We start from the raw sequence: 57,258 nt of genomic DNA on the forward strand, positions 1-57,258 counted from the left end.
TCGGCACTGACATTCATCGACACACTGTTGAGTTCTCAAAGAACACGCACACACCCAACACCCACAGGCAACACACCTGAAAGCATCGAGGGCAACTGTTCCAGCCTATCCCAGCTTGGTCTCGGACACAAGGCCCGACTCTTGGGGGACAAACCAACACTACACTTCAATCGCCAGCACCCGTACAACCTCGTTGCCACATCCGTGAAGACCTGGTCGGTGTCCGTCGCTCTGACTCGACAAAAGTTACGCGAGCGGATGCCGTCGCGCAAATCGGCAGGTAAAGGACCGCTCGAGCTGCATCGCCGCAGCTGAACAGCCAATAGTCCACAACAACACCGAGCCTGTGCCATGGACTGGCCACTGTGACGCTGACCATACCCGCGACGAAGTGGGCCGAAAGGATTCTCGTTTCCTACCCAGTCCAGTTGCTTGCCCGATCCCACGCCGTCCAAGGCCGCGTCAGCGGCGACCCGTGCCAGTCCCGTAGCCGGTCCATCAATGCCGCTGTCGCACAACGGTTCAGGCTCATCATCCATTCCAAGGAGCTTCACATTCGACTACGAAAAGGCGATCCGCTGCAGAGTTCGGTGACGTGATTCGGCTGGTCCACGCCCGGACCGAGGTCGGCAGCAGGCTCTGGTTCCCCCACCCACTCCCCCGTCGGGACGACTCCTGCCCACACCCCGCCGACCGCTAAGTCGACGTCGTCGTCAACCGGTCCGCCGTCGCGCGTTTTCACCGACGCCTCGTACAGCGAGAGTGCCAGCACCACCGTTGCGGCCAACTCCTTCTTGGTGTGGGCGCGAAGATGCTGACTCCGGCCCGGGGCCACCTGATCGACGATGGTATCGAGGGCGCGTCCCCGTTCACCGACATCGGTCACCAGCCGCGGTCGGCCCAACACAACTGCACTCCGGTAGTTCATGGAGTGATGAAATCCGGATCTCGCGAGCACCAAACCGTCGACGGTCGTGACAGTCACGCAGACGTCCACATTCGGGGCCGCCACCAGGCTCCGGGCCGCGACGGACCCGTGGAGATAGAGCGTTCCGCCGCGATCCGAACCGTCGAGGTCCACCCCGTACACCGTGGGAAGAACTCTGGGTGCGCCATCGATCACAACCCCGAGGTGGCAGATTCGGGCCGAGGAGAGGACATCGACCAGTTCGGCGCGATCGAGACGCGCTCGCGCCCGGCCCCGTCTGACGGTCGAGCGCTGCGTGGGGGAAAGTTCGATGTCGTCGATGCTCATGCGCTTGATGGTTCTCGAAAATTGGCTTACTGTCACGGTCCATTGGTGCTAGAGATTTGTAGGCCACTCGAAGGTAGGTCATGCTCCCGTCGTCGTTGATCATGTCGGTGGACCGCTCGGATCCGCGCACCCTGCCCGTCCAGATTGCCGACCGAATTCGCGCGGCGATCAGCGACGGGCAAGTGGCGCCAGACGTCCGTTTGCCCAGCAGCAGAGCACTTTCCGCAGAAATAGGCGTCGCGCGTGCGGTCGTCGAGAGTGCGTACGACCAATTGACTGCCGAGGGTTGGCTGCACGCACGGCGCGGATCCGGGACCTTTGTCCGACGCCTTCCTACCGACGGGCAGGCTACAAACCCGACGGGATCCAGACGCTCGACAACTGCAGTCACACCTTCAGTGCAAGGCCGAAGAATTCGATTGACCACCGGGACACCCTGGGTTCCCCAGATGTCCGCCGCATGGAAGCGCGCGTGGCGAGACGTCGGCAACGCGCAGCCTCCGCAGGCTTATCCGGATCCGCGAGGCGACACATATCTCCGTTCGGCGGTGGCCGAACTGCTGGGACGCGCACGTGGGCTGCACACCGACGCGGATTCCGTTGTGATCACGACCGGCAGCATGCACGGGATGAGTTTGTCGCTCGCTGTCCTGCGTGAGGACGGCGTCACTTCCCCACCTGTACTCGCCCACGAAAACCCCGGTTACCACGTCGCCACCTCGACTGCCCGCCGCTGGGGCTGGTCGATACACGACGTCGCTGTCGACGCCGACGGGCTAGTCACCCCCGAGCTCGATCGAGCGCCCAGTCGCACCCGAGCCGTCTACGTGACTCCGTCGCACCAGTACCCGACCGGCGGGTTGCTCACCGTCGGTCGTCGACGCGAGCTAGCGGATTTCGCTCGCACGCGTGACATCATGATCGTCGAGGACGACTACGATTCCGAATTCCGTTACGACGTAGCACCTTTGCCGACTGTGGCCGAATTCGCACCGGACCGGACCATCTATCTCGGCACAGTCGCCAAGACTCTCGGGGGTGGCATCCGGATCGGCTGGCTCGTGGCACCGCCGGACATCGTCGAGCAGATCGCCGAGTTGCGTATCGATCTGGGCGACTACCCGTCTCTGCCGGTTCAGCACGCTATGACCTCGTTGCTGCGCGACGGCGAATGGGACCGAACAGTCCGTGCGGCTCGCAGGCTCTACCGCGAGCGTGACAGACGTGTCGCGGCAGCGTTGGATCGATTCGGCGAACTCCGTGGGGTCGGCGCCGGAATGCACACCACCTTGTTGCTCGACCCGGGAGTTGCAGCTTCGGTGGCACTCGAGGCCGCGGCCGCAGGTGTCGACGTCGAGACGCTCGCGCGGTCCACACGTAGCGCCTCGCCGGTTGCCGGCTTGATCGTCGGGTACGGGTCGGTGTCCGACGACGAACTCAGCTATGCCCTCGACGTGCTGGTCGACGCGTTGATGCGGGTGATCTGATCCGCGTCAGTCCACCCGTTCGATGCTGCCGCCGAGATCGGTCAAGTTCTCGACGAACCGGGGATAGCCGCGGTCGATGTGATAGACATCGTGAACCTCGGTGACCCCGTCGGCGCACAGTCCCGCCAGGACCAGACCAGCGCCGGCTCTGATGTCCGAAGACCACACCGGAGCACTCGACAACTGCGGAACTCCACGCACGACAGCGTGATGCCCGTCGGTTCGAGCGTCCGCACCCAGCCGAATCATCTCCTCCACGAAGCGGAATCGAGCTTCGAACACGTTCTCGGTGATCATCGATGTTCCGTTCGCAACCGAAGCGAGTCCGATCGCCATCGGCTGCAGGTCGGTCGGGAAACCGGGGAATGGAAGCGTCGCGAAATTCACCGCGGTCGGCCGCTCGTGCTGAACGACCCGGAAGCCATCCGCTTCGGACGTCACCTCCGAGCCTGCCGCCCGGAGTTTGTCGAGAACCAGCGACAGATGCTTCGGATTCACGCCCCGCACACGGACATCGCCCCGGGTCATCGCAGCTGCAATTCCCCAAGTGGCCGCCACGATCCGATCACCGATCACCATGTGGGTGGTGGGCTTCAGCGATTCGACACCCTTGATGGTCAGCGTCGAAGTACCCGCACCGCTGACCTGAGCGCCCATCTTGTTGAGCATGTTGCATACATCGACGATGTCGGGTTCGCGCGCCGCGTTGTCGATGACGGTCTCGCCCTTGGCGAGGACCGCTGCCATCAGGATGTTCTCGGTCGCTCCGACAGACGGAAAGGCGAGTCGAATGTTCGCTCCGCGCAGTTCTTCTGCTTCGGCAACGACACACCCGTGTTGTATCTCGCTGTGCGCACCGAGCAACCGGAGTCCGGACTGATGCATGTCGAGTGGGCGCGAGCCGATGGCATCCCCACCCGGCAGCGCTACCACCGCGCGCTTGCAGCGCGCAACCAACGGACCCAGTACGCAGACCGACGCCCTGAACTGTGTCACCGCCGGAAAGTCCGCACGATGGGTCGGTTCGGCGGGCGTCGTTATGTGCACGACCGAGCCTTCGAGCACGACGTCACACCCGAGTCCGCGTAGGACCTCCGCCATCAGCGGTACGTCGAGAATGTCGGGGCAGTTGGTGATCGTGCTCGTACCCTCTGCCAGAAGCGCCGCTGCCATCAGCTTGAGGACGCTGTTCTTCGCCCCGCCGACCGACACCTCGCCGACGAGTCGGCTACCACCGGAGACCAAAAAGCGTTCACTCACAGTTCGACAGCGTAGCCACGACCCGATGGTCCGGGCCGAGCGGTACCGTAGCGCCATGGCTGTGCACTTGACTCGGATCTACACTCGCACCGGTGACGACGGCACGACCGGATTAAGTGACTTCTCCCGCGTACCGAAGAACGACCCACGCGTCGTCGCCTACGCCGACTGCGACGAGACGAATGCGAGCCTCGGAGTCGTTCTGGCACTGGGCAATCCGTCGTCCAAGGTCGTTCAGATCATCCGTACCATCCAAAGCGACCTGTTCGACGCCGGTGCAGACCTGTCCACACCGGTGGTCCACGAGCCGAAATATCCCCCGCTGCGCATCGACCAGACTTACATCGACCGACTCGAAGGGTGGTGCGACGAGTTCAACGAGGAGCTCGAGCCCCTCACATCCTTCATTTTGCCTGGTGGAACCCCTCTGGGCGCCTTGCTGCACGCCGCCCGGACAGTAGCCCGTCGCGCTGAACGCGCGGCATGGGCAGCCGTCGAAGCGAGCCCGGACGACACGAGCACATTGCCGGCGAAATATCTGAACAGACTGTCGGACCTACTGTTCATCCTGAGCAGACATGCAAACCCCGCGGGTGACGTCCAATGGGTGCCGGGAGCATCACGCTCCACCGACGGATAAGAACTAAGCGGCCGGTCGACCGCGCCGTGAGCGGCCCGACGGACGGGATTCGAGCCAGGACATGAACGCCGTCAGCGCTCCCCTGTCCAAAGCGATCTCGAAATGTCGACCATGGTCGGTGAGTTCGAGAACCGCGATCTCGTCGGCCATGATGTCGAACTCGTCTGCCCGAGGCTTCCGGCGCTCACCCACTTCGATGCCCTGACGGGTCATCCGGTGATCCGGTCCCGGCCGAAGGCTCGACAGTTTGAAGAAGACGAGAGTGTTGTCGCCGTAGCGGATGACACCGTGCCGCCAGCCGCTACCACCAGCCGACGGAGTAACCCGCATGATCGCAGCGGTGCCACCACGGCGAAGAATGGTCAGACGATACAGAAAAGCCGCGACGAGGCCTGCGAGCAGCACAACCAGGATGATCAGAACGATCACTCCGATGTGCATCTCGCTGGCCCCGTCGCGGCTTTCTCGTGAAACCTAGGCCCGCTCAGCGGCGCGAATTCGGCCCTTCGCCATTGCGAGTGCCTCCTTGTCGTCACCGCCCGCGTCCAGTATCGCTCGAGCTGCATCGACGTCGATGTCCTTGGCGAAGTCCGCAGACTCCGCAAGGACAGTGACGGCTTTACCCGTCACGGACAGGAATCCACCGTGTACAGCCGCAACGATTCGCTCGCCGTCGACTGTGGTGATGGAGACCGTGCCTGCCTCGACCAGCTGGCCGAGGACCGGCTCGTGACCGGCCATGATGCCGATCTCGCCTTCCGTGGTCTGAGCGCTCACCAGGGTCGCGTTGCCGGACCACAGTTTCTGCTCGACCGCGACGAGGGAGACCTCCATGCCGTTCGTTTCCGAAGAAGTCACGTCGGGCTACTTTCCGGCGATCTTCTTGGCTGCTGCCTCGACGTCGTCGAGACCACCACAGCTGTTGAATGCCTGCTCGGGAAGGTGGTCGTACTCACCCTTGGTGACCTTGTCGAACGCCTCGATGGTGTCGGACAGCGACACGACCGAGCCTGGCTCACCGGTGAACTTCTCCGCGACGATGAAGTTCTGGCCGAGGAACTTCTGGAGGCGGCGTGCACGGCCGACCAGAACCTTGTCCTCTTCCTGGAGCTCGTCCATACCGAGGATGGCGATGATGTCCTGCAGTTCCTTGTACTTCTGCAGGATGCGCTTCACCTCGTTGGCAACGCGGAAGTGCTCTGCACCGACGATGCCGGGCTCGAGGATTCGCGACGTCGAGCTCAGCGGGTCCACAGCGGGGTAGATACCCATCTGCGAAATCGGACGCGACAGCTCGGTCGTTGCGTCGAGGTGGGCGAACGTCGTCGCAGGCGCCGGGTCGGTGTAGTCGTCGGCGGGAACGTAGATCGCCTGCAGCGAGGTGATCGAGCGTCCACGGGTCGAGGTGATGCGCTCCTGGAGCTCACCCATCTCGTCCGCCAGCGTCGGCTGGTAACCCACGGCAGAAGGCATACGTCCCAGCAGGGTCGATACCTCGGAACCTGCCTGCGTGAAGCGGAAGATGTTGTCGATGAAGAGCAACACGTCCTGGCCCTGCACATCGCGGAAGTACTCCGCCATGGTCAGTGCGGACAGGGCGACGCGCATACGCGTGCCGGGCGGCTCGTCCATCTGACCGAAGACAAGGGCGGTGTCCTGGAGGACGCCCATCTCTTCCATCTCGAGGTGAAGGTCGGTGCCCTCACGAGTGCGCTCACCGACGCCTGCGAACACCGAAGTACCGGAGAACTCGCGGGCGATACGGGTGATCATTTCCTGGATCAGAACGGTCTTGCCGACACCGGCACCACCGAACAGTCCGATCTTTCCACCCTTGACGTACGGGGTGAGAAGGTCGATGACCTTGATGCCGGTCTCGAGGATCTCGGTCTTGCCTTCGAGCTGATCGAAGGCTGGTGGCTTGCGGTGGATGCCCCACTGCTCACCGTCGCGACCGAGGCCCGGGGTGTCGAGGCAGTCACCGAGGGCGTTGAAGACGTGACCCTTGACGACGTCGCCGACGGGAACCGAGATCGGCTTGCCACTGTCCACGACGTCCGTGCCGCGGACGAGTCCGTCGGTCGGCTGCATGGAAATGGTGCGGACCAGATTGTCACCGAGGTGCTGTGCGACCTCGAGCGTCAGGGTCTTGGCCACGGTCGGCAGAGTGATCTCTGCGTTGAGGGCGTTGAACAGGGCGGGGATGGAGCCGCGCGGGAACTCGACGTCCACAACGGGGCCGATGACCCGAACGACACGGCCGGACTGTGTGCCCGCTCCGCTCGCGTTCTCTTGGGCTACTGCTGCGGTCATTGCTTAGTCACTTCCTGCGCTGTCAGCCAACGCGTTTGCGCCACCAACGATTTCGCTGATTTCCTGGGTGATCTGGGCTTGCCGAGCCTGGTTGGCCTGACGGCTCAGGTTCTCGACCAATTCGTTCGCGTTGTCCGTTGCCGCCTTCATGGCAGTACGGCGCGCGGCCGACTCGGACGCAGCCGCATCGAGCAACGAGGAGTAGATCCTCGTGCTGATGTACTTCGGCAGCAGAGCCGACAGAAGCGTTCCGGCCTCGGGCTCGAAGTCGTACTGGGCCTGCACATCCGAAGCCGAGGGCGAATCGGTGAGCGCATCTGCGCCCATCTGAATCTCCTCGTCGGTGTACGAGATCTCCAGCGGTGCCATCCGGCGAACTTCGGGCTTCTGCGTCAACATCGACACGAAACGTGTGTAGACGATGTGCAGTTCGTCGACGCCCTCGATGGTGCCTTCACCATTGGGGGCGTCCACCTCGGAGCCGGATCCCGCCATGAACAGCTCGACCAGATGCCTGCTGGCCTTTGCCGCGTCGGCGTAGCCGGGCTCCTGCGAGAAGCCCGTCCATGCACCCTTCACGTCGCGCTCGCGGAAGGTGTAGTAACCGAGCCCCTTCGCGCCGAGCACGTAGATGACCGGGTCCTTACCCTCCTTGCGCAGAAGCTGGAACAGCTCCTCCGCTTCCTTGAGGACGTTGGAGTTGTAACCACCGCACATGCCGCGGTCGCTGGTCACAACCAGGACAGCCGCACGCTTGGGTTCGGCGCGCTCGTTCAGCAACGGGTGATCGAGCGAACCCGAAGCACTGGCCAAAGCCGAGAGCACTTTGGTGATCTCTTCCGCGTACGGCTTGGAGGCCGCAACACGAGCCTGCGCCTTGGTGATTCGCGACGTGGCGATCAGTTCTTGCGCTTTGGTGATCTTCTTCGTCGAGTTGACCGACTTGATCCGGGAACGCAGCTCGAGAATGCTTGCCATCAGCTGTTCACGCTCCCTTCTTTGCTCGTCTTGTCACCTGTCATCGCCGGCCTACTTGCTGACTGTCTTGCGGGTGACGTTGACCTGCTCCTGGCTGACCTCGTCCGGGTTCAGCGTGTCTGCCTCGGCCTCGTTGACGACGGTGTTGCCCTCGGAGTCGAGGAAGCCTGCCTTGAACTTCTCGGTGGCTTCGAGGAGCGCCTTCTGCGTGTCGTCGTCCAGTGCCTTGCCGCCGGCAATGTTGTCGTACACGCCGCTGGCGTTGCGGTGCAGATCCTCGAGCAACTCGCTCTCGAAGCGACGCACGTCGCCGACGGGAACCGAGTCGTAGGTGCCCTGACCGGCGAGCCAGATCGACACGATCTGATCTTCGACGGCAACCGGCGAGTACTGATCCTGCTTGAGCAGCTCGACCAGACGCGCACCACGCTCGAGCTGAGCCTTGGAGGCAGCGTCGAGGTCGGAGGCGAACGCGGAGAAGGCTTCGAGCTCACGGAACTGAGCCAGCTCGAGACGCAGTGAGCCGGATACCTTCTTCATGCCCTTGGTCTGCGCGGCGCCACCGACTCGGGAGACCGAGATACCGACGTTGATAGCTGGACGAACACCCTTGTTGAAGAGGTCCGACTCGAGGAAGACCTGACCGTCGGTGATCGAGATGACGTTGGTCGGGATGTACGCCGAGACGTCGTTTGCTTTGGTCTCGATGATCGGCAGAGCCGTCAACGATCCGCCACCGAGCGCGTCGGACAGCTTGGCCGAACGCTCCAGCAGACGGGAGTGCAAGTAGAAGACGTCACCTGGGTATGCCTCGCGGCCCGGCGGACGACGCAGCAGCAGCGAGATGGCGCGGTACGCCTCGGCCTGCTTGGTCAGGTCGTCGAACACGATGAGGACGTGCTTGCCCTGGTACATCCAGTGCTGGCCGATGGCCGAGCCGGTGTACGGAGCGAGCCACTTGAAGCCGGCCGAATCGGATGCCGGAGCCGCGACGATGGTCGTGTACTCGAGTGCACCCTGCTCTTCGAGCGCAGCCTTGACGCCTGCGATCGTGGAGCCCTTCTGACCGATGGCGACGTAGATGCAGCGAACCTGCTTCTTCTCGTCGCCGGACTCCCAGTTGGCCTTCTGGTTCAGGATGGCGTCGATGCAGACGGCGGTCTTGCCGGTCTTGCGGTCGCCGATGATGAGCTGACGCTGTCCGCGGCCGATCGGCGTCATGGCGTCGATGGCCTTGATGCCGGTCTGCAGCGGCTCTTCGACCGGCTGGCGCTCGAGTACCGAGGCGGCCTGCAGTTCGAGAGCGCGGTTCTCGCTGGACTCGATGTCGCCCAGCCCGTCGATCGGCTGACCGAGGGGGTTGACGACGCGGCCGAGGTAGCCGTCGCCGACCGGTACGGACAGAACGTCACCGGTGCGCTTGACTTCCTGGCCTTCTTCGATGTGCTCGTAGTCACCGAGGATGACGGCACCGATTTCGGTGGCATCCAAGTTGAGCGCAACACCGAGAACGCCGCCGGGGAATTCCAGCAGCTCGTTGGACATCGCCGACGGAAGACCGGACACGTGAGCAATTCCGTCGCTCGTGTCGGTAACCGTGCCGACCTCCTCGCGGGAGGACTCCGGTGAGTAGCTCGCGGTGAAGTTCTCGATCGCGCTACGGATCTCGTCGGAGGAGATCGTCAGCTCCGCCATATTTTTTCCTGCTCTTCCTTCAATGATCGCGGTATTAAAGGCTTCCGAAATTTCGAAACGCCTCTTCGTCAAGACTGTGGTGCCGTACTCGTACTACTTGAGCGTCTTTCGCAATGCAGCGAGGCGGCCTGCCCCACTACCGTCGATGACCTCGTCGCCGATTCGGACCACAAGTCCGCTGAGCAGTTCGGCATCGACCTCGACATGGACGGTGACGGGCTTGCCGTAGGTACGCGTCAATGTCGCGGTCAGCTTCTCGAGCTGACTGTCACTGAGGGGTGCCGCACTGCGCACGTGCGCCACAGCTCGGTCGCGGACCTGCGCTGCCAGTCCTGCCAGTTCGTCCAGTGCATCGGCAGGTGCCGCTTTACGGAGACGACTGACCGCCTGGATCGCCAACGCCTCGGTAACCGCGGTCACCTTGCCGTACAGCAGACGTCCGAGCAGCTCACGCTTGGCTTGAACAGGCTTGCCGAGATCCGACAGTGCCTGCTCGAGCTGCGGGTTGGCTGCAACGATCCGGCCGAGACGGAACAGCTCGTCCTCGACGGTATCGAGCTGATCCTGGTCGGCTGCGGCGCGAAGCAGAGCTTCCCGGCCCAGTACGACCAGTGAGTTCAGCAAATCCGATGCCTTGGACCAGCTCTCCGTGACAGCGGTCTTCAGGATTTTCGAGGTGATCTCCGAAACCTGTCCGGCGAAGAGTTCCTCCGCCAGCGCGCTGCGACGTTCCGCGGAAACCGAGGCGTCGGACAGCGCGGTACGCAACGTGCGCTGTCCGTCGAGGGTCTCCACGACAGCGAAGAGCTCTGCACCGGTCTGCGCGGCAGCAGCAGTTGCTTGCCCTGCCGACGCAGACCCGAGCGCATCGTTCGCAACCGAACGCGTGCGGGCCAGAGCCTCACGAGAAGTTGCGTACATGGTTATCTCACTTTCCCGCTGCAGAATCAGCGGTGACGGAGTCGAGTTCGCTCAGGAAGCGGTCGATGGATCCAGCACGCTTCGCCTCATCGGACAGCTGTTCGCCGATGACCTTCTCGGCGAGTTCGACTGCCGTGCGTCCGAGGTCGCTACGGAGTTCCGTAACGATCTGCTGACGCTGAGCAACGAGCTGGCTGTGGCCTGCGGCCACGATCCGGTCGCTTTCCTCCTGCGCCTTCGTCTTCAACTCGGCGAGGATGGCCTGTCCCTGAGCGCGCGCGTCCTCACGGATTTGCGCGGCTTCGTGACGAGCGTCGGCGAGCTGCTTCTGGTACTGCTCGAGAGCAGCCTTGGCCTCCGCCTGAGCCTCTTCGGCCTTCTTGATGCCGCCTTCGATCAGCTCGCTACGCTGCGTCAGGACTTCTTGGAACTTCGGGAGGATGTACTTCCAGAAGACGAAGCCGATGACAGCGATGCAGACCGCAGACCAAACGATGTCGTAAGTCGCGGGGAGAAGAGGATTGATGTCCTCGCCTTCCGCCGCGGCCAAGAACGCGATGTCGGTTGCCATGTCGGATTAACCGAACAGGAAGCCGGCGACGATACCGATCAGCGCGAGCGCTTCGGTGAACGCGATGCCGAGAAACATGTTGGTACGGATGGTGCCCTGGAGCTCAGGCTGACGGGCGATGCCCTCGATGGCCTTGCCGACCACGATGCCTACACCGATGCCAGGTCCGATGGCAGCGAGGCCGTAACCGATTGCACCGTATCCAGCGCCGGTCACCGTGCTGGTCGTTTCCTGTGCCAGGTACGCGAGGCTCATTTGAATTCCGTTCCCTTTCTGTTGCCCATCACCGGTCGGTGCGTGGGTCAGGTAGATCTTGTCGTCGTGCGGTCTAGTGAGAGTCGGCGTGCAGCGCGAGGTCGATGTACACCGCGGTGAGCAGCGCGAACACGTATGCCTGCAGTCCGATGACGAGCATCTCGAACAGCGTGAAGCCGAAACCTGCTGCAAGCGAGAACAGGCCGAAGATCTTCATTCCCGCCGCGGCCTGGAAGAAGAAGAACTGGGTCGCGCTGAAGAACAGCACGAGCATGAGGTGACCGGCGAGCATGTTGGCCATGAGACGCACGGTGAGCGTGAACGGTCGAAGAATGAACGTCGAGATGAACTCGATCGGGATCAGGATGATGTGCAACGCCCACGGAACGTCGGGGACGACGACGCTGCTCTTGACGTACTTGAAGAAGCCGTACTTCTTGATTCCCACGTAGTTGAACGTCACGTAGGCGATCAACGCGAGCACGATCGGCATACCGATTCGCGCGTTCGGAGAGATGTTCAGGAACGGGATGATTCCGGACATGTTCATGAACAGCACGGCGAAGAAGATCGTCATGATGATCGGCAGGAAGCGCTTACCCTGCTCCTTGCCGAGGATCTCGTCCGCGATCTGAATCTTGACGAAGTCCAGCATGTACTCGACGACGTTCTGGAGTCCCCGTGGCACGACTTTCGCACCGCGCATCGCGACCGCGAACAACACGACCAGCACGAGGGTCATGAGGATGCGAATGAGCATCAGTCTGTCCAGTTCGAAGGGTGTGCCCTCGAACAAGATAGCGGGAGGAAAGAAGTCGGATAGTGACGGCGGAGTGAACTCCGCAGCCAGGTTGGTGACGCTCAGCGGTCTCTCCCGTGTTCGGGCCGCAGACGCCAAACGACTGCGGTTCGATCGGACATTGACGATCTATCAAGTCGACGATATCGGCTCGAGGTCGTCAGCAGCTGAGGCCTGGTCTTCACTGGCCAGCGTCTGTCGGGTGTCGGCGACTCACGTCGACTCGGTAACTCTTCGAACGCGTCTGTAAGTGATCTCACGCGACGTCGGTTACCTGTGAGGGCTTTCTTGCCGCGCGATATGTCCTGTTCGCGACAGTCGACCCTCACTTGGTCGGAACTTTATCAACACAACTACGACGTTGTGTAGGTGGGGCTGTTTCTTGACCGATTACGACCGTTCGTCGTACTACACACCGTCGGACTCGGTGTTGTCCGACTTGTCGTCGACGTACGGAGCCTTGGTCCGCACCACGCCGTAGACCTCCGCTCCGAGTACGAGAACCAGAGCGGCAACCACTACGAGCGCCAACGACTTCTTGCTGTAGAAATCCATGTCCTTCAGTACCGCCAGGACCACCACGGCGAGCAGCATCTTGACGATCCACCCGCCGAGCAGCACTGCACCGGCCATGGTCGGCGGAATCTTCGAGGTGAGCGCGATGGACAACGCAGTGGTGAGAATGAACCCGCCACCGAGCGCCGCACCGATGAGCGCTCCCCACAGGCCGGGAAGTCCAGCGACCAGCGTCGCGATGACGGCACCGAGCACGGTCAACACCGCCAGACCGATGATGCCGTAGCGAACTGCAGCACGCATCGAGTCGGATTGATCGGGCACCGGCGCAGGAGAGAAGCTCACAGACGCACAGACTACCCAGCCACGTCGGGCATCAGCCCCGACGGTCTCGTCGGCCGGCTTTCCTCGTGCGCCGATGCTGCCGAGCCATGTCGAGGCGAATGGTCGGAACGGCGGTCACCACCAGCGCGAACACCAGACCGGCCGCAACCAGCAATACGACGATTCGTCGATCGATCAGTGAAGAACCGACCGCACCGAATGCGAGCACTCCCACCCACAGGTAGATGACCAGGACGACTCGGCGGTGCGAATGTCCGATCTGAAGCAATCGGTGATGCAGGTGCATCTTGTCTGGGCTGAAGGGGCTGCGGCCCGCCCGTGTACGCCTGATGACCGCCAGCAGGAGGTCGAGTATCGGAATGAACATGACCGCGCCGACCAGCAGGAGTGGCGACAGCAGGCCGAGCAGATCCCGGGGGCCGTACGCCACGAGCGGGATTCTGCCCGACGCACTGGTCGCCACCGTCGCGAGCATCAGTCCGATCAGCATGGATCCGGAATCGCCCATGAAGATGCGGGCCGGCTGGAAGTTGTGCGGGAGGAACCCGAGACAGGCACCGGCCAGCGCCGCAGCAATGACCGCAGGCGGGTAGATGCTCACGTCGCCACCCTGTTCGTGAAGCAAACCGACTGAGAACACACAGATGGCAAGCGACGCGATGAGGCCGAGCCCGGCTGCCAAGCCGTCGAGGCCGTCGACGAAGTTCATCGCGTTCACCATCACGACGGTGATCAACACGGTGACGAGACCGGCCTGCAGTTGGTCGAGAACGAGAGTGCTGCCACCGTCGGGACCCCACGGCAGATAGAGCAGATACCAGCTGACTCCCATGACGACCAGGACTCCAGCGGCCGTTACTTGGCCGACGAATTTCGTCAGGGCATCGAGACCCCACCGGTCGTCGATGATGCCGACTCCGACGATCACGAATCCGGCCACCATCGCCGCCGGGATGTCCTGGTTGTACTCGGGGTTGAAACCTCGGGCGAGAGCAGGCAGTTGCGACGCGAACAGCAGCGCCACCAGCATTCCGAGGTACATCCCAGTGCCGCCGAGTCGCGGTGTCGGCGTCACGTGGACGTCTCGCTCACGGGGAGCGGCGACTGCCCCGAACTTGATCGCGAGAACGCGAACACCACCGGTCGCCAGGAACGTCACGACAGCGGCGGTGAGGAAGACGAGCAGGAGCTCCCTGATCGGGACGCCCGCGCCTTGCCCGGACTGCGCGAGGTTCTGGACCGTCATGCGTCGGGGTAGGCCGGCTTGCGCGTCACGAGATCCGTCACGTCGCTCTTCACGGCGGCAAGCTCGCGGTCACCGTCGGGGGTGCCTGCCTCGGCGCGCACTGCACGCGAGAGCAGTACACCGACGGTGTTCATATCGGAGGTATCGAATCCTTGGCTCGTCACCGCGGCAGATCCGACCCGAATACCCGACGCGACGGCGGGCGGCGCCGGATCGAAGGGAATCGCGTTCTTGTTGAGGGTGATCCCGGCTGCCGCGCAACGATCTTCCGCGGTGCGACCGTCGACACCGAGGTGCTGCAGGTCGATCAGCGCAAGGTGAGTATCGGTGCCACCCGACACCGCACGCATCCCCGCGTCGGTCAGCGATTGCGACAACGCCCGTGCGTTGGCGACCACCTGAGCTGCGTACTTGCGGTAGCCGTCGGTCTGGGCTTCACGGAATGCCACGGCCTTGGCAGCGATGGTGTGCATCATCGGGCCGCCCTGACTGAACGGGAAGACAGCTTTGTCGATGGCTCGCGCGTGCTCCTCGCGGCACATCAGCATGCCACCGCGCGGCCCGCGCAACACCTTGTGCGTGGTGGCAGACACGACGTCGGCATACGGGACGGGCGACGGAATCGCCTGTCCGGCAACCAGTCCGATGAAATGCGCCGCGTCGACCCACAGGATCGCACCTGCCTCGTCGGCGATGGATCGGAACGCTGCGAAATCGATCTCCCGCGAGTAGGCCGTCGCTCCCGCGACGATGATCCGGGGTCGGTGCAGAAGCGCCAACTCGCGTACCTCGTCGTAGTCGATGAGCTCGGTGTCGCGGCGCACGTGATACGGAACGGCGGTGAACCACCTGCCGGAGAAATTGACCTTGGAACCGTGGGTCAGGTGGCCACCGTGCGGCAGACTCATCGCGAGCACGGCGTCGCCCGGTTGAGCGAAGGCCGCGTAGACGGCCAGGTTCGCACTTGCCCCCGAATGCGGCTGCACGTTGGCGTGGTCGGCACCGAAAAGGGACTTGGCGCGCTCGATCGCCAGAGTCTCGGCGCGGTCCACCACCTCGCATCCGCCGTAATAGCGGTTGCCCGGGTAGCCCTCGGCGTACTTGTTCGTCAGAACACTCCCCTGCGCAGCCAGCACAGCAGCCGAAGTGAGATTCTCGCTGGCGATGAGCTGAAGGCCACCGCGCAATCGGTCGAGTTCATCGGTGACGACGTCGGCGATCTCGGGATCGACCGCCTCGAGCGCGGCGAAATCCGGACCGAAGAATCGTGGTTCCGTCACGGCGCCGCACTCCCCTGCACAAGACTGTCCGCGGTGACCCCGAGCACCTCGGCGATGGCATCGGTCGAAATTGCGCCTGCCCGCAGAATCTTGGGCTGCTCCGACGTCAGATCGACGATCGTCGACGCGACTGCATGCTCGGCGGGGCCGCCATCGAGGTAGACCGCCGCCGAACCGCCGAGTTGGTCCCTCGCCTCGGTCACCGTCGTCGCGGGGGGTTGACCCGAGATGTTCGCGCTGGAGACCGCGAGCGGCCCGACCTCACGCAATAGTTCGAGCGCGACCGGATGCAAAGGCATACGCAACATCACGGTGCCATGCGCATCGCCCAGATCCCACGCGAGGGACGGTGCCTGCTGCACGACGAGACTCAGCGCGCCGGGCCAGAATGCTCTGATCAGATCTCTCGTCCGCGGCCTGACGCTCCCGACGAGACCGTCGATCGTGTTCCAGGAACCAACGAGCACCGGCACCGGCATGTCCCGGCCGCGCCCCTTGGCGCGGAGCAGATCGGTGACAGCGCTGCCGTCGAACGCGTCGGCTGCGAGGCCGTACAGGGTGTCCGTCGGCATGACCACCAGACGCCCGGACTTGAGTGCGCCCCGGGCTGCGGACAACCCGGCTGCTCGAGAATCGGCATGCTGGCAGTCGTAGACGGTACTCACCCCCCTATCCTGTCACTCGTTGCATCGCCGGCGGCGTCAAGGTTGGCCCAGTGGGTCGCATGTCGACCGGATCGCCCACGCGGGCAATCGGCCTAGCTGTCCGCGGAGACCGCCCGTGACGCGACGACGAACCGAGGGCGACCGGACAAATCAGGATGCTCGACGACATCTGTGAACACACGTCTCCGTTCGAACAACGCTGCAACGCGATCGCCGTGTGAATCATCGTGTTCGACACCTACTCCCCCACCTACGGCGAGCCACCGAGCGATGTTGCCGATCATCGGCTCGATGACCGAGAGTCCGTCCACGCCACCGAAAAGGGCCAGATGTGGATCGTGCTCGAGTACCTCCGGCTCCAACTCGGCGCCCTCGGGGATGTACGGCGGGTTGGCGACGATGACATCGACCCGACCGTCGAGTTCGGTCAGCAATTCACGGTCGGTGACATCTCCGTGGTGCAGCGTGATCGGAGTGTCACCGCGTTCGGCGCGGAGGTCTGCATTGCGGCGAGCCCACGCCAGCGCAGACGGATCGAGTTCGACGGCATGGACCTGCGCGTCGGGCCTCGCATTGGCCAGTGCGAGCGCGAGAGCACCCGAGCCGGTACACAGATCGAGGATGACCGGCGGTTTCCGATCGACCCCTTCCACGAATGCAAGCGCCCAGCCGAGTAGCAGTTCGGTCTCGGGCCGTGGAACGAACACTCCCGGCCCGACTTCGACGTCGATGTTGCCCAACGCCGTCGTTCCAGTGATGTACTGCAACGGAATTCGCTTGGCGCGCTGCTCGATGGTCCGGTAGTACGCCTCGATCACCTCTGGTTCGACGAGGGGAACGAGTCCGAGACGTCCGCGCTCGACACCGACGAGGTGCGAGGCGAGCAATTCGGCGTCGACCCTGGGGCTGGGCACACCGGCCGCCTCCAGGGTCGCGGTTGCCTCCAGGATGGCCAAGCGAAGCGGTTTCCGAGTCACCACTACAGCGTGCCATGCCGCACCGACGCCCCGCGCAGGCGTCAGATTCGCTTCAGAAGCTCGGCCTTCTTGGTGAAGAACTCGTCGTCGGTCAGGATGCCTTTGTTGTGCAGAGATGCGAGCGACTCGATGGCCGAGGTGACCTCGTCGATGTTCAGGCCTCCAGTGGAACCCGTGTCGGCGACGGGCGGCGACTGTGGCTGAAAGTTCGATGGGGCCGGCGAGGGCGCCGGGGCTTGTTCGGGTGTCCGGGATGGTGCTTGGGCCGACTGCGACGGATCGACCAAGGGCAGGCTCGCAGCGGTGAACGTGCCGTACTGACTTGTGAATTCCAGCGAGCCCGGGCCACCACCCTGCTGCTGTTGCACGCCACCGATCGAGTGATCGAGTGTGTCGTAGACCGATAGGCGACCGTTGGCCAGCACCGCGAGGCGTCGCGAACTCGGGAAGTAGGCGTACTGCGAGCCGTTCTGCCCGCCGCTGGAACTGGGGCTGCCGAGATCGCTCGGCCACCAACTGGAGCCGAATCCCGAATTCGTTTGCGCGGGCGGATAGACCTGCTGGTTCGCCAGCAACTCGGACAGATCGCGGCACAATCCGTCGACGCGTGCTTTGAGTCCGTGGTCGAACATGTTGCCGACCATCGTCATCCCGCCGCGCATCCACTGTCCCCCGCCGCCGAGTTCGGGGACGTTGAACTGTGCCATCGATCCACGACCGGCGTTGACGGCGTCGAGCATCGTGCGTACAGCTGCGGTGGAGACGCCGTACCGGCCGGCCAACTCCGCAACTGCGTTCTCACCCGCGGGTGTCAGTTCCTGGTACATCGGCACCTTTCCTGTGCGCTTCGGCCCGTGGGAGGCGAATTATTCGGCTTGCATCCGCGCGTCTCGATCGGCCTTGGCAAGGGCGTCGAGCAACGCATCGAGCTCACCATCGAGTACGGCATCCAGGTTATGCGACTTGTAGCCGATCCGATGATCGGTGATGCGGTTCTCCGGAAAGTTGTAGGTGCGGATGCGCTCGGAACGGTCGACGGTGCGAACCTGACTCGCTCGTCCGGCCGCAGCCTCTTCGTCGGCAGCCTCCTCGGCCGCAGCTTGCAGTCGAGCCGCGAGGACCTGCATCGCACGCGCCTTGTTCTGCAGCTGAGAGCGTTCGTTCTGACAGGTGACGACGATCCCGGTGGGCAAGTGGGTGATCCGCACAGCGGAGTCGGTCGTGTTGACGCCCTGCCCGCCCTTGCCGGACGAACGGTAGACGTCGATCCGGAGGTCGGTCTCGTCGATCTGTACTTCCTCGACCTCGTCGGGCTCCGGGTAGACCAGGATTCCGGCCGCGGACGTGTGCACTCGTCCCTGCGATTCGGTCACGGGCACTCTCTGAACGCGATGCACGCCACCTTCGAACTTCAGTCGGGCCCACACACCGTCGACCGAACTGCCCTTCGCCTTGATGGACAACGTCGCGTCCTTGTAGCCGCCGAGATCGGAGACATTGGCGTCGAGGATTTCGACCCGCCACCCGCGACGCTCGGCGTAGCGCACATACATCCGTGCAAGGTCGGCGGCGAACAGCGCCGATTCCTCGCCGCCCTCACCGGATTTGACCTCCATCACGATATCGTCGCCATCGTGCGGATCACGCGGAGCCAGAAGATCGGCAAGAGTCTGTTCGAGGGCCACCACAGTCGCCTCGAGTTCAGGAACCTCGGCGGCGAAGGACGCATCGTCGGCGCCCAACTCGCGTGCAGCCGCGAGATCGTCCTGCGCGGACGTGAGTTTCCCGTGAACCGACATGATCGGGGCGAGTTCGGCGAATCGCTTGCCCGCACGCCGCGCCGCCGCCGGATCGTCGTGCAAGGCAGGGTCGGCGAGCTGCTGTTCCAGGCCCGAATGCTCGGCCAGAATGTCGTCGATGGCCGAAGGCTTCGTCGTCCTCGCCATGGGTGCGCTCCGCTCTAGTACTCGATAAGTCCATATATACAAAAGCCGACGCCCGCCCTGTAGACATCACAGGACGGGCGTCGGGAGAAAAGCTAGCTGTCGGCGTCAGCCTTCTTGCCGGCACGCTTTCCGTAGCGAGCCTCGAAGCGCGCAACGCGACCACCGGTGTCGAGAATCTTCTGCTTGCCCGTGTAGAACGGGTGGCACTGCGAGCAGACCTCGACGTTGATCCGGTCTTTGTCGGTGGTGCTGTGGGTCTCGAAAGTATTGCCGCAACCGCACACAACCGTGGTCAGCGTGTAGTCGGGGTGAATTCCTGCCTTCATGGTGTCCCTTTCAGATGGTCGCCGGGTCGCCCTCGCCATTCGAGAGCGTGAACCGGAACCGGACTCGGCCGTTCAGTATGCCAGAGAGGTCTTCCGACCTGCTAATCGTCTTGATTTCCTCACCGACAGGTGCTTCAACACCCGCACCTGTCGGCTTGTTCCCACGCTGGACCCGAGTGGTCAGTCGTCGAGCGCGCCGGGCGCGGTCTTCGACACCTGGATCAGGAACTCGACGTTGCTCTTGGTCTTCTTCAGGCGATCGACCAGCAGATCGATTGCCTGATGCGAGTCCAGACCCGACAGAACGCGGCGAAGTTTGTGAACCACGGCCATCTCGTCGGGACTCAGCAGCAACTCGTCGTGACGGGTGCTCGACGGGTTGATGTCCACGGCCGGGAACACGCGCCGTTCGGCGATCTTGCGATCGAGCTTGAGCTCGGCGTTACCGGTGCCCTTGAACTCCTCGAAGATCACGGTGTCACCGGTGGAGCCGGTCTCGACCATGGCCGTTGCGATGATCGTGAGCGATCCACCGTTCTCGATGTTGCGGGCAGCACCGAGGAAACGCTTCGGCGGGTACAGCGCTGTCGAATCGACACCACCGGACAAGATCCGGCCCGACGCAGGCGAACTGTTGTTGTACGCGCGACCCAGTCGAGTGATCGAGTCGAGCAGCACGACGACATCCTGACCTGCTTCGACGAGACGCTTCGCACGCTCGATCGCGAGCTCGGCGACTGCTGTGTGATCACCTGGCGGACGGTCGAATGTCGAGGCGATGACCTCGCCCTTGACCGAGCGCTGCATGTCGGTGACTTCTTCCGGACGCTCGTCGACCAGGACGACCATCAGGTAGCACTCGGGATTGTTGACCGAGATCGCGTTGGCGATCGCCTGCAGAACGCTCGTCTTACCGGCCTTCGGCGGGCTGACGATCAGTGCGCGTTGACCCTTACCGATCGGCATGACCAGGTCGATGATGCGCGTGGTCAGGATGTTCGGCGTCGTCTCCAACCGCAGTCGCTGGTTCGGATACAGCGGGGTGAGCTTGCCGAACTCCGGACGCTTGCGCGCAGTCTCGGCATCGCCACCGTTGACGGTGTCCAGGCGAACGAGCGGGTTGAACTTCTGACGCTGATTCGACTGCTCACCTTCACGAGCCACACGAACAGCACCGGTCACGGCGTCGCCGCGGCGGAGTCCGTTCTTGCGCACGAGATTCATCGAGACGTACACGTCGTTCGATCCCGCGAGGTAGCCGGAAGTACGCACGAATGCGTAGTTGTCGAGCACATCGAGAATGCCCGCTACCGGCTGCAGTACGTCGTCTTCGCGGATCTCGGGCTCGCGCTCGTTTCCTCCGCCGCCACCGCCGCCTTCGCCGCGGTCACGCCCACGACGACGCTCACGGAACCTGCGGCCCCTGCGGCCACGGCCGTCGCCGTCGTCCTCGGAGTTGTCACGGTTGTCGCGGTTGTCTCGGGGACCGTTGTTGTTGCGGTCGTCCCCACGAGAGTCGTTCTGGTTCTGGTTCCGGTTGCGGTTGCCTTCACCCCGGTTGCTCTCGCCCCGATTGCTTTCACCCCGGTTGTCGCGGTTGCGCTCGCCGCGAGTGCGTTCGTTGCGCCCACCCTCGGAACGGTTGCCGTCGTTGTCGGAGTTCTCGCCACGGCCTCCAGCGTCACCACGGCCGCCGCGAGCACCGTCGTTGCCGTCGGTCGAATTCCGGTTTTCCCGATCGGCGCGACCACGCCGCGGCCGCTCGTTGGACGCGGAATCCGACTCGCCTGCGTCCGCACCCGAGGGCTGGGAGTCAGGAGTCGTGGCGGGCGCTGACTCGGGAGTGGTAGCCGAGTCGGCAGTGGCAGCGGTCTCGTCCAGCGGGAGCTGGTCTGAAGCGCCTGCTCTACGACCGGCGGTACGCCGACTTCGCGTACGACGAGGCGTGTCCGTTGCATCGTCCGCATGTGGTTCAGGAGAAGCTGTGGAGCTCGTCTCGGGCGCCGGAGTTTCGGCAGTGGGAGTCACGGACTCCTGAGCGCGAGTCTTGTCGGCTGTGCTACGTCGAGGGGTCTTGGGTGCATCGGTTGTTGCCGCTGCACCACCACCTTGACGTGCAGAAATGGCGGCGATCAGATCGCCTTTACGCATGCCGGAGATGCTTTTGATGCCGAGTTCGCCCGCGAGACTACGCAGCTCGGTGAGCACCATTCCGGACAGGCCAGCTCCGCGTCGCGTCTTTTCGGGCGCAGAGATCAGTTCCGTATCGGTCACGGAGGTCCTTTCCTTCCCTCGCTCGCAGTCTGCGCAGTCGAGGGTTCGTTTCCGTAGCTCGAATCTCTTTCGAGCACGGATATTGCCGTTCACGATCGAATTGCTTCCGACGGACGACCGACCTGAATCCGCATAAAAGGCTACGGAGGATCGAAGCCAGGAGCGTCAGTCGAATCGGACGTGAATTCCCCCGAATACGATGACAAGATTGCCCTGGTAAAAACCGGCGTCTGAAGCGCACGTTGTACGGACGACCCTCAGGATAGCGTCGATCATCGCGGTCGGCAAGAACCCGCTACCGGCGAGTCACACCGGGGTCACTCATGACGTGCAGACGCCGTCGGCCACATCCAGTTCGAGGACGCGAATCCCCTCGCTCGTCGCCTGCTCCTTCAAATCCGTCGGGAAGGGTTCGGTGCAGAGCGCAAGCACTGTGGGGCCCGCACCGGACAGGACCGCGGCGATTCCCCGCGATCGAAGCGCGGTGATCCACTTCGTTGCCGCGGGTAGGGCGCTCGACCGCTGACCCTGATGGAGCATATCCTCGGTTGCCGGGATCAGCAGGTCCGGTCGCTGCGTCAGGGCCACAACGGCGAGCGCACCTCGACTGACGTTGAACGCGGCATCACGATGCGGCACCAACTCGGGCAACAATCCGCGAGTGTGCGAGGTCGACGACCGCTCCGCTGGAACGAGTGCGACGACGTGGATGTCGGGATGAACCGGCAACCGCACCGCCGAGTAGATTCGCTGCGAGCCACTGTCGCTTGCCGGCTCACTCCACGACACGACCGCACCACCGAGCACACTCGCCGATGCATTGTCGGGGTGTCCTTCGAATTCAGAGGACAGTTGCACCAACTGCCGATCGGTCAAGGCAAACGCCGGATCGAGCTTGGCCGCCAATCCGTTGGCGGCGGCCAACCCGCCCACCACCGCGGACGCAGACGATCCGAGACCACGGGAATGTGGAATTACGTTGGTGCACACCACATCCAGACCATCCGCCCACACTCCGGCCGCCTCGAGACCGCGCTCGATCGCGCGGACGACGAGATGCGAGGGCCCCCAGGGAACATCCTCGGCACCCTCGCCTTCGACGTGGATACTGAGCCCGGACGCTGTGATGGTGACTCGGATCTCGTCGTAGAGACCGAGTGCGATTCCCAGTGTGTCGAACCCGGGCCCGAGGTTGGCGCTCGACGCAGGAACACGCGCCGTGACCGTCAACCCCAGCGGCAGTGTTGTCGTCATGGCCTGGGACTCTGCCACTACGCCAACTCGAGCGCAGATGCCACGGCAACAGGGTCGACCGGGATCGGCTCGACCACAGGCATTCCTGACAATGCGGTGTCGGGGTCCTTCAAACCGTTACCCGTCACCGTGCACACGACACGTAGGCCGCTGTCCAGCCAGCCTTCCTTCCGCGCGGCGAGCAAGCCCGCGATGGAGGCCGCCGACGCAGGCTCGACGAAGACGCCCTCGGATTTGGCCACCAGGCGGTACGCCTCGAGGATCTCCTCGTCGGTAGCAGCACGGAACGCTCCGCCCGACTCCTCCTTGGCAGCGACTGCGCCGTTCCACGAAGCGGGCGAGCCGATACGAATGGCCGTTGCGATCGTCTCCGGGTCTTTCACCGGTGCACCGTGAACCAGCGGCGCCGCACCTGCGGCCTGGACCCCGAGCATGCGCGGCTTGATCGTGGTGAGCCCATCTCGGAAGTACTCCGAGTAGCCGCGCCAGTAAGCCGTGATGTTGCCCGCATTGCCGACCGGGAGCACGTGCACGTCCGGTGCGTTTCCGAGAGCGTCGCAGATCTCGAAGGCCGCAGTCTTCTGCCCTTCGATGCGAACCGGGTTGACCGAGTTCACCAGCCCGATTGTCGGAAACTCTGCAGTTGTCTTCCTCGCAAGTTCGAGGCAGTCGTCGAAATTGCCCTGAACCTGAATGATCTTGGCGCCGTGCATGACTGCCTGAGCCAGCTTGCCCATCGCGATCTTGCCCTGAGGAACAAGAACGGCGCAGCCCATGCCCGCTTTGGCGGCGTAGGCGGCGGCAGAGGCGGACGTGTTGCCCGTCGATGCGCAGAGAACAGCTTCCTGACCGCGGGCAAGTGCGTCGGTGACCGCCATCGTCATTCCGCGGTCCTTGAAGGAACCGGTCGGGTTGAGACCTTCGACCTTGAGATGCACCTCGCAGCCCGTGATCTCGGACAGCCGTTCCGCGTGGATCAGCGGGGTTCCGCCTTCGAGCAGGGTGACAGTCTTCCAATTCGGGCCGATCGCAAGACGTTCACGATACGCCTCGATCAGACCCGGCCATGGGGTGTGCACGGTCATTTATGTGCCTTCCAATCTCAGAACACTGGCTACAGAGGTGACGACGTCGAGCTTGTCCAACGCCGAAACAGTTTCGGACAGAGCAGAATCCGCAGCGAGGTGCGTCACGACCACCAGACGTGCGCCGTCACCCGAGCCCGACTGGCGAACAGTGGAGATACTCACGTCGCGCTTGGAGAACTCAGCAGCTACGGTCGCAAGGACTCCAGGCTTGTCGGCGACCTCCATGCTGACGTAGTAGCGGGTCGAGATGTCACCCATCGGCGCGATCTTGAGCTTGGCGTACTTCGACTCCAGTGGTCCACGACCCCCGTAGAACTTGTTGCGGGCGGCCATGACCAGATCACCGAGCACGGCAGAAGCCGTCGGCGAGCCGCCTGCGCCCTGTCCGTAGAACATCAGCCGTCCAGCCGCTTCCGCCTCGACCACGACGGCATTGAACGCGCCGTTGACCGTCGCGAGCGGATGGTCGCGCGGTACCAGTGCCGGGTAGACCCGGGCAGAGATCCGCTCTTTCCCTTTCGGCGTCGTGATGCGTTCGCAGATGGCCAGCAACTTGATCGTGCAGTCCAGCGACCGTGCCGTCTCCAGATCCGCCGAGGTGATGTTGCTGATGCCCTCGCGGTACACATCGCCTGCGGTAACACGAGTGTGGAACGCGATGGACGCGAGGATCGCGGCCTTGGATGCAGCGTCGTAGCCCTCGACGTCGGCCGTCGGGTCGGCTTCCGCGTAGCCCAAGCGGCCCGCTTCGACGAGAGTCTCCGCGTAGTCGGCTCCGGTCTCGTCCATGGCGGAGAGGATGAAGTTCGTGGTGCCGTTGACGATGCCGGCGACCTTGGTCACCCGGTCCCCGGCGAGGGACTGCATCAGCGGACGGACGACGGGGATCGCACCGGCAACTGCCGCCTCGAAATACAGATCCGCGCGGGACTTCTCGGCTGCCTCGTTGAGTTCACCCGTGTATTCGGCGAGCAAGGCTTTGTTCGCCGTCACGACGGACTTGCCCTTTTCGAGGGCAGCGAGGATGAGCTTGCGTGGAACGTCGATGCCGCCGAGAACCTCGACGACGATGTCGACGTCGTCCCGATTGACGAGCGACTCGGGATCGTCGGTGAGCAGTGCGGCGTCGACGCCACGCTTGCCGTCGACACGACGAACGGCGATTCCTCGAATTTCCAGTGGCGCACCGACTCTCGCGGCGAGATCCTCGGCGTTCTCGGTGAGGATTCGGACGACTTCGCTTCCGACGTTACCGAGACCGAGAACGGCGATTCCTATCGGCTTCGCAGTCATGGCTGCACCTCCAAGCTGAGCAGATCTTCCAGTGTCTCCCGGCGCAGAACGAGCCGGGACTTTCCGTCTTTCACCGCTACGACCGCCGGACGAGTCAGCAAGTTGTAGCGACTGGACATCGAATAGCAGTACGCGCCTGTGGCGGCGACTGCCAGCAAGTCTCCTGGACCGACATCGGCAGGCATCCAGGTGTTCCTGATGACGATATCGCCACTCTCACAGTGCTTTCCGACCACGCGGGCAAGAACTGCCTCGGAATCACTGTCACGAGAGACCAGTCGGCAGTCGTACTCGGCTTGGTAGAGGGCGGTGCGAATGTTGTCGCTCATCCCACCGTCGACACTCACGTACCGTCGTCGCGTCGTCGCGTCGACCGTCACGTCCTTGATCGTGCCCACCTCGTACAACGTCACCGTGCCCGGCCCGACAATGGCGCGCCCGGGCTCGACGTCGACGTTCGGTACCGGGAGGCCGACCTGGGCAGACTCGGTTGCCACGATGGACTTCAGCTTCGCCGCCAGTTCGTCTATCGGCGGTGGATCATCGCTCGGCACATACGAAATGCCCATCCCGCCACCGAGGTCGATGGTGGAAATCTGCGACGTCTTGTCGACACCGAACTCCGAGACGACGTCCCGCAAGAGGCCGATCAGCTTGTGCGCGGCCAGTTCGAAACCGTCCACTTCGAAGATCTGCGAGCCGATATGACTGTGTAGCCCGACCAGACGCAGGTTGCCCGCGGCGAAGACACGTCGGATGGCTTCGAGAGCCGAGCCGTCGGCAAGCGAGAACCCGAACTTCTGATCCTCGTGTGCGGTGGCGATGAATTCGTGGGTGTGCGCTTCGACGCCGACGGTCACCCGAACAAGGACGTCCTGCACCTTGCCCAGTTCACCAGCGACGGTGTCGAGGCGATCGATCTCGATCATGGAGTCGAGCACGATGTGTTCGACTCCCGCACGCGCACCTGCGGTCAGCTCGTCGACCGACTTGTTGTTGCCGTGCATCGCAATTCGCTCTGCCGGGAACCCGGCAGCGAGTGCGATAGCGAGTTCGCCGCCGGAACTGACGTCGAGCGAGAGCCCTTCGTCGGCGACCCAACGTGCGATTTCGCCGCACAGAAACGCCTTCGATGCGTAGTGCACGCGTGCGGGGTCGCCGAATGCCTCGGCCATTTCCCGCGCACGTGAGCGGAAATCGTCCTCGTCGATCACGAAGAGCGGGGTTCCGTACTCGGCTGCCAGTTCGGTGACCGGCACTCCTGCCAGCGTCACGACACCATCGTCACCTCGGCGGGCATGACGCGGAAAGACGTGCGCGGGTAGCGCAGTCATCTCTGCCGCCGACCTCGGCCGTTCCTGTGTCGCTTCCTTCGCAGGCGCGTCCGCGTGTTTCGGACCCGCCGGATGGGCGCTCACATGCGCTCCGGTGCACTGACGCCGAGCAAGGCGAGGCCATTGGCCAGCACCTGCCGGGTTGCGTTGCCCAACGCCAAACGGGCTGTGTTCACAGGACCTGGCTCCTCGTCTCCTTGTGGAAGTACTCGGCACGCGCCGTAGAACCGATGGTAAGCACCGGCCAACTCTTCCAGATAACGCGCGATCCGGTGAGGTTCACGCAGGTTGGCGGCGCTGGCCACCACGCGAGGGTAATCACCGATGGTTCGGATCAGCTCCCCTTCCTGCTCGTGCACGAGCAAGCTCAGATCGGGTCCCTCTGCGTCGATGCCGAGTTCGGCTGCGTTTCGCGCCAACGACGCAAGACGGGCGTGCGCATACTGCACGTAGTACACCGGGTTCTCGTTGGTCGCGCTGGCCCACAGTGCGAGATCGATGTCGATACTCGAGTCGACCGATGAACGCACGAGCACGTACCGCGCCGCATCGACGCCGATGGCGTCCACGAGGTCGTCGAGAGTGATGACGGTGCCCGCGCGCTTGCTCATCTTGACCGCGACACCGTCGCGCACCAGATTCACCATCTGCCCGATCAACACCTCGACAGTGTCCGGATCGTCGCCGAAAGCTGCAGCTGCGGCTTTCAACCGGCCGATGTACCCATGGTGGTCGGCACCGAGCATGTAGATGCACAGATCGAATCCGCGCTGGCGCTTGTTCTGGAAGTAGGCGATGTCACCGGCGATGTACGCGGCGTTGCCGTCGCTCTTGATGACGACCCGGTCCTTGTCGTCGCCGTAGTCGGTACTGCGAAGCCACCAGGCGCCGTCCTCGGAATAGAGGCTTCCGGAGTTCTTGAGGTATTCGACGCTCTTCTCGACTGCGCCGGATTCGAACAGCGAGTTCTCGTGGAAGTAGACGTCGAAGTCGACGCCGAACTCGTGGAGGTTCTTCTTGATCTGACCGAACATGAGCTCGACGCCGATCGACCGGAAGGTCTCCGCCTGCGGAACCGGCGCCATGGCGAGAACCTCGGGGCTCTTCGCGACGACCTGCTGCGCGATTTCTTCGATGTATGCACCTGCGTAGCCGTTCTCCGGTGCGGGTTCGCCCTTGGCCGCGGCGATCAAGGATCGGCTGAACCGATCGATCTGTTCACCGTGATCGTTGAAGTAGTACTCACGTACCACCTCAGCTCCCTGCGCCGACAGGATCCGGCCGAGGGCATCGCCGACCGCAGCCCAGCGAGTACCGCCGAGGTGGATGGGACCGGTCGGATTGGCCGAGACGAATTCCAAGTTGATCTTCTTGCCGGCAAGCGCGTCAGCGGAACCGTAGGCTGCGCCCGCGGCCAGCGCCTGGGCGACGATGGCGCCCTGCGCGTCGGCGGCTAGACGAATGTTGAGAAAGCCCGGACCAGCAACTTCGGCACTCGCAATCGAGGCGTCGGCGGTCAAGGCATCGGCAAGCCAGCCGGCGAAATCACGGGGGTTCGCACCGGCCTTCTTCGCAATCTGCAGAGCGACATTGGTTGCGTAATCGCCGTGCTCGGGGTTACGTGGACGTTCGACCGTCACCTTTTCAGGCAGTACGGACGCGTCGAGACTACGGTCGGCGAGCACCGTGGCAGCGGTCGCGCGTAGTAGTTCGGCAAGGTCGGCGGGAGTCACAGGTGTCTATCCTATGGTCTCGGACCCAGCCAGTTGCCACTGACGTCGTCTCGGCGGCTGCGACACCTCAAAGGATGCGTTCAGCTCGGGACCGTACAGTAGGGGCGCTCTGCGATCACAGGTCGCCACGGATCGCGGACCGAACGAAGTTTGTGTGCGCCCCGGTGCACCTCCGACAACCGAAAGAGCGACGACAGCGATGCCCACGGGTTCCAACAACGGCGGTCCAGACAAGAAGTCGGCAGCCAAAGCCAGCAAAGCAATGAAGGCAACCAAGAAGAAGAGCGGCGGCGTCCCTGCGAGGGGCAAGTCCGGCCTGCCCACGGGGCGACAGATCCCTTGGTTCGCAATCGGCGCAGGCGCGATCGTCATCGGCCTCATCGCCGTCCTCGCCATCAACCTCGTCCCGAAGTATCAGGATCGCGCGGAAGCACAGCGTTGGGAGCCGAGCGAGAGCAATCAGGATCCATCGACGGCGATTGCGGACGTCGCCGTGCAGCCTTACGAAGCTGCTCTGCACGTGTCACCGACGCAGCGCGTGGCCTACGACCAGGCTCCCCCGTTCGGTGGACCGCACGACGCGACCTGGGCCACCTGCACCGGCATCGTCTACCCCGAGGCGATCCGCACCGAGAATGCAGTCCACTCCCTCGAACACGGCGCGGTATGGATCACCTACAATCCGGATGAGCTTTCCGAGGACGAGATTTCCACGCTCGCCGACAAGGTCGACGGTGAGACCTACACGATGATGTCGCCGTATCCCGGACAGGACACTCCGGTGTCGCTTCAGTCCTGGGGCCACCAGCTCAAGGTGGACAGTGTCGACGACGAGCGGGTCGATCAGTTCATCTCCGCCCTGCGCCTCAACCGCTACCAGTACCCCGAGGTCGGCGCGAGCTGCGCGACGGTGCCCGGCGGCGGATTCGATCCCGACAACCCACCGCTGTTCGACGCCTCGGCTCCCGGCGCGGATGCAGTCCCGATGGACGGCGGCGGCATCACCCCGGACACGAGCGAAACGTCGGGGATGGGCGGACTGCCGTCGGATCTCCAGCTCCCCAGCGACCTCCAGGTACCTGCTGAAGCGCCTGCAGCCCCGGCCCCTGCATCCTGATGTCCGAACCGTCACAGTCGACACGAGTCGGGCGACCACAACTCGTCGCGCTGATCGCACTCGGCGTCATTGCCGTGCTCACGGTCGGGTTCGCGCTCGGTTTCTTCGCTCGAACCAACGTTCTCGGCGGTGACGACTCGACGCCGGCGGCCGATTCCGTGGATGTCGGCTTCGCGCAAGACATGTCGGTGCACCACAACCAAGCCGTCGACATGTCCGCGATCGCGCTGACCAACGCGTCGGATCCCCTCGTCCGGAACCTCGCGTTCGACATGCTGACGTCACAGCAGAATCAGGTCGGACAGATGCAGGGGTGGCTGGCGATCTGGGATCGCGCCCCGGTCGGCTCCGACGGGTACATGGGGTGGATGACCGCCGACGATCACGGGCATTCGATGTCCATGTCAGCAGAGTCGGCGCATGAGTCGGGATCCGTCGCGTCGATGCCGGGAATGGCGTCAACGGACGAACTCGCCGCGCTCCGGCAGGCAACCGGCCCGGACGTCGACGTGATGTTTCTGCAGTTGATGCTGCGCCATCATCAGGGTGGTCTGTCGATGATGGAGTACGCGGCAGATCATGCCGAAACTCCGGCTCTGGTGCGCCTCGCCCAGTCGATGATCTCGACCCAGCAGAGCGAGGCAACACTGATGACCCAGATGTTGGCCGAGAAGGGCGCCGAACCCCTCCCCACCAGCTAGTGGAGGGTGTACGTCCAATCGGTCACCTCGGGCATGTCCTCCATGTGTTCGACGACGTAGCTCGCGTGACGTTTCAGCTGGGAATTGCAGTAGTCCACGAGCTCACTGCCCTTCTCCGGAACACGACGCGAGCGCCGTAGCGCTTCGAGTACGAGGTGGTAGCGACTCATCCTGTTGAGCACCACCATGTCGAACGGTGTGGTGGTGGTTCCCTGTTCGTTGAACCCGCGCACATGGAAGCGGTCGACATTCGGTCTCCCGTGCAGCAGTTCGTGGACTGCCCGCGGGTATCCGTGAAACGCGAAGACGACGTCGGTGTCCGCTGTGAACAGGTCGATGAACTTCGCTTCCGAGAAGCCGTGCGGATGATCGCCGGGCGTCACCAGCGCCATCAGGTCGACGACGTTGACCACTCGCACCCTCAAGTACGGAACCCATTCCTGGAGAATCTGCGCCGCCGCGAGGATCTCCTGCGTCGGAACGTCGCCTGCCGCGGCGAGAACGATGTCCGGGTCGGTCGGGCTGCCGGCCGACTCCGTCTCGGTCCCCGCCCAAGCCCACATCGACGCGCCCGCGGCGCAATGCTCTCGCGCCTCGTCGAGAGTCAGATACTGCAGGTGCGGTTGTTTGTCGACGACAATGAGATTGACGTGGTCTCGACTCCGGAAGCAATGATCGGAAATGGACAACAACGTGTTCGAGTCCGGTGGTAGCCAAATACGTACGACTTCCGGCGACAGCGGAATGACCGCATCGATCATCCCCGGGCCCTGATGACTGAAACCGTTGTGGTCGTTTCGCCAACACGTGCTCGTCAGCAGCACGTTGAGTGAGGCCACCGGTTCGCGCCACGCCAGATCAGCTGCATGCTGCAGCCATTTGACGTGCTGGATCATCATGGACACACTCACCATCGCGAAGGCTTCGTAGCTCGCGAAGAGTCCGTGTCCACCGGCGAGAACGTATCCCTCCAGCCAGCCCTCGCACAGATGCTCGCTCAGTACTTCCATGACCCGGCCGTCGGGCGAGAGATGGTCGTCCCACTCCTCCGTCGGAAGCTGCCAGCACCGATCGGTCTGCTCGAACACCGCCGCCAGCCGATTGCTGGCCGTCTCGTCCGGGGAGAACAGCCGGAAGTTGCCGCCGCCGTCGTCGCGTCCATTTTGGGCGTAGATGTCGCGCATCAGTTCGCCGAGGACCCTCGTCGTATCGTGGAAACCGCCACCTGGAGATTCGATCTGAATCTCGTACTTCTCGAGCGGCGGAATGCGCAGCGGCTGAAGGAGTCTGCCGCCGTTGGCGTAGGGCGTGGACCCCATGCGCTTGTCCCCCTCGGGGGCCAGCGCGGCAAGTTCGGGAACGAGGGTTCCGTCGTTGTCGAACAGTTCCTCCGGACGGTAGGACCGCAGCCAGGTCTCGAGCTGGGCCAGGTGTTCCGGGTTGGTCCGTACTCCGCTCAGTGGCACCTGGTGGGCCCGGAAGGTTCCTTCGACCAGAACGCCGTCGACCGTATGTGGGCCCGTCCATCCCTTCGGAGTGCGCAGCACGATCGCGGGCCAGCGTGCGTCTGCCGACGTACCACCGTCGCGGGCAGCAGTCTGGATGAGCCGAATCTTCTCGTGCGATTCGCGCAGGACGCGCAGCAGCTCGGGAAATACGACGCGGGGATCGGTTCCCGACACGACGACCGGCTCCCAACCTTGACCGTGCAGGAAGTCGACGATGTCCTCGTCGCTGCTGCGCCCGAAGACGGTCGGCCCGGCGATCTTGGCACCGTTGAGATTGAGAATCGGCAGGACGGCCCCGTCTCGGCGTGCGTTGAGAAATGCGGGAAGCTTCCACGAACCAGCCAGTGGTCCGGTCTCGGCCTCGCCGTCGCCGATGACGCAGGCGATCGTCAGATCTGGACGATCGAAGGCGGCGCCGCCCGCATGCACCAGCGCATACCCGAGCTCACCGCCCTCGTGGATGCTCCCCGGCGTCTGGACACTGACGTGGCTCGGAATCCCGCCAGGAGCGGAGAATTGACGGCACAACCGTCGGACTCCGTCGGCGTCCGGCCCGACGTGCGGGTAGATCTCGGAATACGTTCCTTCGAGGTACGTCGACGCGACCAGTGCCGGTCCACCGTGGCCGGGCCCGGTGACGTACAACCAATCGGAGTCGGTGTCCTTGATGTGTCTGTTCAACAGCGTGTAGACCATCGACAGACAGGGACTGGTCCCCCAGTGGCCGAGCAGCCGCGGCTTGATGTGCGATGCATCGAGGGGCTCGCGCAGCAGAGTGTTGTCCTTCAAGTAGATCTGGGCCACGGTCAAGTAGTTCGCAGCAGCCCACCACGCGAGGTCGAGATCGAGGTCTTCGGTCGAGTACTCGTGAGCGGTCACAGGCGTCCCTTCCTTGTGTACATCCCTCGACTCTCCTCCCCGCACGTCAACACGAGGGTGATTTCAGGTGACCAATGTGATGCGCTAGTCTTGGACCCGCCCACAGGCACGCCGGAACTTCGGCGGGCCCCCGTAGCTCAGGGGATAGAGCGTTCGCCTCCGGAGCGAAAGGCCGCAGGTTCGAATCCTGCCGGGGGCACCCAAATAGTCACGTTCGAACCTGCGCCGCGAGGCGCAGGTTCGAATGTGCCGCTTCTCGAATGCCGGACAGTCAGGGCATTGCCGCTCCCGCTCAGGCATCGCCGATCCCGTACGCCTTGGCCATGACAGTCTCTGTTACGTTGCGCGGCAACATTTTTAGGTCTTGACCGGATTCCGCGCCAGCCCGATCAACGACAGTATCGGCCCTCCGATGATCACGAGCCGTTCGACCAGGCCCGGATGAGCGATCGCAAGTCGCGTGGCCACGATGGAACCCATCGAATACCCGATGGACGATACAGCCCGCGCGTCGAGAGCCTCGCAGATGGCGGCCACTGCCCCCACAGTCCTTCATCCATGTCGCACTGCCGCTCGGCCGCTCGGCCGCTGCACAGAACTGCACATTCCGCCCATGAACCCCTTCGACGCCACCTCGTTCCGATCTGCATCGACGGCACGGGATCCCCGCACCCCAGAGCCCTGCCGCGATTGCGTTGGCTGTGACGCAGTCTGCCGGTCTACCACCGGGTGCCGTCTTCGCCAAGTTGGTCGGCGTTGCCCACCCGTACGAGATGGTGGATTACACCGAGTCTCTGGTGTTCGCGCAGACGTACAATCTCCCCATCCGCTTCGGCCCACGCCCGTCCGTCAATCGGCCCGAACCTCACCACCGGCACGCGGTGACAGAGGTCAATCCGACCAATAATCTCTCCTCCCCGCTACCGAAAACAGTGCAATCTGCATCATCCGCAGGGCAACACTTGCGCAACAAGCGGGGTCGCTGGTGCACTGTCATTCATCGCATCACAGTTGCACCCTATCGGCGATTCGCAACCCGAACGCCTGTCCGGACCACAGGACCACACTCGGCCCCCGTCGTCCGCGCGACATCACGTGTCTCCGGCCTCGTCCGACACCGGGACGTTTCTCATCGCCGACTCAGGAGCATCCACCATGACCAGCATCAGCCCCGCCGATCGCCGTTCGTCCACCGGTGATGGCGAAGACTTGCACGCGATCGCCGAGCGGGTGCTGTGGTTGTCCACGTCGATAATTCACCATGCCAACCGGATTCGCCCCAACCCGACCGGGCTGAAGGTCGGCGGCCACCAAGCCTCCTGCGCGTCGATGGTCTCCATCATGACGTCCCTGTGGTTCGAGCAACTGCAGCCGGGAGACCGTGTGTCGGTCAAACCTCATGCCTCCCCCGTGCTCCACGCGATCAACTATCTCCTCGGCGAGCTGGACGAGAAGTACCTGACGACGCTTCGCGCGTACGGCGGTCTCCAGTCGTACCCGTCCCGCGCGAAAGACCCCGACACCGTCGACTACTCGACCGGTTCGGTGGGAATCGGTGCCACTGCACCGATCTGGGGTGCGATGTCGCGACGCTTCGTCGAGGACCGGTTCGGCACGAAAGACTCCACCCCCGGAACCGGCGGCTTCAGCGGACGACAATATTCGCTGGTCGGCGACGCGGAACTCGACGAAGGGGCCGTGTGGGAAGCAGTCATCGACCCGGGTATCGCAGAACTCGGCGAGATCGTGTGGATCGTCGACCTCAACCGCCAGTCACTGGATCGGGTGGTGCCGAACATCGCCGCCCGCCGCCTCGAGAAGATGTTCGACGCCGCAGGGTGGCAGGTCATCACCGTCAAATTCGGCCGTCTGCTCGAAAACCTCTTCACCCGCAACGGCGGTGACGCGCTGCGTCGCCGCATTCTGGACATGCCCAACCCCGAGTATCAGCGTCTGCTGCGCTGCTCGGCGGCCGAGGTGCGAGACCGTCTGCCCGGCAGTGGATCCGATGCGACGGCCATCTCCGAGCTGATTGCCGATCTCGATGACGTCATGCTCACCGAGTCGATCCGCAACCTCGGCGGGCACGATCTGGACGCCCTACGCGAGGCCTATTCTCATATCGACGACACCCGTCCGACGGTCATCATCGCCTACACGGTCAAGGGTTTCGGTCTGCCTACGCAGGGACATCCGCAGAACCACTCCTCACTGTTGTCCGTCGAGGAATATGCCACTCTCGCCGAGTCTCTCGGCACCGACCCGAGTTCCCCGTGGGGCAGGTTCGACGGCGACAGCACACCCGGGCGCTTGTGCGCCGAGGTTGCCGAACGTCTTCGTCGCACATCGGTTCCCTACACCGAGCCGCCTGCAATTCCCACCGATATCGGCCGAACCCCGAAGGGCACCGCGACGACACAGGCCGCCCTCGGCCGCACTCTGATCGACTTGACCCGCGAGGCGCCGGACGCGGCTCGTCGCGTCGTCACGGTCAGTCCCGACGTCAGCTCGACCACCAATCTCGGCGGCTGGGTCAACAAGGTCGGCGTCTGGTCCTCGTCGGATCGGCACGACTGGTTCGGCGACGACTCCGAAACGATCATGCACTGGCGCGAGGGTCCGAGCGGCCAGCACGTGGAACTCGGCATCGCCGAAACCAACCTCGTCGGACTGATGGGCGAACTCGGCGCCACGTGGAGCCGGTGGGGACAGCCGCTGTTCCCGATCGGTGTCATGTACGACCCGTTCGTCGAGCGCGCTCTCGAACCATGGTCGTACGGCATCTACGCCGGTGGTCAGTCGATCCTCGTCGGCACTCCCTCCGGAGTCACGCTCGCTGCGGAAGGCGGTGCGCACCAATCGATCAAGACACCGTCGATCGGACTCGAACAGCCCGGCTGCATCACCTACGAACCCGCATTCGCCATCGACGTCGAATGGACGCTGCTCGCCAGCATCGCACGGCTCGGCCGGCCCGAGGGCACCTCGGCATACCTGCGATTGTCGACGCGTCCCGTTGACCAGGCGAAGGCAGACGTTCCCACCGATCCGGCTGCCCGCGAACGCCGACGGCGTCAGGTTGTTGCGGGCGGATACCCGCTGGTGCGTCGCGCAGGCGCAACGGTGACCATTGCAGCCATGGGCGCCGTCGTCACCGAGGCACTGGATGCGGCCGAGCGACTGGAGCAGGTCGGCGTGATCGCGGACGTTCTGTGCATCACCAGTCCGGGCGAACTCTTCCGAGCAGTGCAGGCGAGGAAGGGTCAGCACGTCGGCGAGTCCTGGATTCTCGATCAACTCCTGCCCGCGGATCGAGCGACGCCGATGGTGACGGTGCTCGACGGCCACCCGCACACTCTTGCGTTCCTCGCGAACGTCAACCGAGTGGCGTCGACGTCGTTGGGTGTGAGCAACTTCGGGCAGGTGGGATCACTCGACGAGGTGTACAAGCACCATCACATCGACACCGACTCCATCGTGGGCGCTGCACTCGACGTCACCGGTCACTGACGGTAGTCGACTCGAACAGGGTTACACCGCAACCCATTTGGGATAACCTACGTCAGTTGGCTTCGAGATACGCTGCGAGCCCGTCCAGCGTTGCCGTGAGCTTCTTCTTGAACGTGCTCTGCAACGCCTTACCTACCACGCCGAACAGCAGCGGACTGGTCACTTCCAGATCGAGAGTGACGGTCGATCCACTTCCTCGGCCATCGCACTGCATCTTCAGGCGAATCTTCGAGCCCGTGGACCCGGATCCGACGAGGACCAGTTCCTGCGACGGGCGAAGTGCTTCCACCCGAAACTCGATCGTATCGGTGATGCTGGCAATCTTGATCTTCTCGATCATCGTCGATCCGACTTCGAGCGCACTGGGTGGCGCCTCCTCCCACCCCGCGTGTAGTGCATGCCACTTCTCGAAGGTGCTCGTGTCGGACATTGTCGCCCACACCTTTTCCTGTGGAGCAGGCACATCTTGCGTCATGGTGATGATCGGCATATCGGTTCCTTCCTGAGGGCTCTACCCGCCAATCACCCCATATGGTTGACCTGAAGTCAAGATTGACAATGAGTCAACCAAGGCATATTTTCGGTGACACAGATCGCACGAAGCGATGATGCTCACGATTCCGATGCCTGACCGCCTTCCCATGGCGTGAGGCCGAAAACGAAGCGAGAAGCCATGACAAGTTCGACCGAAGTCGAGTCCGTCGAAACCAGTGTCGATGTGCTCGACAATCTGCGCGCACTCGTACCGGAACTGAAAGCGAACGCGTTCGAGAACGAGAAGGCACGACGGCTCTCCGAGGACACTCTCGATGCGCTCCGACTCGCGGGGGCTTTTCGGGTGGCGGCACCAAAACGCTTCGGAGGCCTCGAAACCAACTTGAGGACAATGCTCGACGTGTCGGCAATCATCGCAGAAGGAGACGCAGGCGCATCCTGGGTGACCACCCTGTCCAACGTCAACGACTGGGCCGTCGGACTCTACGACGATCAAGCCCAGGCCGAGGTCTACGCCGACGGACCGGACGCCATCATCGCCGGAGTCGTGTCCCCCGGCGGGACGGCACGCCCAGTCCCCGGCGGTTACCTTGTCTCCGGCACATGGCCCTACGCTTCGGCGAGCCTGCATTCCAACTGGTTCACCGGCGGTGTGCTCATCAACGACGACGACGGTGACCTACTCGATCAGGGCATGGCGCTGATCCCCCGTTCGGACTACCGCATCGACGACACCTGGTTCGTCGCCGGCATGCGGGCCTCCGGCAGCAATACCGTCGTCGCCGAGGACGTATTCGTACCCGAACACCGCATGCTGTCCATGATCCCGGCGTTCTCCGGATCCAACGTCGCTGACCGCACCGATTCCGCGTTCGCACGCTCCGCCTTCGGCCCCATGCTCGTCATGGTGCTTGTCGGTCCGCAGCTCGGAATGGGCCGCGCCGCACTCGAGCTCGTCCGAACGAAGGCAGCCGGGAAAGCGCTTGCCTATACCGTGTTCGAGCGCCAAGCCGACTCGGTGGCATTTCAGATGATGCTCGCCGAAGCCGCACTCAAGGTCGACACAGCCCACCTGCATGCCTACCGCGCAGCCGAGGACGTCCAACGTGCGGCAGAAGCCGGTGAGTATCCGGACCTGCTCTCGCGCGCCAGAATCCGTGGTGACGCAGCCGTTGCGCTACGCAGCATCACCGAAGCACTCAACATACTCATCGACGCCACCGGCGCCGGTGCTTTCGCCGATGCCAACGCCCTCCAGCGCATCTGGCGAGACTCCAACGTCGCTGCCCGCCACGCCGTCATGCTTCCGCGCGTATCGATCGAGACCTACGGCAAAGCCCTCCTCGGCGTCGAACTGCACGACCACATCACGCCGATCATCTGATGAGCACCTAGAATTCAATCCACCGGCGGCGACCGCCGGGTGGGTAGTAGGCCTTGAAGATTGGACTCGCGGTGCCAGATAGTTCCGCCAAACCGGCGGCCCGTGCATCTCGGGCAGCCGCTCGGGCAGCCGAGACCCGTCAACGCCTGATCGACGCGGCGGTGGACCTGTTCGCCGAGGCCGATTACGACAAGGTCGGCGTCGCAGACATCGTGGAAGCGGCAGACGTTGCCCACGGCTTGTTGTTCCACTACTTCGGCAACAAGAGAGGCATCTATCTCGAAGCGATGCGGGCCACCGCGGCCGGCATGTCCGAGGTGTTCTCGGGCCTTCCCGATTCGACACCGGATGTGCAGATACGAGCTGCATTGACCGCTCACTTGACCTACCTCAGCCTCCATCGAGGGCTGGCGCTGCGTATGGTGCTGGGAGGCCGAGGAGCGGATCCTGAAGCCTGGGAAGCGTTCGACAATGCCCGCACGTCGGTCTTGTCCGGAACAGCGGCGCTGCTGGGTCTCGACGCGGACAACGCCGCAGTCAAGATGGTCGGACGCAGCACAGTGGCAGCAATCGACGAAGCAACCGCGCGCTGGCTCGACAACGAGGCCAGCTTCACGATCGACCAAATGGTCGAATGGCTCACTCATCTGATCGTTGCGTGCCTGCGTTCCGGCCCGGCCCTGGACCCGACACTCTCGGTGGACAACGCCGTCGCCACTCTGTTGGGAACCGACCGCTCGACGTAAACTGACGCTCCTCGGGGGCTTTTACGTTCGGCGGTGCGAGAATGACGCCCATGTCCGACTCCGAGCTCGACGAAGTCGCATCCGAGTTGTATGCCATCGACCCGGCCGAGTTCGTTGCCGCCCGCAAAGCCGCCGCTGCGGCCGCCAAGAAGTCCGGCAATCGTGCACTCGCGAGTGCAATCGGCAGCCTGCGCAAGCCCACAACCGTCGCGTGGACGGTCAACCTCCTCGTCCGAGAAGAGCCCGAGAACATCGCCGAGCTGTTCGATATCGGCGACAGCCTGCGTGAAGCTCAACGCAAATCCAACACCGGCGACCTCCGTGAACTGTCGACGGCGCGACAGAAGGCAATCAAATCGTTGACCTCGCGAGCGGCCGAACTTGCACGTGGTCAGGGAAAAACATTCGACGAGAACGCATCCCGCGAAGTCGGTCAGACTTTAGGAGCTGCCCTCGCCGATCCCGACATCGCAGTGCGGGTCCGATCCGGACGGGTACTGACAGCCGAGTCGTACAGCGGGTTCGGGCCCGCCTCTCTCTCCCTCGTACCGGACACCGGCGAATCATCGCCCAAGTCGAATCCACCCGAGAAACTCGAGAACGACGCTGACCTGCAGCATGACCGTGAACACCGTCGAGAAACCGAGAGGGCACTCACGGATGCCAGGGAGGCCCTTGTAGAAGCCAAGGAAGACGAGGCGTCGGCTCGCGGTGCCGTGGAGGCTGCCGAGTCGGACCTCGATGACGCGCAGGGCCACCTCACCGAGGTCAAAGGACTGCTCGCACGGCTGCGGGCCGAACTGCATGCGGCCGAGGGTGAGGAAGCGAAGGCGCGCGACGCCGAGAAGTCGGCGGGACGCGAGGCACGCCGACTACGACGGGTGCTTACCGACGCCGAGGATCGAACTGCCGAACTCCAGGGCGTCGTCGATGACCTGGAACGTTAGGGCGAACCCTCGCGAACGCGCATGTACCTGTCCAACTCAGCGGCACCGGCGAGCAATGAACGACCACGGGCGGACAGTCGGTCCTGCCACTCGACCAGGAGTGCTTCGAGTGGCTCGAGCCCACCGGCGGTGCGTATTTCGGCAAGGAAGGGCGCAATCCGGTCGAGGGGATAGCCGCCTCGCCTGAGCTGACGGGTCAGCCGGGCGTCCCGCACATCGACTTCCGAGTAGACGCGATATCCGGTCCGCGGATCACGGTCTGGTCGAACCAACCCAGCGCTCTCCCACTTACGTAGCGTCGCGGCCTTGATACCCAGCGCGTGGGCAAGCGGTCCGATGAACATCGTGCCGAAGGTCGCCGTCGATGCCTCGACAGCCGAAGTTCCCAGTCCTGCAAGGGCGTTCTCCACAGCGTGGAGAGTTCGCCGATCGTCGACGAGCTGACTGTGGCTCTCATCGATCAGCTGCAACGCTTCGTCGGTCGCATCGACGTTGACTGCGCGCATGATCGACGTCGACCTCTGGTGACCATGGCCGGGAATCAACGAGAGAAATGCGCGAACGGAATGCGCGTGCACCGCTGTATATGTCCGGTATCCACTGGAGGTCCGCTCAGCCGGCGGGAGGATCCCGGCCGCTTCGTAGTTTCGGATCGCCTGCGTGGACAACCCATGCTCACGAGCGAGGTCTATCGGCCGCAGACGCCTTCGCTGTTGAGGGTTTTCCACGATCAGCAGCCTAATTCATTCCAAAGCCTCAACCAAGAGTTCAACGATACGGTTGAAGCATGCCTCCTTCGCTCGACGATGCCATCCACCCCATCGATGCAGCTGCGATCATGGCACTGCTTCCCACACAGCCTCGGCTGCTCGCGATCGGTGAACCCACCCACGGCGTCGACACTGTTCTCGACGTCCGCAACGAGGTCTTCAGCCATCTCGTCGAGCACGAGGGATACCGAACCATCACGCTGGAAAGCAGTTGCCTGATGGGGTTGGCAGTGGACGACTACATTACCTCCGCCGCAGGCACTTTCGACGACGTCATGGAACAGGGATTCAGTCATGGATGGGGAGATTGCCCGGGAAACCGCGATCTGGTGCGGTGGATGCGCGAATACAACGACGGCCGACCCGCATCCGAGATGCTGCACTTCGCCGGTTTCGACGGACCGATGGAGATGGAGTCCGCCCCAAGTCCACGGGATGCACTGGCCAGCCTGCATGCGTATCTCGCCGAATGGATCGATCCGGGCCTCATGCCTGTCGGTGCCGAAGTGTTGTCTCGGCTGCTGGGAGAGAACGAAGGGTGGCAAAACCCGAACGCGATGATGGACCCGTCGCAGTCCATCGGCCAGAGCGCCGAGGCCCTGAAGCTGCGGATCCACGCCGACGACCTCGTCTCACTTCTCGGTATGCACGTGCCTCACCTCCTCGCGGTGACCTCGCGTGACGCTGTGGACCGTGCACGCCTGTACGGGCGCACTGCCGTCGGACTGCTGCGATACCACCACGCGATGGCCGACGCGTCCGCTGCCCGCATGGGACAGATGTGCGGACTGCGGGATTCGATGATGGCGGAGAATCTACTGGCTCTCGCCGGACGCGCCCCGACCCTCGCGCATGCCCACAACAGTCACCTGCAGCGGCAACTGAGCTCGATGCAGCTATGGGATGGACCGATCGAATGGTGGAGTGCCGGCGCCCTTGTCGGAAGCGCGCTGGAGGAGGAGTACGCATTCGTTCCGACCGTGCTGGGGACGATCCGCGGTCACGGAGTGGGCGTCCCGCCTTCGGGCACCGTCGAACGGCTCCTGTACTCGGTGGGCAGAGACAGGTTCGTCGTCGACGCTCGGGCGTTGACCGCCGACTTCGAGCCCCGTGTGTCTCCGTGGTTCGGCTATGCGCCGATGGATCCCGGCCATGTGAGGGAGCACGACGCAGTGCTGTTCGTCCGGGACACGCTGTAGCGGCTGGTTCCTGGAACGCCGGGGACTGCTAAGCACTCGGCTCGATGATCGCGGTGATGGCGGTGATATCACCGGCCGGAATCTCGAAGTGTTCGGTGATCTTCACGCGCACTCCCCCGTCGAATTCGAGCGTGAATCGCGCGACAACATTGGTGTCCCACTCGGTGAACGTAAGATCGTGCACCCCGACGATCGACTTGTATTGTTGCCCCTCCTCGATCTCGCGACGCACGAATGCTCCGGAATCGCCTGTGGCTTTTCCATTCTCGATACGCGTGCAGCGATCACTCAATCGGAGTTTGGTTGCGTCGTGACTGACGAGCGACTTGATGTACTCCCGTGCCATCGCGACCCGGCCTGTATCCGCCTCCCGTGTCGCATGTGTCGCGATGCCGCGGAGCAGTGGTTCGGCCAGCTCGGGGCGGCAGATCAGCAGGTCGGGGAGATAGGGATGAGCCCGGTTGTACAGCAACGGCGATCCGTCGATTCGCGAGCAGTGCAGACCTGCCGCTACCGCAACACCGACGGGCGCCGCGGAGTCCCATTCCCACTGTCCACCCGAGTGCACATAGGCGTCGACCTCGCCGCGCACGACGGCCATCGCCTTCGCGCCCGCGGAACCCATCGTCACGACGTCTCCGTCGACGTCCGCGGCCAGCGCCTCCATGTAGTACGGAGGGCGGCTATCGCTGACCACCAGCCTGGGCCTACCTGATTGCGGCGCAGTACCTTTCACATCCGCCGTCGAGTAGACCGCATCGATTGCGGGCTGCGCGACCGCCGATGCCGTCATTCCGACGCCCGCTTCCCAGAGCCCGACGTGCACAGCCCAATCGTCGCGGCCAGCCATTCCGTACTCACGGGATCCGTCGAGCGGGTCGATGATCCAGACTCGCTGCGCGTCGAGGCGAGTCAGGTCGTCGGCAGACTCCTCCGACAGGACGGCATCCTCGGGCCGCTCCGATGTCAGCCTGTCGAGTATCAAGGTGTTGGCGGCGGCGTCGCCGAGCCGACCCAGTTCTCGGCCCGTCTCGTGGGCGCTCGCCCGAACCTCGAGTAGCAACTGCCCGGCCGCGCGGGCTACGTCTGCTGCGAAGTGCGCGTCGTCCATGGGTGGGGGTGGTGTCGTCACCAGCCCAACAATTCCATGATCTTCCTCGCCTGCGCAGCAAGGTCACCATCAGCGGGTTGTAGCACCAGTTCGGCATGCTCCGGAATTTCGTACGGATCGTCGACGCCGGTGAAGCCGGTGATCTCGCCCGCTCGGGCGCGGGCATACATCCCCTTGGGATCTCGCTTCTCGCATTCCTCGATGGGAGTGTCGACGAAGACCTCGTAGAACGGTAGACCTGCGGCCTCGTGCGACCTGCGGATGGCGTCCCGGTCACTTCGATACGGGCTGATCAGACACGCCAGCGTGATCAGACCTGCATCGGCCATCAACTCCGCGACCGCTCCGACCCTGCGCACGTTCTCGGCGCGATCGGCCTTCGAGAAGCCGAGGTCGGAATTGAGCCCGTGGCGTAGGTTGTCGCCGTCCAGACGGTAGGCCGGCCGGCCCGACGCCACCAGCAGACGTTCCAACTCGGCGGCGATCGTGGATTTGCCCGAGGCGGACAGCCCGGTGATCCAGATCGTCGCCCCCTTCGTCGCGCGCTGCGCACGATCGATGCGAGAGGTACTCCAGACGACGTTGGTCGATGCCGGTGTGGGGCCGGTGATCATGCCCGCCGCCACAGTGGCACCCGAGCGTTCGTCGACGAGGAGGAAGCTGCCGGTGACCCGGTTGCGCCGGTACGGATCGAACAGCAGCGGACTGTGCGTCCGGATCTGGATTCGACCGATCTCGTTGAGTGCCAACGTGTCTGTCGGCGTGACGCGGTGCAGCGTATTGACGTCGAGCCGATAGTCCAGTTCGAGAACCGTGGCGGGTGTTGTCGCGGTCGTGTGCATCACGAGGTAGCGGTCTCCGACGTGCAGCGTCGTCCCGTCGGTCAACCAGCAGACCATCGCATCGATCTCGCACCCGACGAGCGGGCGGTTGTTCGGACGAGCGAGCATGTGTCCTCGCCCGACGTCGATGTCGTCCTCGAGCTCTACACAGACCGCCGAGGGTGCGAACGCCTCCGTCAGCTCGGCGCCACCTGGACCCCGGACCGACTTGATACGCGTCGAGAATCCGGACGGCAACACCACCACCTCGTCGCCTGTCTTGAACACCCCGCTCGCCACGGTTCCGGCGTATCCACGAAAGTCCTGGTAACGAGCTTGTTTGGGCCGAATGACGTACTGGATCGGAAGTCTGGCATCGATCAGATTGCGGTCCGAGGAAATGTGCACGTCCTCGAGGTGATGCAGCAACGAACTTCCCTCGTACCAGGGCATCCGTTGAGTTCGATGGACCACGTTGTCGCCGTCGAGGGCCGACATGGGTACGAACGTCAGGTCTCGTACGTCGAGCTTCGCCGCGAAGTCTCGAAACTCGTCCTTCACCTCCTCGAACCTGGCTTGGGACCAGTCCACGAGATCCATCTTGTTGATGCACAGAACGAGGTGCGGGATCCCCAGGAGTGACGCCAGGAACGCATGCCGCCTGGTTTGTTCGAGCACACCCGCTCGGGCATCGACGAGGATCAGAGCAACGTCGGCGGTCGAGGCACCTGTCACCATGTTGCGCGTGTACTGCTCGTGCCCAGGGGTATCGGCGATGATGAACTTGCGCTCCGCGGTCGCGAAGTAGCGGTGCGCGACGTCGATAGTGATGCCCTGCTCGCGTTCGGCTCGCAGTCCATCGGTCAGTAGCGCAAGATCGGCCGTGTCACCGCCGCGTTCGCGACTCGTCCGTTCCACAGCGTCCAACTGGTCCTCGAAGATCGACTTCGAGTCGTACAACAATCTCCCGATCAGCGTCGACTTGCCGTCGTCGACACTGCCTGCCGTGGCCACCCTGAGAAGCTGCGACATCAGAAGTAGCCCTCCTTCTTTCGGTCTTCCATTCCGGTGTCCGAGATGCGGTCATCCGCTCGGGTCGCCCCCCGTTCGGTTGTGCGGGTCGTCGCTATCTCGGCGACGACGGCATCCGCATCCGCCGCTGAGGACTCGACGCAGCCGGTGCAGGTGGCGTCGCCGACCGTCCTGAATCGAACCAACGACTCGAACGGCTCCTCCCCGTTTGCCGGAGTCACGAATCGTGTTGCCGCCAAGAGCATTCCGTCCCGCGAGATCACCGTCCGCCGATGGGCGTAGTAGATGCTCGGCAACGCGATGTCCTCGGCGGCGATGTACTGCCAGATGTCGAGTTCGGTCCAGTTCGACAGCGGAAACACCCGAAAGTGCTCGCCCTGCCGGTGTCGACCGTTGTACAACTGCCACAGTTCCGGGCGCTGCTTGCGTGGATCCCACTGCCCGTGCTCGTCGCGGAAGCTGAAGATCCGCTCTTTCGCGCGCGCTTTCTCTTCGTCACGACGCGCCCCGCCGAACACTGCGTCGAAACGCCGCTCGTTGATAGCGCGCAGCAGGGTCGCGGTCTGCAGCCGGTTCCGCGTTGCGCGCGGACCGGTTTCCTCGACAGTGCGACCGGCATCGATGTCGTCCTGCACCGACGCCACTATGAGATCGATACCCGACGCCTGAGCAGTTGCGTCACGGAACGCCATGACCTCGTCGAAGTTGTGCCCTGTGTCGATGTGCATGACGGAGAACGGAATCCGCGCCGGCCAGAACGCCTTGGCCGCTACGTGCAGCATCACGACCGAATCCTTGCCACCGGAGAACAGCAGCACCGGCCGTTCCGCCGTCGCCGCGACCTCGCGGAAGATATGGACAGCTTCGGCCTCCAACGCACCGAGATGCGTCAATTGGTACATGGTCGACATGGCGTCCCCTCCGATCGGTCGGTACCTAGCTGGACCGACTCGGCTCACGCTCGATGGCGAAATAATAGAACCTGTTCTATCAGTAGGTCAACGTTCCCGCCTTAGCTCCTTGCATCAAGCATTGACCGCCACAGGCACACGTTCTATTGTCATTTCTGCAACCTGTTCTACACACCGGCAGCGAGGAGCTCAGCGTGCTCACCGATTCATTCGTCGAGGCAATCGCTTCCGCCGAGAAGATCATCGAGGATGCACCGCACGTTCGGAGCGAACTCGACCTCGTCGAGGGGTACGACTACCTGGCCGGGAGCATTCGCGCCTCATTGCAGATGGCCTGGGCGTACGATCCACTGTTTCCGATCTTCGCTTCCTCCACCGGCCCGTACACGAAGATGGGTCTCGACAACCCGGACACCCTGTACTTCCACGCGAACATCAGCGACGAACACGAGTACGTGGTGTCAGGAAAGCGCGGGACGACAACAGATCTGAGCTTCCAGATCCTGAAGGGTGACTACTCCCCCGTCGATGTTCCCGACAGCCTCACCGCCTTCGACGATCGCTCCATTCACATCGAGCCCGACGGATCGTTCGAGGTGCACTTCGGTCGCCCATCCGAACAGAGAAACCACTTCACGCTGGGCGAGGGATCGTCGATGCTCGTCGTACGCGAGGTCTACAGCGACTGGTCCGCATCGCGGGGAACGCTGACGATCAGCCGCGTCGGAAGCACCGAGGAGGTACCGACGGTTCGCACGAAAGAAGCCGTCGCAAAGCGGTATTCGACGGCAGGCAAGATGCTGCTCGGCCGGCTCAGAACGTTTCTTCAGTTCCCTCAGTGGTTCTATCTGAACCTCGAGGTCAACACGATGACCGAACCGCGTCTCACACCCGGTGGATTGAGCACCCAGTATTCCTCCGCCGGGCACTACGACCTGCGCGATGACCAAGCCATGATCATCACCGTCCCGAAGTCCGATGCGCCGTACCAGGGATTCCAACTGGGCAGCATGTGGTACATCTCGCTCGACTACATCCATCATCAGACGTCGCTGACAGCCGATCAAGCGCAGATCGATCCGGACGGCTTCATTCGGCTCGTCATCAGTGCGCGAAACCCACAGGTGGCCAACTGGATCGAGACAACAGGCCATCCTCGCGGATACGCTCAGTTTCGGTGGCAACGGGTGTCACGAGAGATGACGCCGGCGGACGGACCGAGCGTAGAGGTCGTCGACATCGACCAGGTCGCGTCGACACTGCCCTACTACGACACCAACAAGATCAGCCCGCAGGACTTCGCAGCGCGAATAGAAGCACGTCGTACCGCCGTCGAGACACGGATGCTCGGATGATGCTCGAGGGCAAGGTCGTCGTGGTGTCCGGAGTCGGACCGTCACTCGGCAGGTCCATCGCATTGCGTAGCGCTGCCGCCGGAGCCGATGTGGTGCTCGCGGCCAGGTCGACGGACTACCTGGAAGTGGTCGCGAAAGATATTGCAGCGCTTGGCCGCCAGGCCTTGGTGGTGACGGCCGACATCACCGACGCGGAGTCGGCTGCGGGACTCGTCGAGTCGTCGGTCGATGCCTTCGGGCATGTCGACGTTCTCGTCAACAATGCGTTCTCGATCCCGTCGATGAAAGACCTGGCGCATACCGACGAATCCGTCATCCGTCGCGGTCTCGAGTTGTCACTGTTCGGCACGTTGCGGCTCTCACAGCTCTTCACACCCGCTCTGGCAGACTCGGCAGGATCGATCGTGATGATCAACTCGGCGGTCATTCGGCATTCGCAACCGAAGTACGGCAGCTACAAGATCGCGAAGGCCTCGTTGCTCGCGATGTCCCAGACGCTGGCCAGCGAACTCGGCCCACAGGGCGTGCGGGTCAATACGGTTGCGCCGGGCTACATCTGGGGAGCGACGCTGCAGGGCTACTTCGCCCACATGGCGGAGAAGTACGGCACCACCAGTGAACAGATCTACCAGCAGACCGCAGCCGCCACCGACCTACGGCGTCTACCGGAACCCGACGAGATCGCCGACGCAGTGGTGTTTCTCGCCTCTCCGCTCGCTCGCGCGATTACCGGTCAATGTCTCGACGTCAACTGCGGCGAATACCACCACTAGGAGCATCGATGACGAGCACCGAACGCACCGATGTCGGCACTGCAGCCGACCTGCACGCGTCGGCGACGAAGGTCACCGGGCTGGACGACTTCGGGGCCGACGACTACGTCGAAGCATTGGAGGTGCTTCTCGACTCCTACCGGCGCGAGGCAGAACTGACTCCGCTCGGATCTCGGATGAACAGGTTCTTTCTCAAAGGCGCACTGGTCGCGAGGTTGCTCAGCGAACAGGCATGGAAGAACAATCCGGGTCACGAACAGGTCGCGATCGATCGGCCGATCTTCGTCACCGGTCTACCCCGGACTGGCACCACCGCGCTGCACCGTTTGTTGACCGTCGACCCGGCGCACCAGGGGCTCGAGATGTGGCTGACGGAAATGCCGCACCCTCGTCCACCACGCGATACCTGGGAGTCCAATCCCATATTCGCTCAGATCGAGAAGGGGTTCGCCCAACACCATGTCGAGCACCCCGAATTCATGGGTGTGCATTACATGTCGGCCTCCGAGGTCGAGGAATGCTGGCAATTGCTTCGCCAGTCGGTGCAGTCCATCGCCTACGAGTGCCTCGCGTACGTACCCACTTACTCGGCCTGGTTGGCTGAGCAGAGCTGGACCGCGGCCTACCGGCGTCATCGTAAGAACCTCCAGCTCATCGGGATGCACGACGTCGATCGACGATGGGTACTGAAGAACCCCAGCCATTTGTTCGCGCTGGAGGAGTTGCTGGAGGTCTATCCTGACGCGCTGATCATTCAGACGCATCGGGAGCCACGCACGATCATGCCGTCGATGTGCAGCCTCGCCGAACAGGCGACAGCCGGGTGGAGCCACAAATTCGAGGGCGAGGTCATCGGTCGTACCCAACTCGACCTGTGGGAACGCGGACTACACAGCTTTTCGGCAGCGCGCACTCGCGCCCCTGCGGCGCAATTCTTCGACGTCGATTACCACGACTTCGTCGCCGACCCGCTCGGCACCGTCGAGCAGGTGTATCAGTATTTCGGCCTCATGCTCACGGATGGCGCCCGTACCGCCATGGAAGCCATGCACGCCGAAAGCCGCAGCGGATCACGTCGCCCGTCGCACAAGTACACCCTCGGCGACTTCGGACTCGACGGCGACGAGGTGGATCGAAGGTTCGCGGCCGCACAGCGCTAGGTGGCGGCATGGCGCTAGGGTGGCGGCATGGCTCCGACACGTTGGCAGAGCGAGAACACCGAGGCTCAGTCGCAGAGCTACGTCGAGCGATTCGCGCAACTGGAGTCCCGCGGCGTCGACCTGCACGGCGAAGCTCGAATGCTCGATGCGCTGTTGACTCCGGGTAGCGCAGTGCTCGACGCAGGTTGCGGCACAGCACGACTCGGCGCCGAGCTCGCCCGACGCGGTCATCAGGTGACCGCAGTGGACCTCGATCCGGTCTTCGTCGAGGCGGCTCGGCAGCACACGAGCATCAGCGTCCATCGAGCGGATCTGACCGAGTTCGATCTCGGGACGTCGTTCGACGCGATCGTTGCAGCGGGCAACGTGATGGTGTTCATGGAACCGGGGACCGAACGCTCTGCACTCACGCGAATCGTCGCGCACCTTCGGCCTGGCGGACTGTTCGTCGCGGGATTCGCGACCGACAGGGACTACACAGTCGATCGGTTCGATGACGATCTCGCTGCAGTCGGACTCGGCGTCGAGCACCGCTTCGCCACGTGGGACCTGCGGCCGTGGCACGACGGCGCAGACTGGGCTGTCACCGTCGCGAGGGCGCCTCAGCTGTTGGCGTGAAGCTCGGGCAGACGCTTCTACGTCGGCTGACCGACCGAGGCGATCTGGAATCGCGCACCGAGCGGATCGGCCACTCCGGCAATCCGCCCGAACGGTGAGTCCTCGGGATCGTCGACGACTGTCCCGCCGAGCTCGAGAACGCTTGCCATCGCCGCATCGGTGTCATCGACACCGAAGTAGACACGCCAGTGCGACGGCGTCGATTCCGGCAGAAACGCGTGAGCGTCCATGATCCCGGCGACCATGTCCCCGCCGGCAACTGCCTGGGCATACCTGAACTCGTCCGTATCGCCGAGAACACTGTAAGTCCAGCCGAACGCCGACTCGTAGAACGGTAGAACTGCTGTGTAGTCATGGGTGAACTGCTCGTGCCAGACCGGAGTGCCGTGCTCGCCCCACAAGCCGTAGCCTCGATGCCGACCTGCCTCCCAGATGCCGGTGACGGCACCCCCGGGATCAGCGACGAGCGACATCTTTCCCTGGTCTCCGATCGTCATCGCAGGAGACAGAACCGTCCCGCCCGCCGATTCGACCTTCACGACGGTGGCGTCGACGTCCGCAGAGGCGATGTAGGTGTTCCATACGTCTGCAACGGATGTCCCGGGCATCTGACCGCCGAGACCGGCAATGCTGACACCGTCCCTGACGAACGTGGTGTAGCCGCCGTACGCGGGATCATCGCTGACGTCGGCCCGCCAACCGAACAGACTCTCGTAGAACGGGATAACGCGGCTGGGATCGGAACTCGTCAGATCGATCCAGCATGGAGTATCGACCACATAGTCCTTGGCAGGCATTGTCATCTCCTACGAGCGGTTTCGGGGACCCCTGAAAAGTACGCCACTGCTCCGACATTCACAGCAGTTCTGCAGCCGCCGCCACGGCCGACCCACAGCTGAGGCGTCGAGCATCGGTGTATGGCCACATACCAACTGCGCGACGCCGACAACGCGATCCTCGCCGAAGCAGAGTTGCCCACCGATACCAAGGCGATGGCTTGGATGGTGTCGGCGGCCACCCGGTACCGGCAAGCGCTGGGCGGGAAACGATGGGAGGGCTTCAGGCTCGTCGGTGACACGTGGATCCACCGGTTCTCAGGTGCCCGGCGACGGGCGTTGAGCTAGCGCATTCCTGCGCGGTCGGAGCGAAGAATTGGAACCGCCAGGTGGATCACCTGGCGGTTCCTTCGAGCGAGCGACGGGAGTCGAACCCGTGTAAACGGCTTTGCAGGCCGGTGCCTAGCCACTCAGCCACACCCGCAGCGGCCTTATTTACGCAGGTAGGCACGTTTTCAGAGGCTTGCGACAGGTTCGCCGACTCTGTCCGTACCTCCGGCGTACCTCCAGATTTATCGCCATGAGTCGCACTGTCGGTGCCTGGGCATATGATCTTGCACATGACTGTCGAACTCAATTCCAATGCCGAAGCGGCCGAGGATGGCCAGTCCGCGCTTTTCAGTGCAAAGAAGTGCTTCATCGCATCGCCTATTGGGGCGAACGGCAGCGCTGAGCGCAAACGAAGCGACCTCGTGAAGACTTACATCATCGACGAAGCCGTGTGCGCGCTTGGCTATGAGACCGTGAGGGCCGACGAGATAGACAAGTCTGGCGAGATAACAACTCAAATCGTCAGCGACCTCATTGAGGCCGACCTCCTTATCGCCGACCTCACGGGGCAGAACGCGAATGTTTTCTACGAGTTGGCGATACGCCACTCGTTTCGGAAGCCGTATATCCAGATCATCGAAGAGGGCGATGACCTCCCCTTCGACATACGCGCGTTCCGCACGGTATTCGTAAATCACAAGGATCTCCGTAGCGCTGCTGAAGCAAAAGAAACCTTGAAACGAATGATCAAGGAGATTGAGGCTGGCGGAGACGTACAGTCACCGGTAACGCACGCGGTCACCCGGCAGCAGCTTGAAACGTCGAAGGACCCCGGTGGCAAGGAACTTGCGCAGATCGGCGAGGTTGTGGAACGCATCGAAACGCGTATGAGGAGACTTGAGCACGGAGACTCATACCGCCGACGTGAGGCGAAGGACCGCAGAATCACAACTGAGCTAATGAACCTACTTGACGTCGTCGTGGTTAAGAGGCGCTCATTAGGCCTTGCTGAGATCGAAACACTGCAGGAGCTAAGCAAAACAACCAACGACCCAATGCTGAACGACTTTGTCAATCATCTCAGTGAGCACGTTGCCCCGTTCTAGATCGGGCCGATCAATGACAGTCGACAACGACACGGGGCCAGCAGCTTCCGATCCAGCGCATCCAAAATGTTGGTGGTGCGGCAACGACGCCGACTCACGCGAACACCGTGTGAAGGCCTCACAACTCCGCATGATGTTCGACAATGCCGACTATCTCATGCTCGACGGTGCGGGCCGACCGACCCGGCTTAACGGACCCAAAGCCAAGCCGATGCTGTTTCCGTATGTGATGTGCAAGCGTTGCAATAACACGCGCAGCCAGCCCTTCGACAAGGCGTATGACAAGTTCGTACAGAAGGTACGGGACGAGCCAGAGTACTTTCGCGGCCTGGAGCACTTAACCTGGGCAGAAGTATTTCCAGACGACCCCCATTTTGGGCCAAAAAAGCTGGCGCGGTACTACATGAAAAATATCGCGTGCCGAATCGCCGAGCTGGGCTTTGAAGTACCCGAACAAATCGTAGACTTCATGAACGGTGCACATGGCATGCCGAATGCGGTTCTATTGCTGTACAAAGACTTCTCCGCATATGACCAGTTCCAGCGGGCTGGTGTAGACGGGCACTACCCTTTCGCCAACCGGATGCACGAACCTGAATCGGCCGACGGTGGACCTTTGACGGCCTTCTGCGCGGAAGTCCAGGACGGCCCTGTCGGGGCAGCCTTCTGGTGGACTCCCAGTAAATCGTTCGGCACCAATTTCTGCTCACAGGGAGTCGTTCCACTCCGGGAACGCCATGAACTACCTCACCACGAGCTACACCAGACCGAATGGGACCGCGCCGAATTAATGAGACGTGCAATGGACGTCGCCGACGCCGAGCAGAACGAATAGGTCTAGCCCGCCCGCATCGGCACCACGTTGTCCGCGCGGGCGGTCTGGCCCATCGCCCCTAGAGCCGCCATCGCGTCGGTGTGGTCGTCCTCGAAAAGGTGCGAGTACACGCCCAACGTGACGTTTGTGTTGGCGTGTCCCATGAACTTGGAGAGCTTGAACGGGGCAATGCCCGCAGCGATGCACAAGCTGGGCGTAGGTGTGCCGCAGCGAGTGAATCCTGGATCTGGACAGCAGCTTTGCGCCGTTGAGGTTTGCCCGCAGCACCGCAGGCCGGTACACCGTGCCATAGAAGTTGCGGTGTACCAGGGGGACGGTCCAATCAAGCAACAAGCGGGCTTCGGCCTGGGCAACCGTGGCGGTTGCGGCCTGTTCGTCCGGCGACATCCTTGAGCCGTCCGCGTGGGTGGGCGCGGCCTTACCCGTCGGCTTGATGGGCCGCAGGCTGCACGTCGGGAACAACGGCGCGTCCAGTTCGTCGGCCCTTGGGTGCGCGGCCAGGTAGTCCCGCAGCACGGCGACGGTGGAGGGCGTCAGCGGTACGCGGCGACGGCTCCCCCGCGTCTTGGGTGTGTCGTAGACGATCTCCGGTTGCAGCTCCCCCGCGCGACGGCCCGGCTTCCGCTCCCCCTTCACGAGAGGCCATACCTGACGAGCACCGTGCGCCGGACGTGCACCGCGCCGGGAGCATTGAGGCGGTTCTCGGGTGGCAGCTCCAAATCCCCGATCTGCAGTCCGGCTAGCTCGGCAGCGCGTAAGCCCGTCCACGCGGCCACGTGCACAGTGACGTTGTACGGCCACGGCGTCGCGTCGGCCAATGCCGACACCTGGCCAGGCGTAAGGAACTGCGCCGGATCGACGATTCCGTCCACCGACGAAGCCGTAGACGCGACGGCCGTCCGCTCGGTGGGCAAGGTGACGTGCGCACAGGGATTGGCGCTGAGCCGCCCGTCGGCAATCGCTTGGTCCAGCACCTGCTTGAGAATGAAGTACTGATGCCGAACCGTAGAAGGTCGCTTCCCCTCGGCGGTGCGCCGAGCGATCCACTCAGCCACCAGTACTCGAGTGATCCCGAACCGCTTGACTTTGGCCATCGAAATCCTGGTGTATCGGAGTTCGGGTGGGGTGGAGGACTGGATGCTCCGGGCTTGGAGGATTTACCTCCGTCTCGCGGAGGCCGGTACCGAGGTAAGACGCCCCCTATGGCGGCCGATCCCGCCTTGGCCGAGCTCCAGAGGTTGATCGACAGCGAGGACGACTGATGGCGCGACGTAGGCCGAAGCGCGATTCGCTCGGCAGGTTCGCATCTTCAGGTGGTTCGGTCGCGGGAGCTGCGGCAGGTGCCGCCATCGGCGGGGCGTTGGGTTCCAAGGCGGCTCGACGTCGGGTCGTCCCTGGCTCGGTGAAGAGCGAGAGCTTCGTCGGCACGTCGAAGGATGGCTTTACTGGCGTGAAGCTCGGCGCGCGGTACAACGCGCCGGGCGGACGGCAGGTCGTCGTCAAAGGCATTGTGGGCGTGCGCAATCCCACGGTCAAGACCCTCACCCGCCACCAAGCCCGCACCGTCCGCCAAGGCCTCCGCGGGCAGCAAGAAGCGAAGCACGCCGAGCAAGTCGAGCAGTGCAGGAACCCGCCTGCGCCGCTGAGCACATCGGAGTTGGGCACTGGCACCAATGCGGGTGCTCACCTCGGAGGCGGCGACGTACGGGCAGGTCTAAACCACGTCCAAGCGCCGCCAACACCGGCGCTTCACAAACCCCGGAGGTCACCGGTCCTGGCCTCCGGCAGATGGACCCTCTTCACGGGGTTCTCCGCCCGCGCCCCTCGGTCCCCTTGTCCGGTACGCCGAGGGGCGTTGGTGTTTCCGCAATCGCACACCGCGAACACTTGTTCGAGTCGGGCAAACGGTACCTCCGTGGTACCTCCACTTGAAGTGAACACGACCCGTTTACGGTTCAACCACAAAGCGCTCACGGTGCGCACACGCAACCACCACGTAACTCGTCTACCAGCAGAAATGAGTGGAACCGCCAGGCTTGCCACCTGGCGGTTCCTTCGAGCGAGCGACGGGATTCGAACCCGTGTAAACGGCTTTGCAGGCCGGTGCCTAGCCACTCAGCCACACCCGCATCGAGGACAATATTGCCGCCCGCGCCGATTCCGCACCATGGTTCGAATCAGTGTGATTCTTACCCCTCGATCCAGGCGCCGGACTGTCGACTGGCCGGTCTGATTGCGAATGCGTAACTGGGGGAACACTGGCGACCATGAAGGAATACATGGCGTCACTGAGGGAGTCGTTCTGGTTCGTTCCCGCACTCCTCGGTATCGGCGCTCTCGTGCTCGCCCAGGTGCTGGTCTCGCTCGATCGCTATCTGGTCGGCACCAGCGTGGACGTAGCCGGGTCATTGCTTTACCAAGTCGGAGCGAGCGGCAGCAGGGACATCCTCGGCGCGATCGGCGGCTCGATGCTGGGCGTTGCCGCGACGTCGTTCTCGATCACCATCTCCGTGCTCGCGACCACGAGTTCGTCGTACGGTCCGCGCCTGGTCCGCAACTTCATGGCCGACCGCGGGAATCAGGTGGTGCTCGGAATCTTCGGTGCCACGTTCCTGTATTCGCTGATGGTTCTGCGGTCCATCAGATCCATCGAGACCGACGGCTCGGTCTTCGTGCCCGACATCGCTGTGAACGTCGCCGTGGGACTGGCCATCGTCGACGTGGGTGTTCTGGTCTACTTCATCCATCACATCGCACAGTCGATCCAGGTCGCCACCCTGTCGGCGCGCGTGCGAGACGAACTGTCCGCGTCGGTCGAAGCCCTCTATCCACGCGAACAACCTGCGGATGCAGCATCCTCGGACACCATCTCCAGGCCCCCGGTTCACACCACGATCCTCGCCCAGGAGTCCGGCGTCATCATCGATATCGACGAAACAGCCGTCCTCGAAGTCGGTTGCGACACCGACACGATGATCGAACTACATCGCGTTCCCGGCGATCACGTCGTGGAAGGTGAGGTACTTGCCGATATCCTGACGAATCGCCCGGCCGAACTCGAGGACGGGACCGCCGACCGGGTCCGCGACGCACACCGGATCGGCACAAGCCGCACTCCGCGCCACGACGTCGCATTCGCCGTCGAGCAGATGACCGAAATGGCCGTGCGGGCACTTTCGACCGGGGTCAACGATCCTTACACTGCACGAAACGCCATCGATGACCTGTCGGTCGGACTCGTCGCGGTAGTGCAACGCCCGAAGCCGTGCAGCGCCCGGTGCGACGGTACGGGTGCGGTTCGACTCATCCTGCGAAGGGTGTCGATGGCGTCGTTGATCGACCACGCACTCGATGCCGTGCGGATCTACGGAACGGGAAGCCCCATGGTGGTCCACGCCGGAATTCGCCTCGCCGACCGTGTCGGTCGCGCAGCAGTCTCCGCTGAGACCGTCGAAACGGTACTGACACAACTGTCCCTGTTGGACCAGGCATTGATCGTCGCCGATGCCGACGCGGCGCGTACTGCCCAGTCGCGAGAACAAATTTCGCGCACACGATCCGCAGTTGCTGGCCGAGTCCCGCTCGCGGTCCACCTTTCCTGAGACGAAACCGTGGAATGATGGTGACCATGTCTGCATCGTCGCCGCTACCGCTCGATCCCATTGCAGAGGCCCACCGCCAGTGGACCAAGCATGGGTGGGGCGACGTCGCCGACGGAATGGCCGCTGTCACTTCGCTGATGCGCGCGCAACAGATCATGCTTGCCCGGGTCGAGGAGGTTCTCAAGCCCACCGGGCTCACGTTCTCACGCTACGAGCTTCTGACGTTGCTGACCTTCACGAAGAACGGCGCCATCCCGATGGCGAAGGCGAGCGCACGTCTTCAAGTCCATCCCACCAGCGTGACCAATGCCGTCGACCGACTCGAGGCTGCAGGCTACGTCCGCCGCACTCCGCATCCGAGCGATCGTCGAACCACCCTGGTAGAGATCACCGATTCCGGCCGGGCGCTGGCGGTGGACGCCACCGAGAAGCTCAACGACCAGGTGTTCGGCAAACCGGGTCTGTCCAAAGAGCGCCTGACCTCACTCGTACGAATCCTTGCCGAACTGAGGCGTTCCGCCGGTGATTTCGAGGATGGCGGGACGACACCGACCTGGTGAGTGACGCCCCGTGAACGATCCGTGATGGAATATCACGAGAACGTGGCGGGGGCCGCGCTCAGGTTGGAGAGAACGTGTTGGTAGTGGGTGTCGGCGCAGGTGCACACGGTGCGCGCGCAATTCTGACTTACCTGGACAGTCCGCATCGCGCGCCCGTCGCGTCACGAACTGTGCGGCGACAGCGCGGTCAATCGCTCGTGTCCACCATCGCCGCCGGCGTGTCGGCGCTGCACGCCACCGCATCCAAACTGGCTCTACCCGTGGCGTACTCGGCGATTGCCTATCGAGTCAACGAAGACGCCGACGCGTTGAGCGAACGCCGCGACCCCCGACCGTCCTGGCTCGTACACGAGACCGCTGCGCAGCTTCGCTACCTTCGATTCACCGGTACAGTTCCCACCCACGGCGCGACGGTCCTGTGCGACCTCGGCAGCACGGGAATGACCGTCTCCGTACTGGACCTGGCTGCAGGAGCGACCGTCGCGTCGCGTCGGACATCGACATTCTGCGGCGACGATCTCGACCATCTCGTGCGCAGACATCTGGCCGCGAACGGTGTCC

Annotated in this window: 56 protein-coding genes and 3 tRNA genes (1 of these 59 only partly in view); 22 read left to right on the top strand and 37 right to left on the bottom strand. The window is 63.3% G+C overall.

Annotation, left to right across the window (positions count from 1 at the left end; translation table 11 throughout):
* Positions 1–315, top strand: a 315-nt coding sequence (locus ACODSO_RS14705) for a hypothetical protein (protein WP_489037491.1), incomplete at its 5' end; no start/stop codon positions are given.
* Between the two features lie 235 nt (positions 316–550).
* Here the strand turns inward: ACODSO_RS14705 and ACODSO_RS14710 are convergent.
* On the bottom strand, positions 551–1,255 hold the full coding sequence (locus tag ACODSO_RS14710) for a pyridoxamine 5'-phosphate oxidase family protein (protein WP_489037492.1): 705 nt from the start codon (positions 1,253–1,255) through the stop codon (positions 551–553).
* Positions 1,256–1,335: 80 nt separating this feature from the next.
* Between ACODSO_RS14710 and pdxR the strand changes: the two genes are divergently transcribed.
* A complete protein-coding gene (pdxR, locus tag ACODSO_RS14715) occupies positions 1,336–2,742 on the top strand; it encodes a MocR-like pyridoxine biosynthesis transcription factor PdxR (RefSeq protein ID WP_489037494.1) in 1,407 nt (468 codons plus the stop codon).
* A 6-nt stretch (positions 2,743–2,748) separates the two neighbouring features.
* Here pdxR and murA read toward each other — a convergent pair whose 3' ends face one another.
* Positions 2,749–4,002, bottom strand: coding sequence for a UDP-N-acetylglucosamine 1-carboxyvinyltransferase (gene murA / locus ACODSO_RS14720; RefSeq protein WP_489037495.1), 1,254 nt, complete (start codon positions 4,000–4,002; stop codon positions 2,749–2,751).
* A 55-nt stretch (positions 4,003–4,057) separates the two neighbouring features.
* Here murA and ACODSO_RS14725 point away from each other — a divergent pair, with 55 nt between their 5' ends.
* The gene (locus tag ACODSO_RS14725) at positions 4,058–4,642 is read left to right on the top strand and encodes a cob(I)yrinic acid a,c-diamide adenosyltransferase (RefSeq protein WP_489037496.1); all 585 of its coding nucleotides are present in this window, start codon (positions 4,058–4,060) and stop codon (positions 4,640–4,642) included.
* A 3-nt stretch (positions 4,643–4,645) separates the two neighbouring features.
* Here ACODSO_RS14725 and ACODSO_RS14730 read toward each other — a convergent pair whose 3' ends face one another.
* The 9 genes from ACODSO_RS14730 to atpB form a co-directional block, all read right to left on the bottom strand.
* Positions 4,646–5,083 (bottom strand): DUF2550 domain-containing protein, encoded by a 438-nt coding sequence (locus ACODSO_RS14730; RefSeq protein WP_489037497.1) that lies wholly within the window; start codon positions 5,081–5,083, stop codon positions 4,646–4,648.
* 33 nt (positions 5,084–5,116) lie between these two features.
* Positions 5,117–5,476 (bottom strand): F0F1 ATP synthase subunit epsilon, encoded by a 360-nt coding sequence (locus ACODSO_RS14735; protein ID WP_489037593.1) that lies wholly within the window; start codon positions 5,474–5,476, stop codon positions 5,117–5,119.
* Positions 5,477–5,506: 30 nt separating this feature from the next.
* Positions 5,507–6,955 (bottom strand): F0F1 ATP synthase subunit beta, encoded by a 1,449-nt coding sequence (gene atpD / locus ACODSO_RS14740; RefSeq protein WP_068370090.1) that lies wholly within the window; start codon positions 6,953–6,955, stop codon positions 5,507–5,509.
* A 3-nt stretch (positions 6,956–6,958) separates the two neighbouring features.
* Positions 6,959–7,933, bottom strand: a complete 975-nt coding sequence (locus ACODSO_RS14745) for a F0F1 ATP synthase subunit gamma (protein ID WP_489037498.1) — start codon at positions 7,931–7,933, stop codon at positions 6,959–6,961.
* Positions 7,934–7,984: 51 nt separating this feature from the next.
* Complete coding sequence (gene atpA, locus ACODSO_RS14750; RefSeq protein ID WP_068370095.1) at positions 7,985–9,628, bottom strand: F0F1 ATP synthase subunit alpha; 1,644 nt, start codon at positions 9,626–9,628, stop codon at positions 7,985–7,987.
* A 93-nt stretch (positions 9,629–9,721) separates the two neighbouring features.
* Positions 9,722–10,549, bottom strand: coding sequence for a F0F1 ATP synthase subunit delta (locus ACODSO_RS14755; RefSeq protein ID WP_068370098.1), 828 nt, complete (start codon positions 10,547–10,549; stop codon positions 9,722–9,724).
* Positions 10,550–10,556: 7 nt separating this feature from the next.
* A complete protein-coding gene (locus tag ACODSO_RS14760; protein WP_068370101.1) occupies positions 10,557–11,120 on the bottom strand; it encodes a F0F1 ATP synthase subunit B in 564 nt (187 codons plus the stop codon).
* 6 nt (positions 11,121–11,126) lie between these two features.
* Positions 11,127–11,375: an ATP synthase F0 subunit C gene (locus ACODSO_RS14765; protein WP_068370103.1), complete on the bottom strand. Its 249-nt coding sequence runs from the start codon at positions 11,373–11,375 to the stop codon at positions 11,127–11,129.
* 73 nt (positions 11,376–11,448) lie between these two features.
* Entirely contained in the window at positions 11,449–12,225 is a 777-nt protein-coding gene (gene atpB, locus ACODSO_RS14770) for a F0F1 ATP synthase subunit A (RefSeq protein WP_489037594.1), read from the bottom strand.
* On the opposite strand from atpB, the gene ACODSO_RS14775 reads away from it, so the two are divergent.
* Positions 12,128–12,424 carry a hypothetical protein gene (locus ACODSO_RS14775; protein ID WP_231912356.1) on the top strand — a complete coding sequence of 99 codons (297 nt, stop codon included), beginning with the start codon at positions 12,128–12,130 and terminating at the stop codon, positions 12,422–12,424. The genes atpB and ACODSO_RS14775 overlap by 98 nt on opposite strands.
* Before the next feature lie 158 nt (positions 12,425–12,582).
* Here ACODSO_RS14775 and ACODSO_RS14780 read toward each other — a convergent pair whose 3' ends face one another.
* From ACODSO_RS14780 to argS, 14 genes are all read right to left on the bottom strand, one after another.
* A complete protein-coding gene (locus ACODSO_RS14780; RefSeq protein ID WP_489037499.1) occupies positions 12,583–13,035 on the bottom strand; it encodes a Cg1360 family ATP-synthase-associated protein in 453 nt (150 codons plus the stop codon).
* Between the two features lie 31 nt (positions 13,036–13,066).
* Entirely contained in the window at positions 13,067–14,281 is a 1,215-nt protein-coding gene (locus ACODSO_RS14785) for a glycosyltransferase family 4 protein (protein WP_489037500.1), read from the bottom strand.
* Entirely contained in the window at positions 14,278–15,561 is a 1,284-nt protein-coding gene (gene glyA / locus ACODSO_RS14790) for a serine hydroxymethyltransferase (RefSeq protein WP_489037501.1), read from the bottom strand. The genes ACODSO_RS14785 and glyA overlap by 4 nt, the downstream gene beginning before the upstream one ends.
* On the bottom strand, positions 15,558–16,226 hold the full coding sequence (locus ACODSO_RS14795) for an L-threonylcarbamoyladenylate synthase (protein WP_489037502.1): 669 nt from the start codon (positions 16,224–16,226) through the stop codon (positions 15,558–15,560). Before ACODSO_RS14795 ends, glyA begins: the two co-directional genes overlap by 4 nt.
* A 92-nt stretch (positions 16,227–16,318) precedes the next feature.
* Complete coding sequence (prmC, locus tag ACODSO_RS14800; protein ID WP_489037503.1) at positions 16,319–17,203, bottom strand: peptide chain release factor N(5)-glutamine methyltransferase; 885 nt, start codon at positions 17,201–17,203, stop codon at positions 16,319–16,321.
* Between the two features lie 41 nt (positions 17,204–17,244).
* A complete protein-coding gene (locus ACODSO_RS14805) occupies positions 17,245–18,030 on the bottom strand; it encodes an SHOCT domain-containing protein (RefSeq protein ID WP_489037504.1) in 786 nt (261 codons plus the stop codon).
* A gap of 39 nt (positions 18,031–18,069) precedes the next feature.
* A complete protein-coding gene (gene prfA, locus ACODSO_RS14810; RefSeq protein ID WP_068370121.1) occupies positions 18,070–19,149 on the bottom strand; it encodes a peptide chain release factor 1 in 1,080 nt (359 codons plus the stop codon).
* A 92-nt stretch (positions 19,150–19,241) separates the two neighbouring features.
* Complete coding sequence (rpmE, locus tag ACODSO_RS14815; RefSeq protein WP_072807073.1) at positions 19,242–19,475, bottom strand: 50S ribosomal protein L31; 234 nt, start codon at positions 19,473–19,475, stop codon at positions 19,242–19,244.
* A 180-nt stretch (positions 19,476–19,655) separates the two neighbouring features.
* Positions 19,656–21,749, bottom strand: a complete 2,094-nt coding sequence (gene rho, locus ACODSO_RS14820) for a transcription termination factor Rho (RefSeq protein WP_489037505.1) — start codon at positions 21,747–21,749, stop codon at positions 19,656–19,658.
* Positions 21,750–22,070: 321 nt separating this feature from the next.
* On the bottom strand, positions 22,071–23,003 hold the full coding sequence (gene thrB, locus ACODSO_RS14825; RefSeq protein ID WP_068370148.1) for a homoserine kinase: 933 nt from the start codon (positions 23,001–23,003) through the stop codon (positions 22,071–22,073).
* Positions 23,004–23,020: 17 nt separating this feature from the next.
* Positions 23,021–24,088 carry a threonine synthase gene (gene thrC, locus ACODSO_RS14830; RefSeq protein ID WP_068370128.1) on the bottom strand — a complete coding sequence of 356 codons (1,068 nt, stop codon included), beginning with the start codon at positions 24,086–24,088 and terminating at the stop codon, positions 23,021–23,023.
* The gene (locus ACODSO_RS14835; RefSeq protein WP_489037506.1) at positions 24,089–25,384 is read right to left on the bottom strand and encodes a homoserine dehydrogenase; all 1,296 of its coding nucleotides are present in this window, start codon (positions 25,382–25,384) and stop codon (positions 24,089–24,091) included.
* Entirely contained in the window at positions 25,381–26,802 is a 1,422-nt protein-coding gene (gene lysA / locus ACODSO_RS14840) for a diaminopimelate decarboxylase (protein ID WP_489037507.1), read from the bottom strand. Before lysA ends, ACODSO_RS14835 begins: the two co-directional genes overlap by 4 nt.
* Positions 26,799–28,451, bottom strand: a complete 1,653-nt coding sequence (gene argS, locus ACODSO_RS14845) for an arginine--tRNA ligase (protein WP_489037508.1) — start codon at positions 28,449–28,451, stop codon at positions 26,799–26,801. Before argS ends, lysA begins: the two co-directional genes overlap by 4 nt.
* A gap of 199 nt (positions 28,452–28,650) precedes the next feature.
* Between argS and ACODSO_RS14850 the strand changes: the two genes are divergently transcribed.
* Together ACODSO_RS14850 and ACODSO_RS14855 are read left to right on the top strand one after the other, a co-directional pair.
* Positions 28,651–29,568: a thioredoxin-like domain-containing protein gene (locus ACODSO_RS14850; protein WP_489037510.1), complete on the top strand. Its 918-nt coding sequence runs from the start codon at positions 28,651–28,653 to the stop codon at positions 29,566–29,568.
* Positions 29,568–30,269 carry a DUF305 domain-containing protein gene (locus ACODSO_RS14855; protein WP_489037511.1) on the top strand — a complete coding sequence of 234 codons (702 nt, stop codon included), beginning with the start codon at positions 29,568–29,570 and terminating at the stop codon, positions 30,267–30,269. The genes ACODSO_RS14850 and ACODSO_RS14855 overlap by 1 nt, the downstream gene beginning before the upstream one ends.
* Here the strand turns inward: ACODSO_RS14855 and ACODSO_RS14860 are convergent.
* On the bottom strand, positions 30,266–32,656 hold the full coding sequence (locus ACODSO_RS14860) for a phosphoketolase family protein (RefSeq protein ID WP_489037512.1): 2,391 nt from the start codon (positions 32,654–32,656) through the stop codon (positions 30,266–30,268). The two genes, ACODSO_RS14855 and ACODSO_RS14860, sit on opposite strands and share 4 nt — an antisense overlap.
* A gap of 126 nt (positions 32,657–32,782) precedes the next feature.
* Between ACODSO_RS14860 and ACODSO_RS14865 the strand changes: the two genes are divergently transcribed.
* A tRNA-Arg gene (locus ACODSO_RS14865) sits at positions 32,783–32,855 on the top strand.
* Positions 32,856–33,013: 158 nt separating this feature from the next.
* Here ACODSO_RS14865 and ACODSO_RS14870 read toward each other — a convergent pair.
* Complete coding sequence (locus tag ACODSO_RS14870; protein ID WP_489037513.1) at positions 33,014–33,193, bottom strand: alpha/beta fold hydrolase; 180 nt, start codon at positions 33,191–33,193, stop codon at positions 33,014–33,016.
* A gap of 618 nt (positions 33,194–33,811) precedes the next feature.
* Here ACODSO_RS14870 and ACODSO_RS14875 point away from each other — a divergent pair.
* A complete protein-coding gene (locus tag ACODSO_RS14875; protein ID WP_489037514.1) occupies positions 33,812–36,166 on the top strand; it encodes a transketolase-like TK C-terminal-containing protein in 2,355 nt (784 codons plus the stop codon).
* A gap of 52 nt (positions 36,167–36,218) precedes the next feature.
* Here the strand turns inward: ACODSO_RS14875 and ACODSO_RS14880 are convergent, their stop codons facing one another.
* Positions 36,219–36,656: a type II toxin-antitoxin system Rv0910 family toxin gene (locus tag ACODSO_RS14880; protein ID WP_489037515.1), complete on the bottom strand. Its 438-nt coding sequence runs from the start codon at positions 36,654–36,656 to the stop codon at positions 36,219–36,221.
* A gap of 183 nt (positions 36,657–36,839) precedes the next feature.
* Between ACODSO_RS14880 and ACODSO_RS14885 the strand changes: the two genes are divergently transcribed.
* The 3 genes from ACODSO_RS14885 to ACODSO_RS14895 all read left to right on the top strand — a co-directional run bounded on the left by ACODSO_RS14885 (position 36,840) and on the right by ACODSO_RS14895 (position 39,738).
* Entirely contained in the window at positions 36,840–38,045 is a 1,206-nt protein-coding gene (locus ACODSO_RS14885) for an acyl-CoA dehydrogenase family protein (protein WP_489037516.1), read from the top strand.
* A gap of 71 nt (positions 38,046–38,116) precedes the next feature.
* Positions 38,117–38,791, top strand: coding sequence for a TetR/AcrR family transcriptional regulator (locus ACODSO_RS14890; protein WP_489037517.1), 675 nt, complete (start codon positions 38,117–38,119; stop codon positions 38,789–38,791).
* Positions 38,792–38,841: 50 nt separating this feature from the next.
* On the top strand, positions 38,842–39,738 hold the full coding sequence (locus ACODSO_RS14895) for a hypothetical protein (protein ID WP_489037518.1): 897 nt from the start codon (positions 38,842–38,844) through the stop codon (positions 39,736–39,738).
* Here ACODSO_RS14895 and ACODSO_RS14900 read toward each other — a convergent pair.
* The gene (locus ACODSO_RS14900; protein WP_489037519.1) at positions 39,735–40,466 is read right to left on the bottom strand and encodes a TioE family transcriptional regulator; all 732 of its coding nucleotides are present in this window, start codon (positions 40,464–40,466) and stop codon (positions 39,735–39,737) included. The genes ACODSO_RS14895 and ACODSO_RS14900 overlap by 4 nt on opposite strands.
* A gap of 59 nt (positions 40,467–40,525) precedes the next feature.
* Between ACODSO_RS14900 and ACODSO_RS14905 the strand changes: the two genes are divergently transcribed.
* Entirely contained in the window at positions 40,526–41,707 is a 1,182-nt protein-coding gene (locus tag ACODSO_RS14905) for an erythromycin esterase family protein (RefSeq protein ID WP_489037521.1), read from the top strand.
* Between the two features lie 28 nt (positions 41,708–41,735).
* Here ACODSO_RS14905 and ACODSO_RS14910 read toward each other — a convergent pair whose 3' ends face one another.
* From ACODSO_RS14910 to cysD, 3 genes are read right to left on the bottom strand one after another with little or no spacing between them, the layout of a single operon-like run.
* Complete coding sequence (locus tag ACODSO_RS14910; RefSeq protein ID WP_489037595.1) at positions 41,736–42,818, bottom strand: 3'(2'),5'-bisphosphate nucleotidase CysQ; 1,083 nt, start codon at positions 42,816–42,818, stop codon at positions 41,736–41,738.
* A 17-nt stretch (positions 42,819–42,835) separates the two neighbouring features.
* On the bottom strand, positions 42,836–44,671 hold the full coding sequence (cysC, locus tag ACODSO_RS14915) for an adenylyl-sulfate kinase (RefSeq protein WP_489037522.1): 1,836 nt from the start codon (positions 44,669–44,671) through the stop codon (positions 42,836–42,838).
* Entirely contained in the window at positions 44,671–45,582 is a 912-nt protein-coding gene (gene cysD, locus ACODSO_RS14920; RefSeq protein WP_489037523.1) for a sulfate adenylyltransferase subunit CysD, read from the bottom strand. Before cysD ends, cysC begins: the two co-directional genes overlap by 1 nt.
* A 194-nt stretch (positions 45,583–45,776) precedes the next feature.
* Between cysD and ACODSO_RS14925 the strand changes: the two genes are divergently transcribed.
* From ACODSO_RS14925 to ACODSO_RS14940, 4 genes are read left to right on the top strand one after another with little or no spacing between them, the layout of a single operon-like run.
* A complete protein-coding gene (locus ACODSO_RS14925) occupies positions 45,777–46,937 on the top strand; it encodes a hypothetical protein (RefSeq protein ID WP_489037524.1) in 1,161 nt (386 codons plus the stop codon).
* Positions 46,934–47,710: an SDR family oxidoreductase gene (locus ACODSO_RS14930; protein WP_489037525.1), complete on the top strand. Its 777-nt coding sequence runs from the start codon at positions 46,934–46,936 to the stop codon at positions 47,708–47,710. The genes ACODSO_RS14925 and ACODSO_RS14930 overlap by 4 nt, the downstream gene beginning before the upstream one ends.
* An 8-nt stretch (positions 47,711–47,718) precedes the next feature.
* The gene (locus ACODSO_RS14935) at positions 47,719–48,870 is read left to right on the top strand and encodes a sulfotransferase family protein (protein ID WP_489037526.1); all 1,152 of its coding nucleotides are present in this window, start codon (positions 47,719–47,721) and stop codon (positions 48,868–48,870) included.
* A 27-nt stretch (positions 48,871–48,897) separates the two neighbouring features.
* Positions 48,898–49,488 carry a class I SAM-dependent methyltransferase gene (locus tag ACODSO_RS14940; protein ID WP_489037527.1) on the top strand — a complete coding sequence of 197 codons (591 nt, stop codon included), beginning with the start codon at positions 48,898–48,900 and terminating at the stop codon, positions 49,486–49,488.
* A gap of 17 nt (positions 49,489–49,505) precedes the next feature.
* Here ACODSO_RS14940 and ACODSO_RS14945 read toward each other — a convergent pair whose 3' ends face one another.
* Positions 49,506–50,285: a VOC family protein gene (locus tag ACODSO_RS14945; protein ID WP_489037528.1), complete on the bottom strand. Its 780-nt coding sequence runs from the start codon at positions 50,283–50,285 to the stop codon at positions 49,506–49,508.
* A 120-nt stretch (positions 50,286–50,405) separates the two neighbouring features.
* Between ACODSO_RS14945 and ACODSO_RS14950 the strand changes: the two genes are divergently transcribed.
* Complete coding sequence (locus ACODSO_RS14950) at positions 50,406–50,612, top strand: hypothetical protein (protein ID WP_489037529.1); 207 nt, start codon at positions 50,406–50,408, stop codon at positions 50,610–50,612.
* Positions 50,613–50,677: 65 nt separating this feature from the next.
* Here ACODSO_RS14950 and ACODSO_RS14955 read toward each other — a convergent pair.
* A tRNA-Cys gene (locus tag ACODSO_RS14955) sits at positions 50,678–50,748 on the bottom strand.
* A gap of 136 nt (positions 50,749–50,884) precedes the next feature.
* Between ACODSO_RS14955 and ACODSO_RS14960 the strand changes: the two genes are divergently transcribed.
* Both ACODSO_RS14960 and ACODSO_RS14965 read left to right on the top strand, forming a co-directional pair.
* Complete coding sequence (locus tag ACODSO_RS14960) at positions 50,885–51,700, top strand: hypothetical protein (protein WP_489037530.1); 816 nt, start codon at positions 50,885–50,887, stop codon at positions 51,698–51,700.
* A 130-nt stretch (positions 51,701–51,830) separates the two neighbouring features.
* Positions 51,831–52,535, top strand: a complete 705-nt coding sequence (locus ACODSO_RS14965) for a hypothetical protein (protein ID WP_489037531.1) — start codon at positions 51,831–51,833, stop codon at positions 52,533–52,535.
* A gap of 2 nt (positions 52,536–52,537) precedes the next feature.
* Here ACODSO_RS14965 and ACODSO_RS14970 read toward each other — a convergent pair whose 3' ends face one another.
* The 3 genes from ACODSO_RS14970 to ACODSO_RS14980 form a co-directional block, all read right to left on the bottom strand.
* Positions 52,538–52,723: a hypothetical protein gene (locus ACODSO_RS14970; protein ID WP_489037532.1), complete on the bottom strand. Its 186-nt coding sequence runs from the start codon at positions 52,721–52,723 to the stop codon at positions 52,538–52,540.
* Positions 52,724–53,167: 444 nt separating this feature from the next.
* Positions 53,168–53,629 (bottom strand): hypothetical protein, encoded by a 462-nt coding sequence (locus ACODSO_RS14975; RefSeq protein WP_489037533.1) that lies wholly within the window; start codon positions 53,627–53,629, stop codon positions 53,168–53,170.
* A 964-nt stretch (positions 53,630–54,593) separates the two neighbouring features.
* A tRNA-Cys gene (locus tag ACODSO_RS14980) sits at positions 54,594–54,664 on the bottom strand.
* A 138-nt stretch (positions 54,665–54,802) separates the two neighbouring features.
* Between ACODSO_RS14980 and ACODSO_RS14985 the strand changes: the two genes are divergently transcribed.
* From ACODSO_RS14985 to ACODSO_RS14995, 3 genes are all read left to right on the top strand, one after another.
* On the top strand, positions 54,803–56,137 hold the full coding sequence (locus ACODSO_RS14985; RefSeq protein WP_489037534.1) for a DUF2254 domain-containing protein: 1,335 nt from the start codon (positions 54,803–54,805) through the stop codon (positions 56,135–56,137).
* A 26-nt stretch (positions 56,138–56,163) separates the two neighbouring features.
* Positions 56,164–56,697, top strand: coding sequence for a MarR family winged helix-turn-helix transcriptional regulator (locus ACODSO_RS14990; protein ID WP_489037535.1), 534 nt, complete (start codon positions 56,164–56,166; stop codon positions 56,695–56,697).
* Positions 56,698–56,771: 74 nt separating this feature from the next.
* Positions 56,772–57,258: the 5' portion of an Hsp70 family protein gene (locus ACODSO_RS14995; RefSeq protein ID WP_489037536.1), read on the top strand. Its footprint extends 344 nt past the window's final position; the window shows 487 of its 831 coding nt (coding positions 1–487); it begins with the start codon at positions 56,772–56,774; its stop codon lies off the right edge, out of view.

The organism is Rhodococcus sp. FG69, assembly GCF_057808915.1.

Bases quoted from the DNA above. Each gene is read 5' to 3' on its own strand.
- ACODSO_RS14940 (WP_489037527.1), top strand. From the start codon at position 48,898: ATGGCTCCGACACGTTGGCAGAGCGAGAACACCGAGGCTCAGTCGCAG.
- ACODSO_RS14735 (WP_489037593.1), bottom strand. From the start codon at position 5,476: ATGGAGGTCTCCCTCGTCGCGGTCGAGCAGAAACTGTGGTCCGGCAAC.
- atpD (WP_068370090.1), bottom strand. From the start codon at position 6,955: ATGACCGCAGCAGTAGCCCAAGAGAACGCGAGCGGAGCGGGCACACAG.
- ACODSO_RS14880 (WP_489037515.1), bottom strand. From the start codon at position 36,656: ATGCCGATCATCACCATGACGCAAGATGTGCCTGCTCCACAGGAAAAG.
- ACODSO_RS14760 (WP_068370101.1), bottom strand. From the start codon at position 11,120: ATGGCAACCGACATCGCGTTCTTGGCCGCGGCGGAAGGCGAGGACATC.
- ACODSO_RS14850 (WP_489037510.1), top strand. From the start codon at position 28,651: ATGCCCACGGGTTCCAACAACGGCGGTCCAGACAAGAAGTCGGCAGCC.
- thrC (WP_068370128.1), bottom strand. From the start codon at position 24,088: ATGACCGTGCACACCCCATGGCCGGGTCTGATCGAGGCGTATCGTGAA.
- ACODSO_RS14755 (WP_068370098.1), bottom strand. From the start codon at position 10,549: ATGTACGCAACTTCTCGTGAGGCTCTGGCCCGCACGCGTTCGGTTGCG.
- atpA (WP_068370095.1), bottom strand. From the start codon at position 9,628: ATGGCGGAGCTGACGATCTCCTCCGACGAGATCCGTAGCGCGATCGAG.
- ACODSO_RS14945 (WP_489037528.1), bottom strand. From the start codon at position 50,285: ATGCCTGCCAAGGACTATGTGGTCGATACTCCATGCTGGATCGATCTG.
- ACODSO_RS14710 (WP_489037492.1), bottom strand. From the start codon at position 1,255: ATGAGCATCGACGACATCGAACTTTCCCCCACGCAGCGCTCGACCGTC.
- ACODSO_RS14990 (WP_489037535.1), top strand. From the start codon at position 56,164: ATGTCTGCATCGTCGCCGCTACCGCTCGATCCCATTGCAGAGGCCCAC.
- thrB (WP_068370148.1), bottom strand. From the start codon at position 23,003: ATGACGACAACACTGCCGCTGGGGTTGACGGTCACGGCGCGTGTTCCT.
- ACODSO_RS14935 (WP_489037526.1), top strand. From the start codon at position 47,719: ATGACGAGCACCGAACGCACCGATGTCGGCACTGCAGCCGACCTGCAC.
- ACODSO_RS14985 (WP_489037534.1), top strand. From the start codon at position 54,803: ATGAAGGAATACATGGCGTCACTGAGGGAGTCGTTCTGGTTCGTTCCC.
- ACODSO_RS14975 (WP_489037533.1), bottom strand. From the start codon at position 53,629: ATGGCCAAAGTCAAGCGGTTCGGGATCACTCGAGTACTGGTGGCTGAG.
- ACODSO_RS14730 (WP_489037497.1), bottom strand. From the start codon at position 5,083: ATGCACATCGGAGTGATCGTTCTGATCATCCTGGTTGTGCTGCTCGCA.
- ACODSO_RS14805 (WP_489037504.1), bottom strand. From the start codon at position 18,030: ATGTACCAGGAACTGACACCCGCGGGTGAGAACGCAGTTGCGGAGTTG.
- ACODSO_RS14725 (WP_489037496.1), top strand. From the start codon at position 4,058: ATGGCTGTGCACTTGACTCGGATCTACACTCGCACCGGTGACGACGGC.
- ACODSO_RS14905 (WP_489037521.1), top strand. From the start codon at position 40,526: ATGCCTCCTTCGCTCGACGATGCCATCCACCCCATCGATGCAGCTGCG.
- ACODSO_RS14835 (WP_489037506.1), bottom strand. From the start codon at position 25,384: ATGACTGCGAAGCCGATAGGAATCGCCGTTCTCGGTCTCGGTAACGTC.
- ACODSO_RS14960 (WP_489037530.1), top strand. From the start codon at position 50,885: ATGACTGTCGAACTCAATTCCAATGCCGAAGCGGCCGAGGATGGCCAG.
- ACODSO_RS14950 (WP_489037529.1), top strand. From the start codon at position 50,406: ATGGCCACATACCAACTGCGCGACGCCGACAACGCGATCCTCGCCGAA.
- ACODSO_RS14875 (WP_489037514.1), top strand. From the start codon at position 33,812: ATGACCAGCATCAGCCCCGCCGATCGCCGTTCGTCCACCGGTGATGGC.
- prfA (WP_068370121.1), bottom strand. From the start codon at position 19,149: ATGGCGAGGACGACGAAGCCTTCGGCCATCGACGACATTCTGGCCGAG.
- ACODSO_RS14785 (WP_489037500.1), bottom strand. From the start codon at position 14,281: ATGACGGTCCAGAACCTCGCGCAGTCCGGGCAAGGCGCGGGCGTCCCG.
- cysC (WP_489037522.1), bottom strand. From the start codon at position 44,671: ATGTCGCAGCTTCTCAGGGTGGCCACGGCAGGCAGTGTCGACGACGGC.
- cysD (WP_489037523.1), bottom strand. From the start codon at position 45,582: ATGTCGACCATGTACCAATTGACGCATCTCGGTGCGTTGGAGGCCGAA.
- pdxR (WP_489037494.1), top strand. From the start codon at position 1,336: ATGCTCCCGTCGTCGTTGATCATGTCGGTGGACCGCTCGGATCCGCGC.
- ACODSO_RS14855 (WP_489037511.1), top strand. From the start codon at position 29,568: ATGTCCGAACCGTCACAGTCGACACGAGTCGGGCGACCACAACTCGTC.
- rpmE (WP_072807073.1), bottom strand. From the start codon at position 19,475: ATGAAGGCAGGAATTCACCCCGACTACACGCTGACCACGGTTGTGTGC.
- ACODSO_RS14765 (WP_068370103.1), bottom strand. From the start codon at position 11,375: ATGAGCCTCGCGTACCTGGCACAGGAAACGACCAGCACGGTGACCGGC.
- ACODSO_RS14965 (WP_489037531.1), top strand. From the start codon at position 51,831: ATGATGTTCGACAATGCCGACTATCTCATGCTCGACGGTGCGGGCCGA.
- ACODSO_RS14930 (WP_489037525.1), top strand. From the start codon at position 46,934: ATGATGCTCGAGGGCAAGGTCGTCGTGGTGTCCGGAGTCGGACCGTCA.
- ACODSO_RS14885 (WP_489037516.1), top strand. From the start codon at position 36,840: ATGACAAGTTCGACCGAAGTCGAGTCCGTCGAAACCAGTGTCGATGTG.
- ACODSO_RS14745 (WP_489037498.1), bottom strand. From the start codon at position 7,933: ATGGCAAGCATTCTCGAGCTGCGTTCCCGGATCAAGTCGGTCAACTCG.
- ACODSO_RS14910 (WP_489037595.1), bottom strand. From the start codon at position 42,818: ATGGACGACGCGCACTTCGCAGCAGACGTAGCCCGCGCGGCCGGGCAG.
- ACODSO_RS14895 (WP_489037518.1), top strand. From the start codon at position 38,842: ATGTCCGACTCCGAGCTCGACGAAGTCGCATCCGAGTTGTATGCCATC.
- ACODSO_RS14775 (WP_231912356.1), top strand. From the start codon at position 12,128: ATGAGCATCAGTCTGTCCAGTTCGAAGGGTGTGCCCTCGAACAAGATA.